The following is a 57,671-nucleotide window of genomic DNA, read 5'->3' on the forward strand; positions in this document are numbered from 1 at the left end:
CGTCGGAAGCGGGCGGCAATATCGATGTGACGGGCACGGTTGGCGGCGATGCGGCGCCAGGCGACACGGTTAGCTTCACGATCAACGGGAATGATTACAGCGGAGTTGTTGGCGCGGGTAACACGTACAGCATCATTGTGTCGGGCGCGGATTTAGCGGCGGATACGAGCTTCGATGCGACGGTTGTGGGTAGTGATGAAGCGGGTAATCCGTTCAGTGCGAGCACGACGTCGACTCACACGGTTGATGACGTGGCGGCGGCGACGATCACGGTTGACGACATCACGGCGGATGACGTTGTGAATGCGTCGGAAGCGGGCGGCAATATCGATGTGACGGGCACGGTTGGCGGCGATGCGGCGCCAGGCGACACGGTTAGCTTCACGATCAACGGGAATGATTACAGCGGAGTTGTTGGCGCGGGTAACACGTACAGCATCAGTGTGTCGGGCGCGGATTTAGCGGCGGATACGAGCTTCGATGCGACGGTTGTGGGTAGTGATGAAGCGGGTAATCCGTTCAGTGCGAGCACGACGTCGACTCATATGGTGCCACCGACCTTGGACCTTGATGGCGATGCTGCGGGTACGGGTTATGTTACTAATTATGTAGAAGGAGGTAGCGGTGTAGCAATCGCGGACAGCGATATTACTATTGCTGACGTAGATAGTAATAATTTGCAGTCGGCGACGATTACATTAACCAATGCCGAAGCAGGTGATTTGCTCAATGTGGGTACTTTGCCGTCAGGTATTTCAGCATCGGCTTACAATGCTGCAACAGGTGAATTGACGCTCACTGGTAATGCAAGTCTTGCTGATTATCAATCGGCGATTAAAGCCATTCAATTTGAAAATGATGGCAATGGTTCGGATACCACGCGGGTTATTGAGGTTGTGGTTAACGACGGAGTGAGTAGCAGTGAAGTGGCTGTTACAACGATTAATGTCACAACTATCCCAACGGTATCGATAGATGATGTGTTGGTTCAGGAGCCAGAAACGGGGACGACGACCCTGACCTTCACTGTCGCTATTGATGAGGCATTAACGTCAGATTTAACCTTTGATTTTAATACCGTTGATATTAGTGCCGTAGGCGGTGCAGATTATCAATCGATAGGCGTTACCCAAGGGACGATTGTTGCGGGAAGCACGACGGCGACGATTTCGGTTACGGTGAATAGTGACGCTAATCAATTTGAAGGTGATGAAACATTATCTGTAGATATAAGTAATTTTAATCAAACCGTTAATTTTGAAACCTCAGCTCATACGACGGTAAACGGTATTCAAGGTATTGGTACTATCGGTGCAAATAATGGAGCGCCAGTAGCAGAAGACGACAGCTATGTGACCAGTGAGGACACTGATTTACTCATAGACAATGTGCTGTCGAACGATACCTTGGTAGACGGTGCGGAGGTTAGTAGCTTTACCCAAGCTAGTAATGGATCGGTGATTGATAACGGTGATGGCACGTTTACGTATTCACCCGATAGCGGCTTTACTGGCAGCGATACCTTTACCTACACATTAACAGACGCTGACGGTGAGACTGATACCGCAACGGTAACTGTTACCGTAAGTTCAGGAGCAGCCAACCCGCCTGTAGTTAGTAATGTGCCTGATATCAGCTACACCGAAAATGATGGTGCGACAAATATATTGTCGGGGATATCTATATCCGATTCAGACAGCACGAACCTATCCTCTGTGGTGGTGCGTATAGACGGCTATCTGCCCAGCCAAGATGTCTTGGACTTTATTACTGCAGGTACCAGCGTGGTTGCGACAACCTCCGTATCTGGCGGGACGTGGGAATTGACCTTGAGTGGCGGTGCCGATATCAATGAGTATCTCTCAGTCTTAGGGTCATTAAACTATGAAAATAGCTCTGAAAACCCTAGCTCTTCGCCAAGAAATATCACTGTTGAAGCTTACGATGACGAGTTTAACAACTTGTTTGGAACAGATGCGGGCACCATTTCTGTTACACCAGTAAATGATGGGCCAGAGGTTGTTGATGGCTCAGTGTTCGTTCTTGACAGTAGCGATGATAATGCATTGGGGATTGTGGCCCCAACCGATCCTGATACGGATGACGCGGCATTAGTGATTACGGTCACGGGTTTACCTACGGGGCTAGGTACGGTGACGTTGGCCGATGGCACGGCGGTGGCGATTGGCGATACCTTAACGATAGCGCAACTTGAAAACTTGCAGTTTGATGCTGGCGCCAATCAGGGACAGGGCGACTTCACCTACGATGTCTTCGACGGCGAGATAACGACGTCGGCCACGACAACGATAAATGTTGGCTCAACTGAAGCGGATACAGGGACTGTTTACGAAAGCGCATTGAGTGATGGAACCGGTGGCGGTGTTACCACGGTCACAGGGAATTTATTAGAGAATGATGCTACTGCTACGGGTTCGACCACACTCGATTCAGTAAATGGTGTGTCGCCTTCTGGTGGTGTGATTACGATTACGACTGGTATTGGCACCTTAACGGTATACGCCGACAATACTACGGCGGGGCACAGTGCCGGTGATTATGAATATGTCCTCAACACGGCAGATAGTAGTGGCAACGATGTTGATGAGGTTTTCAGTTACACCTTTACTGAAAATGGGGTTGCACTGTCAGATAACTTAACCATTTCAGTTATCGATGATGTCCCAGTTGCTAACGATGTTTATGAATCCGTTCCAGAATCTGAAGAGCAGGTATTTAACTTAGTACTAACCTTAGATGTCTCAGGCAGTATGGGATGGCAGCTAGATAGTAATAATGTCGCCATAGGTGAGCCGTCGCGTTTAGATGTCGCTAAAGAAGCCTTGGGTGCATTGAGTCAGCAATTCTTTAATCAGTCTTCACAGGTAACGGTGACGTTGCTGTCCTTTGCGAGTAATGCCTCAACGGTTGGCACGTATACTGACTTTGAAAGTTTCGAGACAGCGTTGAATGGCTTGTCCGCAAATGGTGGTACTAACTACTCTAATGCGGTTGACCTGATTGAAGATGAATTTAGGGATGATATTTCTGCGCAAAATCCCGCGAATGGAGTGCAGAACATCTCTTATTTTGTGTCTGACGGTGTGTCTTCGTCATCACCGATTGGCAGTGGCTTTGATACCTATGTTAATAGCAATGAGATTGATTCTTTTGCTGTTGGTATTGGCCCTGGCTTGGCGAATGGCAGTGCGGATCTTGATTTTATCCACAATATCGATTCATTGGGGCAGGGTGGGACGACGGACGGTGCCATCATTGTTGCGGATATCAATGAGCTAGAAGCGGAACTGTTGAATACGGTGCCCACAGCCTTTGGTGGCAGTATTGCGGTGCAAGGCAGTGTGCAAAATATCGCGTTTGGCGCAGACGATGGGTATGTGCAAAGCATCACTATGGATATCGATGGTACTGATTATACCTTTAGTTATAACGGTACATCGGTTTCAGTTTCTCCTGCCCTGGCGGGCGTTGTCATTGACGGTTCAGAGGTCACTATTGGGCCCAATGTGACAGGCTTTGATTTAGGTACCTTTGCCATTGATTTGGCGGATGGAACATACACCTTTAGCTCGCCCAATGGTAACGCTGGGAATCAATTGCTGTTTGACTACACCGCAGTGGATGGTGATGGCGATACCGCTAGCGGTCAGGCTACGATTGATATTGAAGATGATGCACCGACGGCTAATGACGACCTGCACTCCATCAGCGCGGGCGAAATTGCCGAAGGTAATGTGATTAATGCCATGGGTACGGATGGTGGTCCTGCATTAGGGTCTAACTTTACGCCGTTTGCCGCACAAGGTGATGGCGTTGATAAAGTGGTTGATGACGCAAGCATCACCGAGATGACCTATCGAGGAGAAAGTTTTGATCTTGATTTTGATAGTGGCAGTATTCCCGCAAGTGGCACATCGGGTACTCTAAGCTGGGATTACAGTATTACCACCGATGTGTTTGGCAATGAAATTGCTCAGGTTGTTGTTAAGGATAGCAGTGACTTTGCAGTATTAACCTTTAATAACACCGGTTATTATCGCTTTGCGCCAGCAGCCGAAGTGTCGGTGAATACAACATCGCAAACCAATGTAAACAATGCAGACTTTGATATTGCGGTCCGTAAAGGTGGTGCGTCGCTTGTCTACAATAATGACGGTGTTGGTGTCTCTGGTGGTAATGGCGAGTTATTGAGCTCTGGTGAAGCAATCACGCTAACCTTTGACAGCGCGGCATTACCAAATGGGGTTAATAATTTATCTCTGACTTTTGATGATTACCAATCCAGTTATGGCGACCGTGTTCGGGTCCTTGTAACTCACGATACTGATGGCGATGGTATTTTTACAACTACGACGATAGATCGAAGTGCGCAAAATAATAGCCAAGAAACCTTAGACTTGTCGGCATACTCGTCCGTTACCGTGGTGGATATTGAATACATTGGATCTGGATTTGATACGGGCTTATTTAACGTGACATACAGCCCGCAAGTTGAAGGAAGTGTGACGCCAGAGCCCGAAATTATTGGTTATACATTAACCGATGTTGATGGCCAGTCAGATTCAGCGCAGCTGGCAATTTATACCATCGAGAATGAAATAAGCGGAACGGACAACGCTGACAGCATTGCCGGTGGCGACCTGAATGATGCGATTACCGGTGGTGATGGCATGGATATTCTAAGCGGTGGCGCCGGTCACGATACCTTAAGTGGTGGCTTGGGTGACGATACATTGCTAGGTGGCCAAGGTGTTGATAACTTACTAGGCGGCGAAGGCGATGACTCTCTACTCGGTGGTGCGGGCGACGATCATCTAACAGGTGGCACGGGTGATGATACCTTGGATGGTGGTACCGGAGACGACATCCTGCTAGGTGGCGACGGTGACGATACCTTATACGGCGGTGCAGGTAATGACGAGCTGGAAGGTGGCCGTGGTAATGATGTTTTATACGGTGGTGCTGGTGATGACTCTCTCTTGGGTGGTGACGGCAGTGATACGCTTTATGGTGGTCAGGGTGACGACACGCTGAGTGGTGGCAGAAATAGTGATACCTTTGTTTGGAATAGTACGGATAAAGGCAGCACAGCTAGCCCAGCGAGCGACATAATCACTGACTTTACTACCGGTGTTGGCGGTGATGTACTTGATTTATCTGATCTCTTGCAAGGGGAGGAGAACGGTACCCTTACGGATTACCTCTCGTTCCAAAGTGATGGTAGTGGCAATACTATCTTGAGTATTGATTCTGCAGGTGACTCACCATTTAGTGCTGATCAAACGATCACCTTAAGTGGTGTGGATTTAACAGGAGCAGGCACATTGAGTGATCAAGATATTATTAATAACTTACTCTCAAACGGTAATATCATTATCGACTGAAGTGTTATATGAGTTATCTGGTGCCCTGCATAATAGGGCGCCAGGTGGTCATAGTGACAGTTCGGGCAGTGTAAATGCGCTTAATGATGATAAATGGTGTGGAGTGATAAGGTGAAAATGCGGCTTAGCAGCTGTCTATATTATGCTTTATAACAGCGAGTTTTGTAATTCATTAATTTCTTGTTTTGCTTCTGCTAAAAAAGCCAAGCCTTGTTCTGGCCCCAACTCTTTTAGCCCCAATTTATTAAATGCGGGTAATTGGGTGAGCCGAGGTAATTTACCGTGACGACGTTCTGCCAAGAAGGTGTGGTATCTAGCAACTAAAATCAAGTCAGCCAAGTCGGGTTTAGCGTGGGTGTCCCGCATCCAGTTTTCTCGGTTTAAACCGACCAGAATAAGCTCTTCATCAAAGTGCCATGTGTGCAATATTAATCCGCTGACCTTGCCTGTGTAGTGTTTGATCAGTTCGGGTACTGCTGTGGGGTCATCTTTGATTTGCGGAAACGATTTTATATTGGCGAGTAAGGGTAGCGCGCCAATATCTTGGAGTAAGCCCGCAAGTAAGGCTCTGTCAGGATCAAAGCTGCAGTGCCTTGCCATTACGTGGGCAAGGGCGGCGGTATGAACACTGCGTCGCCAAATTTCTCGAAGATACTGCTTAATGGTGGGGTCATGGATAAGAAATAGCGTCTTAAGTGCATAGCTAGCGGTAAGATCGCGAGCGGCATTAAGACCGAGTCGACGTATTGCCGCAGCTAGGTCGCGTACGGGGTTGCCGCGACTATAGTGCACGCTATGGCTTATTTTTAATAAGTAAGCGCTCAGTCCGGGGTCTTGTTGGATGAGTTTGACGAGAGTGTCAATTTCTAAGTCGGTTTTAGTAATAGCAATGCGAATATCAATCGCTATGTCCGGTAGGCTCGGTAGCTCTAAGGTTCCGGCCCGCAACGAATCCGTCACCCGCTTTAAGAGCTGGGCTTTGGGCGTTGTGGTGGGAATACCGGCAGAAGGCATTGCAGGGTCTTTAGAATGAGTGGCTTAATACTGTCGCGTTTACACCATTAATTCTCAATAGGGAATTGCCGTAGGGTGGGAAGAAAGGAGGCCGGTTGAAGTACCGGCCTTAGGCAGTATTTACTTACTTTGAGCGTCTTGGTGCGACAAAAACTCATCGTAATTACCTTGGAAGTCAATCAGTTGCTCATCTTTGATTTCGACAATCCGCGTTGCTAATGACGAGACAAATTCGCGGTCGTGACTGGCAAAAATAAGCGTTCCTTCGTAATGTTCTAGGGCGAGGTTGAGCGCCTCGATGGCTTCCATATCTAAGTGGTTGGTGGGCTCATCCATGATTAAGACATTGGTGTCTTGCATCATCAATTTACCAAAAAGTAAGCGGTTCTTTTCGCCACCAGAGCAGACTTTAGCGCGCTTTTTAAAGTCGTCGGAAGAAAAAAGAAGGCGCCCCAAGGTGGCGCGAACAATTTGGTCGTCGTGCTCAGGTTTGCGCCATTGGCTCATCCAATCGAACAAGTTGAGGTCGTTGTCAAAGTCGTTGCTACTGTCCTGGGGGCAGTATCCAAGCGTGGCATTCTCAGCCCACTTAACCACACCCTCTTTGGCACTTAATTCATTGACCAAACAACGCAGGAAGGTAGTTTTCCCCGCGCCATTTTCGCCTAACACGGCTAAACGTGTACCGGCGTCTAAAATCATATTGCCTTTTTTGAACAAAACTTCATCAAAACCATGGCCAATATTTTCTAGAGTCAGCGCTTGGCGGTGAAGCTTTTTGTCCTGCTTAAAACGAATATACGGTGATTGGCGACTAGAGGCTTTAATTTCGTCTAGTTGGATTTTGTCTATTTGTTTTGCGCGAGAGGTAGCCTGCTTAGCTTTGGAGGCATTGGCAGAGAAGCGGCTAACAAAGGCCTGCAAATCAGCAATTTGCGCAGATTTTTTGGCATTTTGAGATTGTAAGCGTTCGCGAGCGGCTGTCGCTGCCGTCATGAAATCATCGTAATTACCGGGGTAGACACGCAACTCACCGTAATCAATGTCAGCCATGTGGGTGCAGACTTCGTTTAAAAAATGGCGATCGTGGGAGATGATAACCATGGTGCTTTTACGCTCATTTAGCACACCTTCAAGCCAGCGGATGGTATTGATATCCAAGTTGTTGGTTGGCTCGTCAAGTAGAAGAACATCCGGATCAGAGAACAAAGCTTGAGCCAGCAGTACACGTAGTTTCCAGCCTGGGGCAACTTCACTCATGGGACCAAAATGAAGGTCTAGTTCAATGCCTGCGCCTAGTAATATTTCGCCGGCACGACTTTCAGCACTGTAACCATCCATTTCCATGAATTGAGTTTCAAGGTCTGCGACTTTCATGCCGTCTTCTTCAGACATTTCCGGTAGAGAGTAAATGCGGTCGCGCTCTTGCTTCACTTCCCATAGCTCGGTGTGCCCCATGATTACCGTGTCAATAACCGAATATTGCTCAAAAGCAAATTGGTCTTGGTGCAGCTTGCCTATGCGTTCGTTCGGGTCTAGTGAGACGTTACCGGACGTCGGTTTTAGACTGCCATCCAATATCTTCATAAAGGTGGACTTACCGCAGCCATTGGCGCCGATCAGGCCATAGCGATTACCACCGCCAAATTTAACGGAGATGTTTTCAAAAAGCGGCTTGGCACCAAACTGCATGGTGATATTTGCGGCGGAAATCAATGTCGTATACCCAGTGAGTGATGAAATGAAAATAGCGAAAAGAGGACTACTTGCGGGGCGCAAATTGTACGTCTTTTGGGCTCTCAGGTCGAGGTGTACGGGTCTTGCGAGTCATATTTATTAAATAAGGGGCGTAAGCGGTAGTCGATTATTGTACGTAAGCGCGAATGGCCATTTATCGAGCTTGAATGACGTTAAGCAGCTTGTCGTTTATTAACAGTGAAGTCGTCGCACTCCGCTATGTTCAATTTTTCTGATTAAGGTAGTTTAATGAAAGGAAATAAAACCATAATAAACGAGGTGAATATGACGACTGTAACGCGAGAGTCGGTGCCATTCTGGGCACGATTTTTTTTAAAATTTGCGGATGTAACTATTTTTAATGCCCCTGGCCGGCCATTTATGAAAGTGGCTTGGGCGGTAGATCTACATAAAATATTTACGCTATTTATCATCTACGGAATGATGAGTTACTACAGTAATTTCAGTGTAGGTGCGTGGGTGTTTTTAGGTTTACATGGGATTTATGGCTACTGTTGGTTGATTAAAGACTTTGGCTTTAGAGATCATCAATTAGAAAATAAGCTTAGCTTTTTAGGGTTTATAAATTTATACGTGTTATTGGTCGCATGGTATTGGTTGATGCCCTGGTTGTTTATTTCACGCGCAATTGAGCCGAGCGGTCTAATCGTGTTTATTGCTATTGCTATCCACACCCTAGGTGTTGTGACAATGGTGGCAGGAGATGGGCAGCGCCATTGGATTTTAAAATACCGGACAAAACCCGGTCTGATTACAGAAGGTATGTATAGGTATACGCGTAACCCTAATTACCTTGGTGAATTAATGCTTTATGCGGCATATGCGCTATTGGCAAATCATTGGATTGCGTGGGTAATTTACGGGTATATGGCGGTCTATTTTCTTGCTCGAATGAAAGGCAAGGATAATGCTATTTCACGTCATCCTGGCTGGAAAGAGTACAAAGCACAATCTGGGATGTTGATTCCTTGGGCATTACTTAATGGCAGAGCAGTGTTCGATCGCATGAGTAAAAATGATAAAAAGATAGCGGAGTATCAGCATGAAAAATAAGCGGATGTGGCGAGGGTTTTTTCAGTTTTCCGCCATTTTTAATTTTTCAGCTGCATTTGCAATGCTGATAATCCCTGGTGTGTTTTTTGATCTCTTGATGATGGGGGATACCCTGACCAAAGAGGTCATGCCTTGGTTGCATCAATTTGCTGGTCTAGTCTTGGTGTTTGGGTTTGGTTATTGGCTAGTCTCTACCAACCCAATGATGCATAAAGATATTGTCTGGATGGGATGCGTGGGGAAAACCGTTGTGTTTTCTCTGGCATGGATAGATATCGCGCTGTTTGATGCACCTATTGGCTTCGGAATATTGGTGGTTGCTGATTTAATATTTGCAATGTTCTTTGCAGTAGTTTGGCGATCCAAGGAAGCTTAGAAATCTAAGAAAATGCTATATTTGATGTGATTGTAAGAAAAGATATGCGAGTTAGTTGGGTTATTAAAACCTAGCTAACTCGCTAATACTAATTAACGATACTTACACTTTATTGCCAAGGATTGTTCATGTATCCGAGCTGATGGAACTTCTCTATCAGTTCACGATGTCCAAATGCCCCCGCTGCTGATTGAAAGCCCACCGCTTTCAGTTCACCATTTAATAATCGTTCAGTTGCTTCAGTACATATTTCACCGGTAAACGTATATGGCGCATTAAGCGAAAGTGGGAATACCGTAGTGACCTGTCTTCCTTGGCCTATGCATGTGATTACGGTGCGGTGTATGTCTGGGCTGTCTTTTGGTGGTTCTTCTGGCGTCATTTCGTCACCGAATTGATTGGTTAATACTTCCTTTTCAGCTTGGTTCATGCCGACGGATTCTTTATTGAAACGATGTATTAATGAAACCACGCTCTCAATAATTTCGTCGCCAAAAGCAGTGAGTACTTTACAGTTTAATACGCGATCGTCGTGCTCGTACCATACGGGCTCGCAGCCACCGCTCCACGGTAAGGCAAGTGCTGGTTGAGACATGTGTGGCACATTAATCGTAAAGTGCCGATCACCCTGCCATTCAATCATTTCATTATTTTTTAATAAATACTGTGGATTGTTAACCATGCGTAAAAATGATTTGGTAGAAGCTTGAGATGGGAGTGCATCGTTAATCTGATAAGTAAGGTCTAGGCTGTCAACGCCCTCAGTTTCAAGTGCAACCTCAGCGGCTAATGCGCCAGCGCACCACATGTAACTATTAGCAGGACTTAGGAGAAGGTTCTTTTCTGCAAAAGCTTTGCCGTATTGATCGCGAACCGCGATAACAAAATCTTGTTCACCGGTGGTGTCAAGGTAGTGGCAGTTGGTTTCCAAACAGGTTTCAACAACGGGCCAAGCAAGCTGCATAAAGGGGCCAGCGACATTGATAACAACTTCGACCTTTTCAAATAAAGGCAGGAGTTCTTCGCGAGTATTAGCTGCCTGCACTATGGTCGCAGGAGCTTTGTGTCCTAGTCGCTCTTCTACAATCGCGAGCGAGGCGTCTAGTTTATCTTTATTTCGGCCAACGAAATAAAATGGCATATTACGTTGAGCAAGGCATTCTGCTACTAGTTTGCCGGTATAGCCGCTGGCGCCGTAAATTAATACGCGTGGTGAATCTGACATAAATACGCTCCATTATTTTAATTTTTTGGAAATATGATTGTGCCCCATCAAACAATTTGACAAGGGTGATTTAAAGTATCTAAAGTGACTGTTCCAAAGAATGCGAAAAACGGACAGGGGCTTGCGAAATGCGGACGCTGATGATAATTTAAAAAGAAAAGAGCGCACCATGAAGCCAAAATATCATTCGGCAAAAACCATTCTTTCTCCGCTAAGTCGCCTTCGGGAAGAGGGTATCTCTGTTGGGCAGGCATTGACCGGTACGGGGCTTTCTCTTTCTATTCTCAATAAGCCAGAGCAACATGTTAGTTTGAGCCAAGAGCTCATGTTTCTACGCAACTTGCGCAAGGCAACAGCTAACCCTGCCATTGGATTAAAAGTGGGGTCTTGTTATCCACTAAGTTTGTTTGGCATCTATGGTTACGCTTTGATGAGCGCTGCCACTGTTAGTGATGCTTTGAAATTGGCTTACGAATACGTTGAGTTAAGTTTTGCATTTTTAGAACACAGCTTATCGTTTCGTGGCAGCAATGTCGTAATGAGTATGAGCTCAGACGATTACAGTGCGGATGATATTTCGATGCTTAATGAGCGAGAGATGACGGCGACGCTCATGATTTTACGCGGTTTGATTGGAGAGGACTTTAGCCTACATTCGGTGAGTATGCGTCATTCCCAGCAAGCACCATTAATGGAATATAAAAAATATTTTGATTGCCCTATTCATTTTGATGCAGAGGAAAATACGCTTGTTTTCTCTGCTGAATTAATTAATACACCGGTATTGCAGTGCGATAGTGAGACAGCGAATTTATGTATCGACCGTTGCGAGCGATTAAAGGCACGATTAACAGAAGAGTATAATATTGTTGACGAAGTGCGTGAGCAGATTTTATTGCGGCCTGGTTACTTTCCTAATATTGAAGAGCTGGCGCAAAAATTAAATATGTCGGGAAGAACGTTGAGGCGAAAACTAAGCAGTCATGGCTCAGGTTACCAGAAGATATTAGATAGCTTACGGTTAGAGTTATCTCGTGAATACTTGTACTCAACTAAGATAAGCGTGGAGCAGGTGTCGATCTTGCTTGGTTACAGTGATCCCGCACATTTTTCTCATGCTTTTCGCCGTTGGGCGGGAGTGTCGCCATCAGATTTTCGGGCAGCATTTATGTTGCAATCACGATGACGCAGCTCGCTAGGGTTAATTCCCGTCCAGCGCTTGTAGGCGTGGCAAAAGCTAGATGAATCCGAGTAGCCTAATCTAACGGCAATTTCTTCTATCGTGAATGAGGTGCTTTGTAAATATTCAATGGCTAGATTACAGCGTACGTCTTCCAATATATCTTTGTAACTTCTTCCCTCTGCACTAAGTTTTCGCTGCACTGTTCGTGCTGTCATATTTAGGCGATCAGCAATGGTATCAAGTGTGAAAATGTCTCTGGGAGATGACAAGATATGATTGCGAACGATATCTGAGAAAGTGCTGTTCTTGGCTAGTTGCAAACAAATTTTTTCGCATTGATTGCCGTATATTCTCGCGGTTTCGGGTTCTGATTGCGCTAGTGGTTGATATAGCAAGCTGCTATCAAAAGCATAATAATTTTCAGAAGAATTAAAATACACTGGGCATTTAAAATATTCAGTATAGAGGTCGGCATAAGTAGGTTTGTCTTGCTTTAAATGAACTTCAATCACTGGTAATTCTTGGCCAAGGGCTTCCTTGAATATGGTGTGAGATGCAACTAGGCCGCGATCCACCATATATTGGTAGCTACCGCCAAGGTCTCTTAGCTTTTCAAGGCTAACATAAGCTCGGTCCCCTCTAACCGTTGTATTCCAAAACATATACGTCCATGTCATTAATATGTTTTTGTACAAAACTGCCATACCTGCCAATAAATTTTCGCTTGTCATAATGGCTAGGCCAAGTAAGCCATAGGCCGAAAGGTGATAACGACGGCCCACAATCAACCCTATCTCTGGAATATTGATGCCGCGAATAACTTCGGTAGTAAAGCTGAGTTCTTGGTGCGGGGTTAGCTCGTAAGTTGGGTCGTCCAGTGCTTGTAAAGGAATGCCTGCTACATCAAGCATTTGTGTTGGGTCGAGTTGATGTTCCTTTAAAAGGGAAATCAACGGATTCAGTCCGTAACTTAGGTGTCTTGCTGGTGGCGTGCTGAGTGACGACCTTAGCTCCATGATTGAAATCTCTTATTTTAATTTTAGCGGGCTGTCGTAAATTAACAATCATATTGTCCTGTGTAAACATCTAACTTCGTAACTTGCGGGGCTAGTATGGTCACCTAATTTAGATTTTTGATAAAAACCATAAAAATAGAGGTGAACACATGGCTACTCAATCTGCCCAAGAGATCAATGTCCAATCCCCAGTGGATTATCGTAATTTGGATGCGCCTATTTACTCCTGGGATGCGATACCAAAGTGTCAGCTAGGAATGACCGGTTCAGAAGCAACGCTGCCCGAGCATATCGCTGAATTCCAGAAAATACTCAGAGATTTTGCCATTAATGTAGCCCGTCCTATTGGGATAAAGTTAGACAGAATGACGCCAGAAGAGGTGATCGCAAAAGATTCACATTACTGGGAGTTTCGTAAAAAATATTTAGAGCTCGGCGTGACTGTAGAGGCGCTTGGTGAGATGGAGCCGCAGGAAGCTGCATTATTATTCTCTATTCTCTTTGAGGAGCTGGGCTATGGTGATGCTGGATTAGCTATTTCAGTTGGGGCTGGAATATTGCCGCAGTGGTTGTGCGCTAAGTTTGGTCGCAAAGATTTACTAGAAGAGTTTCCCGATGAAGTTCTCGGATGCTGGGGCATTACCGAGCCAGATCATGGCTCGGATATGCTCGACCCAAGCCGAAGTGTGGTTTATCCGGGGAGCTCCTATGGTAGGCCTAATCTGGTGGCAGACTTAACTGGAGACGATATTATTTTACACGGTCAGAAGTCTGCGTGGGTGTCTAACGGTGTGATTGCCGATGTCTGTATTATTTATTGTGCGGCAGACTCGGGTGATGGTCCATCGGCAAGCGATGGCTGTGCTTTAGTGTTTCCAATGAATTTACCCGGTATTAGCCGTGGTAAGCCACTAGATAAATTAGGGCAGCGCGCCTTAAATCAAGGTGAAATATTTTTTGATAATGTGCGTATCCCTAGAAAGTATTTGCTTGCGGGCCCCGAGGATTATCAGCGCGCAGTATATTGTATTCACGCTGAAGCTAACGCCTTAATGGGCGCGACCTTTACTGGTCTATCTCAGGCAGCTCTGGACCTTGCCATAGATTATGCGCATGAGCGGGTTGCTGGTGGTGTACCGATTATTCAACATCAATCAGTTCGTAGTCGATTATTTCATATGTATCGCAAGGTCGAAGTGTCTCGTTCGATCACCCGTCGAGGGTTGAACTTTAATAATGATCCCCAGCAAGGTACGCCTTCCCTGTGTACGGCGATGTTTTCGAAAACAACAGGAACGCAGAATGCATTTGAAGTAACTAGCGATGCATTACAAATTTTTGGTGGCAATGGGCTTACCAAAGAATATCCCCTAGAAAAAATGCTGCGAGATGCGCGTGCGTCGTTAATCGAAGATGGCTGTAACGAAGTTCTAGCATTGAAAGGCGGAAGCTACCTTATAGACAACGATAAGCTTTCTTAAGGGGGTGTCGTTGTGAAGCAGACAGCTTATGTTGCTGGCGTCGGTATGACGCCTTTTGGCAACGCTATGGATAAGACACTAAATGAGCTAGCCGCTAGCTCAATTCTTGATGCGATAAAGGATGCCGGCATTACGAAAGAGGATTTAAATGCGGCGTATATGGGGAATGCGGCTGGAGGAGTAATTACTGGTCAGGTTTGCGTGCCAGGACAGGTTGCTTTGCGCAGCATGGGGATTAGCAAGATACCTGTCGTGAATATAGAAAATGCTTGTGCCACTTCGGCTACCGCGTTTCAGCAAGCGTGCACAATGGTGACCTTAGGTGTTTACGATGTGGTGCTGGTGTGCGGTTACGAAAAGCTTTATCACGAAGATAAAAATAAAACTTTTTCGGTATTTACTGGTGCAATTGATGTTACTCAGACAGAGGCGATAGCTGCGCGATTAAAAGCACGAAATGATCTCATTGGTGAATCATTGGATATGAGTGGAGCGGGTTCTAGTCGCTCAATATTCATAGATATTTACGCCACGTGGGCGCGTGAACATATGCATTTGTACGGCACAACACGTGAGCAGTTAGCGGCGGTATCTGCTAAAAATTCAGTACACGGTAGTCTTAATCCAAAATCTCAATTTCAGAATGTCGTTAGCGTGGAAGAGGTGCTTAGTGCGCGCGAAATTGTCTCACCGCTAACCCTACCTATGTGCGCCCCTATTGGTGATGGTGCGGCATCGGTCATTGTTGTTAGTGAGCGTATGGCTAAAAAGTTGGGGAAAAAGCGTTGCATAAGAGTTAATGCCTCGAATTTGCACAGCGGGTGGGATGCAGAAGAAGGTGAAACACCTATGGTGACAACTGCCGTCACCGAGCTCTACGAGCAAGCTGGACTAGGCGCAGAAGACCTCAATTGTGTTGAGTTACATGATGCGTCGGCCATATCAGAAATTAAATATTATGAATACTTAGGCTTATGCGAAACCGGCGCAGGTGGCGATTATGTGCTCAGCGGCGCCTCATCCTTGGGTGGCAAGGTGCCGGTAAATACCTCGGGTGGTTTGATGCGTAAAGGTCATCCCATTGGCGCAACGGGTGCGGCACAAATTGTAGAACTAGTGATGCAGCTACGCGGAGAGGCAGGCAAACGTCAGGTTAGTGGGGCTAGGGTTGCTTTGGCTGAAAATGGCGGTGGGTATATTGGTACGGATGCCGCGGCGTTGGTATTAAGCATATTGTCAAAAGAAGAATAAGGGAATGGATATGAAAGATCTGAGAATACTAGCCAATTTAATTGAAGATAAAAAAAATACCAATCCCGATCTTGATGTACTTACTTTTGTAAATGTTCTTCCCTGTGGTGATTTGGAGCATGAAATTAGGACATACAAAAGTTTGTGGGAGCAGGGGCAGAGGGTGTTTGCTGGTTTAAGAAATGAGGGGATGTCGCCGGGTGATAGCTTTGCGATGGTGATGCAAAATCACCCTGAATTTGTAGATTGTATGGTCGGTAGCTCTTTAGCTGGGACGGTGTTTGTGCCGATTGATCCTCGTACAAGCGGTGATCGTCTTGAATATATGCTTAGTTGGGCAGATTGTAAGGGTGTTATCTGCGCTGATTATTGCCTTAATAGCGTGTTGGCTGCGTGTAAAAATCTACCGCAAATTCGTTGGGTTTGGGTATTGCAGACTGGCGAATTAATTAAGTTGCCGACAAGTAATGCGAAATTAAAAAAATGGTCTTCTATCGCCAACGCTACAGTAGTCGAAGCGTCTGGATTGGTGCAAAGCCCAAATGAAACAATGCAAATGCTTTATACCTCAGGGACGACTGGTGACCCTAAAGCAATACGAGCGCCATACACTCGATATGATGCAGTTTCTTCAATTGGACCAATGATCGGCTTGAATCAAGATGATCGTCCATATACTGGTCTTTCATTTACCCATGCAAATGCCCAGCTTATTAGCCTTGGTAATATCCTTAAAATGGGTTTGCGAGGAGTAATTAGCCGCAGGTTCACAAAATCTCGATTATGGGATATTTGTAGGGCATATGGATGCACCACGTTTAATTTATTGGGCGGTATGACTACGGCAATTTACAGCGAGCCGGTGCGAGCTAATGATGCAAATAATCCGGTTCGATTTATCTTAAGTGCGGGTATGCCATCGGCAATCTGGCATGATTTTAGTGAGCGCTTTAAGGTTGAGTTGTTTGAATTTTATGGCGCCGCGGAAGGCGGCATGATGTTTAATCCACCTGGGGTTGGCCCTGTAGGTAGTATTGGTAAACCTCCGGCGAGCTTGAAGGCGCGGATTATCGATGAGCAAGGCAATGCCTGTCCCCCGGGTGTGCATGGGGAAATCGTTTTCGAAGCCGTAGAGGGCGAGCCGCTGGCAGTTGAGTATTATAAGAATCCAGAAGCATCCCTTAAGAAAACTCAAGATGGCGTACTTTATATGGGGGATATAGGTCATCAGGATGAAGATGGCTGGTATTACTTTGATAGTCGCAAGGGTGATGAGATTCGCCGAAATGGTGAGTTTGTTGATGTTGCCAGAATAGAAAAAATTATTGCTGAATTTAATGATGTTGAGGACGTATTTGTATACGGAATTCCAGCACAAAATGGTGCGCCGGGGGAGAAAGACGTTATTGCTGCAGTGGTTCCCGTTGAGGCAAGATTGTTTGACCCAGATGTACTGGTAAATCATTGCAGGCAGGTTTTAGGAAGAAATGATCTACCAAGTTACATTCAGGTCATGTCTGAGATACCTAAAACAGCGTCTGAAAAACCACAATCTAGATTTTGTTATGAGTATTTTCTAGAGCAAAAAAATCATGTTTATGACGTTGCCTCATAATAAAAAAGAAAAAATAATAATGTCGTAAATTAACAGTGAAAGGGTCGGTAATGATCATTACCGACATTGCTCTTCAAGGCTAATATCAATTCTAAAATAGATCAGTAATAAATGCTGATAAGTTGATAGAACAATATTTATATAAAAGTTAATAATTACAATTTATTACATTGATAGGGTAGCCAACCTTAATGAATACAATAAGAAACAGAATAGCCATGGCTGTTCTGGAAAATAGAAAAACTGCATGGTTATTGTTTACTGTCATCACATTATTCTTTGCGATGGGTTTGAAAAATGTGGAACTGAAAACCATATTCTCGGATCTTCTTCCTAAGGATGATCCGTTTATAAAAGTCTTTAAAGATCACCCTAACTTCGGTAACCCATTAACATTTACATTAATGGTTAAAACAAAAAATGGTGATATTTATAACCCTGAGACTCTAGATAAAGTTTGGCAGTTAACGCGTGATATCGATCTGTCGCCTGGTGTAGATCACGACCAGATCCTATCTATTGCATCCGCAAAGGCGCGTTATGCGGAGGCGACGCCGTTTGGTATTGATGCCCAGCCATTAATGGGCGACTCAGTGCCAGTAAGTGAGCAGGAAATCGCTAGATTTAAAGAGAATGTACGTAAATCACCTAATGCTCAGCAATTTTTAATTTCCGGCGATGAAACCGCAACTCTAATCTCTGCGACGTTTATTGAGCAGCGTCTTGATTACGGCGAGGCATTTAAATTTGTAAAATCCCTTGCCGATAATGCACGTGATGCTAACCATGATGTGTATATGGCTGGGCAGCCTGCTTTGACAGGTTGGGTTTATGAATACCAGCATCAGATGATTGGTATTTTTGGTATAACGTTAGCCGCGCTGATTATCGCGCTAGTTTTGTATACACAAAACATTGCAGGTGTCGTTACGCCTGTATTCGCGAGTATTGTTGCCGCGATATGGGGTTTTGGTTTTGCGGGTTGGATGAAGCTTCCGATAGAGCCACTGTTAATGATTGTGCCTTTATTGCTGATAGCAAGATCATTTAGCCACTGCGTGCAATTTACAGAGCGTTTCTATGAGGTATTTGCGCAGGTTGGTGATAAAGTTCGTGCGGCGGGAATTACCACTGGCTTAATGCTGGCGCCGTCTATACTCGGCATCATTACCGACGCGGCAGGTATTTTTCTTATTTCGATTGCGCCTATTCCGGCTATGGAAAGGTTCTCACTGTTCTGTGGCTTTTGGGCAATGATGCTGGCGCCGACAGGTGTGTTTCTTGCGCCGCTGTTATTGTCAGTTTTACCGGCACCCAAAAACCTCGATAAAATTATTTCTGAAGAGTCGGGTGGTGTTCACGGCAGAGTTAAATCTGTTTTAGCTTGGATAGCGACTTTTTCTCAAGGTAAGCGTGCTAGATACACCACAATAGTCGTTGTTCTTGTAGCTGGTTTTTCATTTTATCACTCCATACGTATTCAAATTGGCAACCCCGTTGAAGGCAGTAATTTGCTGTGGGAAGACTCAGAATACAATGTGTCTGTTGCAGAAATAAATCAGCATTTTCCTGGTGTAAATACCCTTGAAGTTATCTTGGAGGCAAAGGATTCATCTAATCCAAACCGGGTGGCGCGGCAAGCTGAAACAGTAACCACAATGCTGCAACTACAGGCATTGATGGAGGCCGGCGAGGATGCGCCAAGAGCAACACTATCTTTTGGCGATTTTTTAATGGACGCAAATCGCTTGATATCTGGTGGTCATCCCAAGTGGTTACCTTTGGATAATACTGATTCTGCAGTAAATGCAGCAACCTCTGCTGTACTTATGGGTACTAGCCCCAAAGCATATTCCCATGTTGTTGATTTTGAGTTGCAGAATTCTACGGTCTCTTTTTGGTATCCCGATAATAAGCAAAATACTGTTGATCACGCCCTTGCTTCTGCTGAGGCTGCAATCGCTAAGGTTGGTATAGATCATTCTGATTTCACCGTGCGCTTGGGTAGTGGCACGATTGCGATACAGCAGGCAATCAACCATGTGGTAGAGCGTTATCACTGGTTAATTATGGGGCTGTTGAATGTGGTGATTCTACTTGTTTCTAGCTATGCCTACCGGTCACTGGTGGCGGGCATGGTGCTGCTTATTCCTGTCAACCTTTCCAATATGATTTTGACTACATCTATGTCATTCATGGGTATTGGGCTTGATATTAATTCTTTAATGGTAGCGGCGATTGGTGTCGGTGTTGGTATTGATTACGGAATCTACTTGTTAAGCCGCATGTGCGAAGAATATCAGGAACGTGAAGATTACGGTGCCTCCATAACGGCTGCGCTTACAACAACAGGGAAGGCCATTATGTTTACCGCGAGCATTATGCTGATCGGTATTCTTCCTTGGTACTTCTTGTCTGGACTTAAATTCTTAGCAGATATGGGGCTGTTACTCGTACTGGTGATGCTTATCAATATGGTTATTGCCTTGGTCGTATTGCCATTGCTGGTCTGGCTTATCAAGCCAAAATTTGTGTCCAGTAAAGACATTATGGTGCTGGGTGAAGGTGTCGATATCGCCAAGCTGATGGCAGAAGATGAAGAAAAAAAGAAAACAGTCACTAATTTAAGAGCCGAAACGGTGTAATGGATTTTATTTATTATTCCGTTTTTCAATGCGCAAGATGACAACAATAAAAGGGTTTATCCCGGAGGAATATGATGCACATTAAAAAATATGATACCAACTTTAGTCGTCGTCGTTTTATGGAAAACACGATTAAAGGCATAGGGGCTGGTGGTGTTTTGGCACCATTGTGGCCACTGATTGCTAATGCAGAAGATACTAGCAAGGCTTATCCAGATGAGCTGTTATCCATCGAAATGTATACCAAAGGTAAAGTGAAGCCCGGTGACGTGATAACGGCTGATAATGTTGAACACGTTAAAGACTTGCTTGACCCCATTGCATATAAGCATGTCAAAGAAATGGGGCGTCGTATTCATATTGTTGAACCTGTGAAAGATGTGTCGCGCATTTTCCCGACAGAATATTTAGAGGCAACACTTAAAAACCAAGGTAAAGCGGTTATTGGTAAAGACGGTAATGTGTATACCAAAAGTGGGGAGCCTTGGATTGGTGGTACGCCTTTCCCTGAGCCAAAGAATGGCGTTGAAGCACAATACAATTTAACCCTGAGTTGGGGACGTCATGATTATTCCCAATATGCTGTGCGAGATTGGGATATCGATTCTTCTGGGGGTTTGTCTTATCAATACGATTTTGTGTGGACGGAATTGAATACTACGGCACGTACTGATGGCACTGTATGGAAAGGTAAAAAAGACTTACTGCGGTATCAATCAGTTTTCTTTACTGCTCCAAACGACAGTGCAGGTACGTCGTTCCTAAATATCTGGGATTACGATCAACGTAAATTTCCCGAGCTGCACGGTTATATTCCCGCTTTCCGTCGCGTCCGTCAGTTCCCTACTAACCAACGCTTTGAGCCGCTGGTTCCCGGTATTACTCTATTTTTATCAGACGCTTGGGCAGCTGGTGACCCACTGCAAACGTGGGGAAATTATAAAATTATTGGCCGTCAACCGATGTTGGGTGCGATAGGTTCTCGAAACTTTCATGGTGGCTACCATGATAATTGGGAGAAACCTGTTCATGGCGGCCCAAAAGATCAAACATTCTTTGATACTTATATGGAGCTTGTGCCTGAATGTATTGTTCTTGAAGGCGAGCCTACTGGCTATGCGCGAGCACCGGTTGGTAAAAAACGGGTATGGATTGATGTTCGCAATCAAATGTATGTTGCTTACGTTATTTATGATCGTCGCGGCGAAATTTGGAAGTCGTTTGAGCCGCATTACGCCATGCAGGACAACGATAAAATGACACGTAATGACGGCGCGCATCCTGCGTGGTCGTGGTCCAGTGTGCATAGCCATGATATTCAATCTAATCGCATGAGCCGATTTGTTCAGGCTAAGTCTGTCACCGGTGGTTATCAAAGTAATTACGATCCGGGCGATGTTGATGTCTTTAATAAATACCTTACTGTTCAAGCCATGCAGCGCCTTGGGGGTTGATGTGGACGTAATCGCGAAGCTTGTCCGGTGTGGGATGGGACTACTTGTTATTACTGTAATCGGTGCTGCAAATGCAGCGCCGTTGCAGGGGCAGCTAGTGAACCGTGGGCATGCACATGAGGCATTATTTGCCGTCAATGCCAGTAGTGAGGGTCTCATTGCTGTTGGAGGTGGCGGGCAGATAAGTACCAGCAAAGATGGCGAAAATTGGACAAGGCTTGATATAGACCTTGCTGGAAAATCATTGTTGGCAGTGTCTGATCTTGCTGGTAACGCAATTGCTGTTGGTCAGCAAGGCGTCATTGTTCGCCGTGATGGCAGTGGGTGGCATGAGCAAACCTCACCAACAACAGAGCGCTTATTTTCTGTGGCTCAGGATGGCGAGGGGTTTGTTATTGCCTCCGGTGGCTTTGGTACGGTGTTGCGGTCTGTTGATGGTGGCATACATTGGGAAAAGTTAGCCATTGATTGGCAGGCACTCATCGGGCAGTCCTATGAGCCTCATGTTTATAACGTGACGGTTGATGATCGTGGGCGAGCATACATGGTTGGAGAATTTGGCATGATCGCTAGGTCAGACGACCAAGGGCTTACATGGCAGGCACTGCACAGTGGCGATGAATCCTTATTTGGCTTTTCTCTAGGCGTGGACGGCTTGGCGTATGCAGTAGGTCAAAGTGGCACTATTTTACGCAGTCGTGACGCGGGGCTTAATTGGGAGAAAATAAGCTCGGGCAGTGAGGCTATTTTGCTTGATGTATCTATCCGTAGCGATGGTCGCGCTGTTGTGACAGGCATTCGCGAGGGGCTATCAATCGGTGCAGAAGACAGCAAGGCAACTCGTTTGGAAGATTCTCCCCTTTTAGTGTCTTGGTATTGTGATGTCAGTGTTTATAAAGGTGATTTTTATGTGGTTGGCGAAAAAGCCAATGTTATAAAGCTCTCTATTTAAAATATGTGTTGGAGATATATGGGTATGAAAAATAATAATCAGTTAGCGGCAGCTATTACCCTTGCCACTCTTGGGGTTAGCAATCCCGCGTGGTCGGCGAATGGTGAGTTATTTGGTATTGACTACAGTTCAAGCGGCTTTATTCGAGTCGAGGCGGCTGCGAAAACGGTTGGTGATGAGAATCCCTTTAATCAGCGCGGTAATATTTTTAACGGTGAGACCATCGATCGAGATGGTGGTGTCAATGCTGGCACCTTGTTGGGCCTTAATCTACCTATTGCGGTCGGCGTACCTATTACCGATCAGGCGACTCGCAATGGCGAGCCTGCAAATAACGATTTTAATTTTACCCAGGTTCGTTTGGAAAATACCTTGCAATTAAGGTTTAGTGATAACTGGTCTGCGACGGTAAAGTTACGCGGTATTTTTGATGCAGCGCAATATGATGAATTTGATCCCAATAGTGTAAATAGTGATGCAGCAGGGTATTTATACGGTGAGCCAAATTATTTTGAATACGATGATTATGAAACCGGCGGCGAGCAGAATCGCCTTGAAGTAGCTGGTGATAATTACATGATCGATTTTCCATCTCTCTATGTGGATTATCAGAATGGGCCAATTTTGGTGCGCGCTGGTAATCAACAAATAGCGTGGGGACAAGCACTGTTCTTTCGGGTAATGGATGTAGCTAACGGTTTGGACTTGCGGCGGCATTTAATATTGGACTTCGCTTCCGAAGAATATGCCGACGAACGTATTTCATCACCAGCTGTGCGTGTTTCTTACCAGTTAACCCCTAGCTGGGAGCTGGATATGTTTGCGCAAGCATTTCAGCCAACCATATATGCAAACCCCAATACGCCATATAACGTCATCCCTAGTCAGTTTACTGTTCATGATCGCTATAGCGACGCCAATGAAAAGATTAATAGTGGTTTTAGGCTGAAAGGTAATGTCGGTGATTTTGGTCTGCAATTTATGTACACCAATCGCTATAACCCTGACGGGGTTATTCGCTGGACGGCATCAGGTGTTAATCGTGATGCACCGGGTTTGCCTGGTACAGGCGCCATTCTAGCACAGACACCGCTAGAGGTTGATTCTACCGGCGTTTGGAGCGCGGAAGAATGGTTTACTTATGCCAGTATGGCGCGCTTAGATGGAACCGAAGGTTTAAATAAATTAATTACTGACTTCCCAGCTTCTCAGCTTTTATTGGCTAGACCGGTAAATGGTATAGATGCTGCAAAGGAAGAGCTAGATTTGTTCTTTATTCTAACGGGTGGTGTGGTTAATAGCCTGACGACAGGCCAAGGCATGGGCGGCTTGCGAGGCCATATCGAGCGAGAATATAAGCGGGAAGATATTTTTGGTACGGGCTTTAGTTACATCTTTAGCGGTGAGGCGGGCAGCTGGCTTGATCAGTTAATCCTTAACTTTGAAGTGTCTTTCACGCCAGATCGGGTGTTTACCTCGCCTGATCTTGGTCAGGAATATTTGGTTGAAGATGAGTATATCTCTGCATTGGTATTGGAAAAGTACCAGCGTTTTAGCCGGAAGTTCCCTGCAACGTATTTCGTCTTTCAGTGGATGCATCGCACCGAGAGCGATTTATTTGGCCGTCATCTGAGTGGTATGGGTGGGTCAGCAAACAATACACCTGAAGGTGTTGATGCTTGGGATGGCTTGGTGTTGGCAATTCAACAGCCGTTCCCCGGTTTGGTGTGGCGAGCTGATCTCTCAGTGCTGTACGACACGCGTGGAGGGATCTATGTTCAGCCAGCGCTTAAATGGAAGCCTAGTGGTAATTGGAATATTGAGGCCTTTTACAGTTATATCGATGACGATTTAAGCGCTAATGCCAATGAAAATATTATGCAGACGTTTGATTGGGCTGAAGAGTTTGGTTTGCGGGTTGCTTATCAGTTTTAATTTTTCTAGCTGTCGAGGGTGATGCCCTCGACTTTTGTCTAAGTAATAACGGGACCTTTCCGGCGGATTTTCCGCCGGCTTTTTTCAATAGGGCCGGACATGGTATTTCACATAAAAAAATATAATCAACACTATGCTCGCCGTCAGTTTATAAAGAAAACAGCGAGCCTTGCTTTGGGTGGTTTGTTAATGCCGGTTTGGAAAACCATGGCAAATAATGGCGATTTCTCGGCTGCCTACCCTGATGAGTTATTGTCCATTGATGAATACACTGGAGGAAAGTTATCCCCAGGGAATTATATTGATGCAAGCAATGTTGATCTCGTTAAAGATTTGTTGGAACCGGTTAAGTATTTTCAGATAAAAGAAATGGGTCGTCGTTTGCGTTTGCGAGAAACGACTCGTGACATTATGAAATTGAGTCCTTGGGAATATCTAGAAGCGAGCTTTAAAAATCGAGGTCAAGCTAAGTTCGACGAAAAGGGCAATGTGGTGACCTTAGAGGGAAAACCTTGGATAGGTGGCCTCCCGTTTCCAGAAGCGAAAAATGGTTTGGAGTTATTTGCTGGCTTGACCATGAGCTGGGGGCGGCATGATGCTTCCTTTTACGCTATTCGAGAATATGACTTAAGTCGCGAAGGGAAAATAAACTATCAGTATGAAAATGGTTGGGCTGAGTACGCACCGACCGGTAGATTGGTGTTACCCGAGGTGTACTGGAAGGGGCATGAAGATAAATTGCGCTACCAGAGTGTGTTTTTTTCAGAGCCAGACAGTGTTCGCGGTACGTCGTATTTGAATATTTGGCATTACGATCAGAATAAATTTCCTGATTTATATGGCTATATTCCCGACTTTAAACGGATTCGCCGTTTTCCAACCGATCAACGTTTTGAGCCATTGGTGCCTGGCTCGAGCTTATATTTGTCAGATGCTTGGGCCGCGGGCGACCCCTTACATACCTGGGGGAACTACAAAATAGTGTCGCGGGGGCCAATGTTAGCGGCGGTAAGTGGTGGTTGGAACTCTTCATCTGACACCTGGGCGCATACGACACATGGTGGGCCTAAGGGAGAGACATTTTGGGATACCGATGTTGAATTAGTTCCTGAGGCAATTGCAGTTGATGCTGAGCCAACCGGCTTTCCTCGCGCCCCTGTCGGGAAAAAGCGGGTGTGGTTTGACGCCCGCACGCAATTGCCGCTAGGCATGGTGTCATTTGATCGACGCGGTGAAATATTCCGATCGTTTGATGGTGCCTATGGTTTATATGAAGACGGTGATAAAAAAGTGATGGATGGTAAACATCCTTATTGGTCTTGGGGCCATGTTCACGCCTTTGATGTGCAAACGGGAAAAATGACACGATTAGAACAGCGGGCCAGCATGAGTGGTGGTCACAAAATGATGGTGAATTCGCATGATATCTATGACCGCTATTTAACGAACGGTGCACTGCGTCGTTTGGGTAATTAATATTTAATTTTATGGTGAGGTGAATGGCATGACAGAGACATATAAGGCATTAGTAGCAAACCGTCAAAATGGAAAGTTAGCCGTCGGTTTTGAGCAATTAAGCGCAACAGAGATTGGTGAGGGTGATGTCGAGGTTGCGGTTGAATACTCAACTTTAAATTATAAAGATGGCTTGGCCATGGCTGATGCAATACCTATTGTGCAAAAGGATAAATTGATTCTGGGTATTGATATGGCGGGGACAGTTGTTCGTTCCGAAAGCACCCGGTTTAAGGTAGGCGATAAAGTGGTCCTGAATGGCTACGGTGCATCGGAAACCCATAATGGGGGTTACACCCAACGGCTAAGAACTAATAGCGAATATTTAGTAAAACTACCTGCAGGTATTAGTACGAGGCAAGCAATGGCGATTGGTACGGCGGGTTACACGGCCATGCTATCGGTAATGCGATTAGAGAGTATGGGCGTTGTTCCTGAGTCTGGCGTGGTCTTGGTTACAGGCGCGTCTGGCGGTGTCGGTACAGTTGCTATTTCCTTGTTGTCAGCTTTGGGGTATCGGGTCACGGCATCGACAGGAAGAATGGATGAAGCAGCCTTTTTGAAAGGCTTGGGTGCTAACGATGTCATTAATCGTGAAGAGCTTTCTGAACCCGGTGAAATGTTGCAGTCCACCCGTTGGGCGGCGGCGGTCGATTCCTGTGGCAGTCACACCTTGGCGAATGTGCTTTCACAGCTGCATTACAGCGGCGTGGTGACGGCATGTGGGCTGGCCCAGGGCTTGGATTTGCCCAGCAATATGATGCCTTTTGCACTGCGGAATGTCTCTTTACTAGGCGTGGATTCTGTTCACGCGCCAATGCCTTTGCGTGAACAAGCTTGGAGCCGCTTGGCCAAAGATTTGGATATGGCTAAGTTGGAAGCGCTCACTGTCAATATCCCCTTTGAGGATCTTCCAGCGGCGGCGGGAAAAATTCTACAAGGGCAAATACGTGGTCGTGCGGTAGTTGAGATTGTGGCTTGATCAATACGTTATTTTCTAAGAAATTAAAATAATAAGGGCATGATTATGAATAAAACACTTTCGGTGTTTGGACTGGAAGGAAAGGTTGCCGTGGTGAGCGGAGCCGCGGCGGGCATTGGTGAGGCTTGTGCTAGGGCTTTTGCACAGGCGGGGGCTGCGGTAATGTTAAGTGATATTGATGTGGCAGCGTGCGAGCGAATCGCCGCTGAACTTAATGAGCAGGGGTTTGAGGCTAAAGCTATCCGTTTGGATGTGACTAGCGAGGCCGACTGGCAGGCCTTAACGGTAGTTTTGCAAGATTGGAAAAACCGCTGGGATGTTTTACTTAATAACGCCGGTATCTATATAGGCGGTTTGCTAGAAAATAACAGCAGTGCGCAAGTCAGTAAAATTAATCAGGTCAACATTGAGTCGGTATTTTTAGGTACTCGCACAGCAGTAGAGTGCATGAAGCCCAATGCGATGTTTGGTCATGGTGGTTCTATCATTAATCTGTCATCAATTGCGGGCTTAGTCGGTGTGCCTGGGCATAGTATTTACGGTGCCACCAAAGGGGCGGTTCGATCATTAACAAAGCACAGCGCGGTAGAGTTTGCGAAGTTTGGTTATGGGGTGCGGGTGAACTCTTTGCATCCGGGCTTAATTGAGACGGCGATGGGCGATCAAGCCTTGCAAGACTTTGTGGATATCGGTGTGGTCCCCAATGTTGATGAGGCAGCTACGCTGCTCAAGTCGGCAATGATTCCTATGGGGCGGCTTGGTAATGTCCAAGATATTGCCAATGCGGCTTTGTTTTTAGCATCTGATGCTAGCTCCTATGTAACCGGAGTCGAGTTAACCGTTGATGGCGGGTTTTGCGCTGCGTAAGCGCTGGAGGTTTTATGAATTGTCAGGATAAAGTCGCGCTGGTCACCGGTGCTGGTGTGGGAATTGGTGAGGCAACGTGCAAGGCCTTAGCGGCTGCAGGTGCAACGGTTGTGGTTAGTGATATCGATGAGGCGGCGGGGCTGCGAGTTGCAGATGAGCTTACTGCAGCAGGATATCAAGCCACATTTATAGCCTTAGATGTTTGCAATGAGGAACAGTGGCGCACTGTGATTAATGAGGTTGTTGAACGTTTTGGGCGTTTACAAATACTGATTAACAACGCAGGCATTGCCAATATTTGTGGAATTGAAGAAGAGACGCTCGAAGGTTGGCGAAAAACAAATACTATTAATAATGATGCTGTGTTTCTTGGCACCCGTGAAGCAATTCGAGTGATGAAAAATTCTGGTGGCAGTATTGTGAATATTTCGTCCATTGAAGGGATTGTTGGTGACCCGATGCTTCCGGCATATAACGCGAGTAAGGGCGCGGTGCGCGCCTTCACAAAGTCGATAGCCTTATATTGCGCAGATCGTGGTTACGGTATCAGGGTGAATTCTATGCACCCCGGTTATGTTGCAACACCCTTGGTTAGTGGTGCGCTGGCGCGCCTAAGTGCCAATGATGCTGAAGCATTTGCACAGCGAGTGGTGGCGAGTATTCCAATGGGGCGAATGGCAGAAGCGGATGAGATAGCTAATGGGGTGGTGTTTTTAGCCTCGGATGATGCGTCGTATATGACCGGTTCGGAACTCATTATGGATGGTGGCTACACAGCACGATAGATTCACCGCTGTTTGATTAATAATACGGTGGCTCAAGGCGGTATTATGCGTGAAGGTTTGCTCTTTCCGATGATTGCTTTACTGATTGGTGCCTGCATCCCGGTTCAAGCATCATTAAATGCAGCATTGAGTAAGTCGTGGGGTAATGTGTATTACCCCACGCTGGTTCTTTTTACTGTGGCGTTGTTGTGTATTGGTTTTGTGGTGGTGGCGAAGGGGATTCGGCCACCCAATTTTGCAGCTGTCAGTAGCGCACCTAGTTATGGCTATATGGCGGGATTAATTCTTGTAAGTAATATTTTGCTGATTACTTATTTGGCGCCAGGAATGGGGATGGGTAACGCCATTTTTTATATTGTAACAGGGCAAATTGTTGCTGCTGTTATTATTGATCACTTTGGGATGTTCGGCGTTAGTAAGATCCATCTGTCATGGCATCGTGTGAGTGGCGTGATGTTAATGGTATTAGGTCTAAGTTTAGCAAGACACTAGCGAAACGAAGCTAGCGTGTTTTTGAGTGTCATCGCTCAGCTTAGCTTGGGTATAATGGACGGTATCTTTCTGATTTTACAAGAGTGTGCCTTTTCTTATGCCTGACAATACTGAGTTCACATTATCTCCTTTGAGTCGAACTATCGAGCAAGACGGTAAAAAGCTCCGCGTTGAAATTTCTGACAATAATGCGGGCGGTTGGTTATTGGAGGTCTTTGACGAATTTAATAATTCGACGGTATGGGAAGACGCCTTTGAATCAGAGCAAGATGCTTTGTTTGAAATTGAGGCAACTATACGAGAAGAAGGGATAGATTGTCTTATTGGCCCTGTTGATGGTGGTGTTGTATAGCGATGGCTAAGGTGTGTTATGAGTGAACTCTTAAATACCCCTGTTGCCCTCGTCACTGGTGCTGGGCAGCGGTTGGGTGCAGAAATTTGCCGCCACCTTCATGCACGAGGTTATCGTATTGTTATTCATTACCGGCACTCTGCTGAGTCGGCAGTGCAGCTATGTGAATCGCTTAATGCATTACGAGCTAATTCTGCTATTACCTTAAGCGCTGATATGAATTCTGTTTCTGAAGTCGAGTCTTTGGCAAAAAAGGCGGTGTCGCAGTGGCAGCGTTTGGATGTATTGGTGAACAATGCGTCGAGTTTTTATCCGACGCCATTGGGTACTGTCACCGAAGCCCAGTGGGATGATTTGCAGGGTAGCAACTTGAAAGGCGCCTTCTTTTTGGCCCAGGCTCTGGCAATAGACTTGGCGTGTTCGTCTGGTTGTATCGTGAATATGATTGATATTTACGGTAGTAAACCGCTTGAAAAATACCCCGCCTACTCCATTGCCAAGGCTGGTGTGGCAATGATGACGCAGTCACTGGCGCTTGAATTGGCACCTGAAGTACGTGTAAATGGAGTTTCGCCAGGGGCAATTTTATGGCCAAGCGAAGAAACGGAATACAGTATTAACGAAAAGCAGGAGCTTTCGCAGCGGGTGCCCTTGCAGCGCCAAGGTGAAGCTACTGATATTGCTAAAACCGTCGTATTTCTAGTGGCAGATGCGCCGTATATTACTGGGCAAATGATAGCGGTGGATGGTGGTCGCTCGGTGGTGTTATAGCTCAATGAGCGCTGGACTGAACTGAGGGTCGCAGTTCATGTTTGTTATGGTGGTTTTATTTTCGGGGTGTGCCTATAGGCACACCCCGACATTTTTTCTATTAGCGATTCAGGCGGTGATTGATAAGTTCATCAACAACTGTAGGGTCAGCTAAGGTAGATGTGTCGCCTAGGGTGTCTAACTCATTGGCGGCAATTTTGCGTAATATTCGCCGCATAATTTTGCCTGAGCGTGTTTTCGGAAGGCCTGGCGCCCACTGAATTAGATCAGGTTTGGCGATAGGGCCAATTTCTTGGACGCAAAGTGCAATGAGTTCGCGAATAAGTTCATCGCTACCCTCGGTGTCGTGCATTAGTGTAACGTAGGCGTAAATTCCCTGCCCTTTAACGTCATGTGGATACCCCACCACTGCGGCTTCAGCAATAGCGGGGTGTAGCACAAGTGCACTTTCGACTTCAGCGGTGCCCATGCGGTGACCAGAGATATTTAAGACATCATCGACGCGCCCCGTAATCCAATAGTCCCCGTCTGCATCACGGCGAGCCCCGTCGCCGGTAAAGTAATAGCCGGGGTGAGTGCTGAAGTAGGTTTCGATTAAGCGTTGATGATCGCCATAGACACTGCGGATTTGGCCCGGCCAAGAACGCTTGATAACCAATAAGCCTTCGCCTGCGCCGTCGATTTCATTGCCATCGTTATCCAGTAGTGCTGGCTCAACACCAAAGAAGGGGCGGGTCGCCGACCCTGGTTTCATATCGATTGCGCCAGGTAGCGGGGTTAGCATGTGCGCCCCAGTCTCTGTTTGCCACCAAGTATCAACGATGGGACAGCGCTCTTCGCCAATAACGCGGTAATACCACTCCCATGCTTCTGGGTTAATGGGCTCACCAACCGTACCGAGCAGGCGTAGGCTGCTGCGATCAGTTTCGCTAACAAATTCATCGCCAGCCCCCATTAGAGCGCGCAATGCAGTGGGGGCTGTATAGAAAATGCTGACCTTGTGTTTGTCGACAACTTGCCAGCATCGGGATGCATCTGGATAGGTTGGGACGCCCTCAAACAGCAGCGTGGTTGCTCCGTTGGCTAGTGGGCCGTAAACAATATAGCTATGGCCTGTTATCCACCCAACATCGGCGGTGCACCAGTACACCTCGCCATCTTTGTAGTCGAAAACGTATTTATGGCTCATCGCCGACTGCAGCAAATAACCGGCGCTGGTGTGAAGCACGCCTTTTGGTTTGCCGGTTGAACCCGAGGTGTACAGTATAAAGAGGGGGGCTTCACTTTCTACTGCGACTGGGGGGCAGTCTGAAGACACCTTGGAAACTTCTTGGTGATACCAGAGGTCGCGTTGTTCCTGCCAATTGATCTCGCCTCCGGTGCGTTTTACTACCAAACAGGACTCAATACTCGGGCAGTCATTTAAGGCAAGGTCTGCATTAGCTTTAAGCGGGATTTTTTTCCCACCCCGTAAGCCTTCATCAGCGGTGATCAGCATTTTACACTCTGCATTTTGAATGCGATCCTTGAGTGCCTCGGGTGAAAAACCGCCAAAGACCACTGAGTGCACCGCACCAATTCGGGCGCATGCCAGCATTGCATAGGTGGCTTCGGGAATCATTGGCATGTAGATACAGACGCGATCACCTTGGCTTACGCCTTGAGCGAGTAAGACATTGGCCAGTTTGCACACCTCGCTATGGAGCGCTTTATAGCTAATAGTTATTGATTCACTAGGATCGTCGCCTTCCCAGATAATGGCTGCTTGGTCTCCTCTGGTCTCCAAGTGACGGTCAATACAGTTGTAAGAGACGTTAAGTTTACCGCCATCAAACCAGCGGGCATCTCCTTTCTCAAAATCATAACTATTTACTGTGTGCCATGGTTTATCCCAGCTTAGAAATGCTGTGGCTTGGTCGGCCCAGAAGGTATCTGGGTTACTGATAGATTGCTGGTACATTTCGTCGTATTGCTGGCGATTGATGTGAGCATTTTCGGCGAAAGTGGTGGGGACTGGGTGAATAATATGCTTGCTCATGAATCTTGCTCTCTTAGTACGATTGTTATGTTTGTTAATCTTCTGCGTCAGTGCAGGTATTTATTTTAATGAGTAAAGGCAGGATAACGGCTTGGGCTTGATGATTGAAGCTTAAATTGCGCTCAGTTTAGCGGCGTGACAATGCCCAGAATATCTTTCCGGGGTTGGTGCTGGTATTGGGGGGGAAGGCAGAGGCTGATACCTCTGCCAATAGATTAGGCGACTTGAACGGGGATGGCGTTACTGGCGTGACTGACAGTATTATCCGGATTCATATAAATTAGGCGCGGCTTAAAGTTGATTAGCTCAGCCTCTGAATAGGTGGCGTAGGCGCAAATGATAATGGTGTCATTGACGCTGGCCTTGTGTGCAGCGGCGCCGTTGATAGAGATAATGCCGCTATTCTCTTCACCGCGAATGGCGTAGGTGGTAAAGCGCTCGCCATTGGTGACGTTGTAAATCTGAATTTGTTCAAATTCACGGATGCTCGACATATCAAGCAGCTTACCGTCTATGGCGCAGGATCCCTCATAATCTAGCACAGCATGAGTGACACAAGCTTTGTGGAGTTTCGCTTTCAGCATGACTGATTGCATAACACTGTTCCTTTCTCTTTAAGTCTAGGCTGGCTTTAATTTGCTGCCAGCATTCCCCAGTCGGCGCTGGGGTTAACATTTAGGGTTACATTGTCGATCAAGCGCGTAGTGCCTAGTTTGGCTGCGGCGAGAATGACTACTTCTTCAGTATCCCCAGTGATTGGACGCAGGGTACGAGCATCGCAAATAGTAAAATAGTCAGATTTTAATCCGGCCTTGTTAAGGCTGATTTTTGCATGCTGCTCTAAATTACTATAGCTGTCGTAACCGCAGGCAATAGCTTCCCGTGTTTCTTGCAGTACTCGGTGTAAGGTCGGTGCTATGCTACGTTGCTCGGTATTTAAATAACCGTTTCGTGAGCTTAATGCTAAACCGTCTTGCGCCCGCGCAGTTGCAACGCCAATAATATTAATTGGCATACATAAGTCGCTTACCATTTTACGGATAACGCTAAGTTGCTGAAAATCCTTTTCGCCAAACACGGCTGTGTCTGGTTGCACAATATTAAATAATTTGGCCACGATGGTAGCAACGCCGGTAAAGTGCCCCGGACGACTTGCGCCACAGTGGTTGTCAGACAGCTCGGGCACACTAATTTTTGTGTGGCTGTCCATTCCTTCCGGATAAATCTCACTTGCGTGGGGAAGGAATAGGTATTGCGCGCCCTCTGCAAACAATTTTTCTTTGTCGGCAGCAAGGGTGCGTGGATAGTTACTGAGGTCTTCGTTAGCGCCAAATTGAAGGGGGTTCACGAAGATGCTGACAACTACAATGTCGGCGTGCTGCTTGGCATGCTGAACAAGGCGTAGGTGCCCCTCATGTAAGTTGCCCATAGTCGGTACAAACGCGATGGTTTTTCCACTGCGCTTTTCCGTGTTTATGGCGGCCCTTAATGATGCGGCTGTGCTGTAAGTTTTCATACCACCCAACTTCCCAATCTCGTACTTCGCAGAGCGAAGGTAGTTTGCTGTGAAGTCAGTCCGCGCACACCGCGGGCTGGCGACCAATACACTGGCAATAAGGTCCTAAAAAGCTGAAAAGACTGTTCATAATCTGATCAGTTTGGCCAGTGGCGGGCAAGTATGCCCCAATCGGAATGGCCGTTCAATGCTTTGGTAACAAAAAATTCATTACTTTGTTACCTTGGAAAACGTTTCCCGAGGTAACAGTTTAATATTGTAAACCTTTAGTTGAAACTATGCTCGTCCGTCGGGAAGCTGCCGTCAAGAACTGCGCTATTATAGCGTTTTAGAGCATCTTCTATACTATTACTTCCCTCCGCAAAGTTACGTACAAAGCGTGCGGTTTTCTCAGTAATGCCAAGAAGGTCATGTAACACCAGCACTTGCGCATCGGTATCGCAACCGGCGCCTATGCCTACCACAGGAATCTTAAGGGTTGAGCTGATCTCTGCCGCTAACTGGCGGGGGACGCATTCAAGCACCAGCATGGCTGCACCGGCTGCCTCAAGCGCTATTGCATCGTTGAGAATTGCTTTCGCTTGGCTGTCGTCTCGACCCTGTACTCGATAGCCGCCTAATACGTTGACGGACTGTGGGGTGAGCCCCAAATGGCAGCACACTGGAATTCCTGCCTGGTTGAGAAGGCAAATGCTTTCTGCCAGCCAGCTACCGCCTTCAATTTTGACCATATGAGCACCCGCTCGCATTAGTGTTGCGGCGTTGTCTGCGCATTGCTGGGGGTGGTTATAGCTGCCAAAGGGCATGTCGCTGATAATGAGCGGTTGTTGGCAGCCGCGCGCAACGCTAGCTGTGTGGTAAGCCATATCGTCAATGGTCACGGCCAGTGTTGAGTCACGCCCTTGAAGTACCATGCCTAGCGAGTCACCAACCAGAATAGTTTCTATGCCGGCTTTTTCTACAAGCTTTGCAAAACTTGCGTCATAGCACGTTACCATGGCGAATTTTTCCTGCTGTTGCTTCTTTGACAGCAGTTTGAGTATGTTGACTTTGCTCATAGAGTACCTCGGCAGTGCTCAGAAAAATGTGGGGTTAAAATAATGTCGACCACTGCGTATTTCCAGTAGATATTGAAGTAATTGCTCATATTGACGGTCGTTATTGGCAAAATCTATTTCGCTGGCATTAATAATTAGGAGGGGTGAGTCGTTATAGTTAAGGAAAAACTCACTGTAAGCGGCGTTTACCCGTTCTAAGTAATCACCATGAATACTCTGCTCAAACTGTACGCCACGATGCTGTATTCGCTCTTTTAACACTTTTACTGGGGCTTGTAAGTAGATCACTAAATCGGGGGTGGGAATATCGACCTCAACCTGTTGATACACTTTGTGGTAGAGCTCTAATTCATTCGGCTCTAAGGTGATTTGGGCAAATAGCGGGTCTTTTTGAAATAGAAAATCAGCGATATGTGTTTGGCTAAACATATCGCTTTGGCGTAAGTCACTCAGTTGTTGTGCGCGTTGAAATAAAAAGAATAGTTGCGCTGACAATGCGGCGTGACGCTGATTGGCATAAAAGCGCTCAAGAAAAGGGTTATCTTCAGCTTGCTCAAGCAGCATCTGATAGCCAAGTGACGTGGCTAAACGCCGTGTTAGTGTGCTTTTACCCACCCCGATGGGGCCTTCAATGGCGATGAAGCAGGGTGGTTTTTCGGCGTTGATAATGGGTTCATTAAGAAGTGATCGCTTTATCATCTGGCTCTAAAACCCATAGTTTGTCGTTGTCGGAATAGTGTGTGCTGAATTGTTTTTCAGGTCCATTTAAACCATGGTGGCTGAGTAATTCTGCTGGTGCAATATCGAAGAGGGGCCGGAGCACGAAATCTCGCTCAAACATTCGTGGGTGGGGAACTGTCAATTCAGGCGATTGAATTATGGCTTGGCCGTACAACAGCAAATCAAGATCTAAGGTTCTTGCAGCCCAGCGTACAGTGCGCTGGCGCTGATGTTGAGCTTCGATGGCCTGCAGTGTGTTGAGAAGCTTGCTTGCCGTCAGGGTGGTATCAATTGCTATTACCGCATTGACGTAGTCATCTTGCTCGCCTGGACCGATAGCTACTGAGCCATAAAGGCGAGATTGCGCTATTAAATGACAGCCGGGTGTGGCAGCAATGGTTTTAATAGCGCTCAAAACTTGTTGCCTGGGTGTATTTAAATTGCTGCCCAAGCCAATGTAGCTTCGCGTCATCGTGCTTTACGAGGGCCGCGGCGGCGTCGAGTCGGACGGGCTTTATCGCCTGCTGGTACTTGAGTCAGCATGGCGCCACGGGTATCGCTGTGTGCTTCTTGAAATGCCAGCCACCACTGCCCAAGTCCTGCTTCTATTTCACCGGCTTGTTCGCGCAGTAATAGAAAGTCAAAGCCGGCGCGGAAGTAGCGATGGCCTAGCAGTAGTTCTGCCCGTTTACCCGAGCGACGGGTTAGGCGGCTTTGCAATTCCCAGATATCTCGCATTGGCAGCGAGAAGCGCTTGGGGATGGCAACGGTTTGCTGTTGTTTGTGGAGCACGCGCTCAGCGGCTTGGTGAAGTGCTGGGATTTCTGGCACGCCACTGTCGATGATTTCTTTATGTGTCTTTTTGACAACCGGCCACAGTAATACGGCGTAGATAAATGCCGGTGTAACGGGTTTACCCTCGGCAATTCGTGCGTCGGTATTGATTAGGCCTTGCTGGATAAGTTCCTCGGCCGCTGATGCGGTTTGATTCAGCATCTTATGGGTGGCTGGGAACAGGGGGCGAAACAAGTCGTAGCGCTGCATTAGGGCGTAGGTTTGAAGTCCTTGGCCCGACATAAGCAATTTGATTACTTCATCAAACATCCGTGCCGCAGAGATATCTGTGAGTAGCGGCGCCAAGCGTTTAAGCGGCTCTTCGGTATGTTGCTCGATATCGAAATTAAGCTTTGCGGCAAAGCGTACAACTCGCAACATTCGTACCGGGTCTTCGCGGTAACGGGTTTCTGGATCGCCGATGATGCGGATTAGTTTCTGCTCTAGGTCGTGCATGCCGCCAACGTAGTCATGAACGCAAAAATCGCGGCTTGAATAATAAAGTGCGTTGATGCTCAGGTCGCGGCGTGCAGCGTCTTCATCTATTGAGCCGTAGACATTGTCGCGAGTAAGCATGCCAGACTCAGTTCGAGCTGAATTTTTGTTGCGCTGGGTTGACGTGCTCGGCGCGTCGTGACTACCACGAAAAGTCGTAACCTCGATGACCTCTTTGCCAAAGCGGACATGGACAATACGGAAGCGGCGGCCAATGATCCTGCTGTTACGGAATGCGCCGCGTACTTGTTCTGGCGTGGCATTGGTTGCTATGTCGAAGTCTTTGGGGTGGCCGCCAAGTAAAAGGTCTCTTACTCCGCCCCCTACTAAATACGCGTCAAAACCTTCGTCATTTAAGCGGCGGATGACTTTGAGTGCGGCGTCGCTTATATGCTTGCGGGATACGCAGTGGTCGTCTCGCTGAATGATGGTTGCAGCGCTTGATGTATTGTTGGGTTTGGAAAACTTGTTGGAGATTTTTTTCCAGAGCCCGGTTACAGAGCTAGATGTCATTGATTTCTGCGTAGCCGATAAATTTTGTAAAGCCGGTATTCTAGCACAGGCGTATTTGTAGTGTTGTTAAAGGAGTGATGGATTTTAGAGGTTAATGAGTTAGAGCGTGTTGAGGGAAATTGCTAGGGGGTAAAACGAAGAAGGGGAAAACAATGTCTTCCCCACCCAGGTCTCTTTGCTTATGTATTATTATTATTCTTTCTCTATTTTCTTATTATTATTTTCATTTTTTATTATTCTTCGCCCCTAACATAGAGCACTTGCCGTGCCAGCTTTTTAATCTCTTTGTATATCAACACCTTACGTTTTTTTGCTAGTTATTATTACTTAGGTGATTATGCGGATTGTTACCTTAATAAACGCCTGTTGTTACGATTACTGGCCTTTGGTAACGCTCGGCTTGATGGTTTATGTTCCTGCGCGAGCACTGACCTTTTTGCGAGGGATTCCAAGCCGTTGACGTCGCTCCCAAAGACATTTTCTGCTCACCCCCAGCTTTTGGGCTAGTTCGGTTTCGCTCATAGAGTCTTGGTGTTCAAGAACAAAGCGTTGGAAATAATCTTCTAAGGACAGGTCTTCGCTCGGATCGGCGTGATGGGGTTTGCGCCCATCGCGGCTTCGCGAGTCAGAGTTGGTGTTATTTGTTGGTCGAGAGGGTGAGTCGTTATTACGCCCTCTGATTTGGCTGATATCAACCAGTTCTAAATCGATGTCGAGCAGTTCGTTGTCGATTTCTTTGCGCTCACACAGTATTACCGCTCGCTCAATGGCATTCTCAAGTTCGCGGATGTTACCCGGCCATATATAGGTGGTGATGGCCTGAATAGCTTTGGGGCTGAAATGCATTAACGGTTTCTTCATTTTCTCGCAGCGATTTTTGAGTAGTGTCTCTGCAAGCTCTAAGATATCTTTGCCGCGCTCACGCAGTGGCGGCAATTCTAATTTCATTACGTTAATTCGGTAGTAAAGGTCTTCTCGAAAGTCCCCATCGTGGGCCATTTCCTTGAGATCGCGGTGGGTAGCGCAGACCAGCCTAACGTTGACCTTGATTGACTCTACTGAGCCAATGCGGCGTATTTCGTCTTCTTGGATAAATCGAAGTAGTCGAGCTTGGGCTTCAAGGGGGAGTTCACCAATTTCGTCGAGAAATAGTGTACCGCCGTCGGCGGCTTCAATAAGGCCGGTGCGATTTGCATTTGCCCCTGTAAACGCCCCTTTCTCATAACCAAAGAGTTCTGACTCTATCAGCGTATCGGGAATGGCGGCGCAGTTAACGCAAATAATGGGTTTGCCTTGGCGCGGGCTTTGATTGTGGATGGCGCGGGCGACGAGTTCTTTACCGGTGCCGGTTTCGCCGTGGACAAGGACGGTGGCGTCGGTGGGTGCGGCTTTGCGAATGTAATCATAAAGCTGTTGCATGGCTTTACAGCTGCCAATCATACCGTTGGCGTCGGCAATTTGTTTTCGTTGGTTGCTCGTAGGCTCCAGCGTGTTGACTTTTTTCTCGCTGCTGGTGGTGCGGATAATACGCTCAACTGTTTCTAGCATTTCGTCGTGATCAAAGGGCTTGGCGATATAATCTATGGCGCCCTTCTTCATGGAGTCGACGGCGGATTTAAGACTGGCATAGCTAGTCATAATCAATACCGGTGCATCCGTTTTATTGATTAAGTCGGTGCCCGATGCACCGGGTAGGCGCAAATCGCTAATGATTAAGGCGTAATCATTAATATTGTAATTGGCAATGGCCTTCGATACGGAGTCCGCTTCATCAACTTGGTAGTCATTTCGCTCAAGCAGGCGTCGAAGCGCTAGACGGATAACATCTTCGTCTTCGACTATTAGGATTTTAGGCATATTTCTCTCCGTGGATTCGTCTAGCTACTACCGAGCGGGCGCGTAGCCGAACAACATAACGCGATCAGCTAAATATTTCTAGTTTGGCTCGGGCTTACTTAGTGGCAGTCGGATGTGGATACGCGTTCCGTAGGTGCCGAATTCCATAACAGGGCTCTCGATACTTACTTCGCCATCGATGTCGTTGATAATGTTGTAGACCAAGGCGAGCCCCAGCCCAGTACCCTTCCCAGGATCTTTGGTGGTAAAGAAGGGTTCAAATATTCGACTCTGCAACTTTTGATCAATACCCGAACCTTGATCGGTTACGGTGATATGTGTCTCATCGTTTTCGATTCTGGCATCTATCGCGATGGTCGCGTTTTCATTGCTCGCATCTCTGGCGTTTGATAGTAGGTTTATGAATACTTGCATTAATTTTTGGTTGTCGCCATCGACAATAATGCTCTCAGGGCAGAGGTTGCTATAGAGGATTTGACGGGCCTCGTTGTCCAAGCTAAGTAGCTGAATGGCTTCTGATACACAGTTACGTATGCTGACGGCTTCGGTTATTTGTGAGCTTACTTCGCGGCCAGTGTGGGCGAAGTTGACCAGGGTGTGGACTATGCTACTGATACGCTGGGTTTGTTTAACGATTTGAGATGCGGCTTCTAGGGTGTCGGGGTTCTCGGTGTCGTAGCGTAAGTTTTGAGCTAAGCAGGCAATGCCGGTGACAGGGTTGCCAATTTCGTGTGCTACCCCTGCTGCTAGGCGACCAATTGAGGCTAGGCGCTCTTGGTGAGTGAGCTCATGTTCGAGTAATTGGGTGTCGGTGATGTCTTCGACAACAATAATCAGTTCATCGCGGCCCCACATTTGGGATTCGGTGCGATGTAGGTTAAGCCAGCGCAAGCCTTTTTCGGTCTCAACACAAAACTTGCTGCGGTGGAGGTCGCTGCTAGCAAGAAAGTTGATGAGGCACGCTGCCCAAGGTCCGGGTAAGCCTGTGAGGCGAGAGCCGGTAATCGCATTGGATTTGATGGCCGTAATGTCGGCCATTGAGGTATTCCATAGCAATATTTCTTGGTCGTTGCCTAAGGCGCAAACGCCAATGGGAAGGTCTTCTAGGGTTTGGCGATGATAGCGACGTAAGCTATCAAGGTCGGCAGCGAGCCCGGTGAGATTGGTTTGATAGCGTTCTAAGCGCTCTTCTATATAGGTAATGTCTTCACTATTACCTAATACGCTGTCGGTATAGGGTAAAACGCGGTCGATCACGCGGCGTGCGCTTGATGGGCCAACCAGTGACGATAAATTAATTTCAATTCTGTCGCGGATGCGGCGTAAAGCATAGGGGCGGGTTTCTAGCTCACTAAGCTGCAACTCATCGAGTGCTCGTCTGAATTCTTGTTCGGCGGCATGATCCCCCAAGGCCTCTTGTAAGCGTTGTTTTATTTCACCTGCGGTTTGTAGATTGAGGGTGTGGCGGCTAGGGCGGTTAAGATCGTCTAAAGTACAGGCTTCTGCGGCGCTACGTTCTTCAGATGATGTTTCGCTAAAAATCGATACGATGATAAATAAGAGGCTGTTTATACCTAAGGATAAGCTGGCAACAATAACCCAAAATAAGTCGCGGTCTACTGTGTAGGGGTAGAGTTTTTCTAAGTAAGCAGGGTGGTAGTCACTAAACATTGGCAGTAGTAAACCGAGCCCCCAAACGACAAAGCCTGCACTCAAGCCGCTAATAAAGCCATTGCGGTTGGCGCGTGGCCAATAAAGTACGGCGAGTACACCAGGTAAAAATTGTAGGCAGCCGCAGGCAGAGGCCATGGTCAGACTGGTAAGGGTTTGGGTGTCTCCTATAAATTCATAAAAGACAAAGGCAATTAAAATGATTGCGCAAATCAGCAATTGGCGAGTCATTAATAGCCAGCGGTAAATATCCACCTCGCGGCCTTTGGGGCGAAGTACTGGCAAGACAATATGATTTAAGCTCATTGAGGCGAGTGCGAGGGTGGTGACAATGATGGCTCCACTCGCCGCGGATAAGCCACCTAGGTAAATTAGTGTGGTTAACCATAGGTTGTCGAAATTTAGTGATAAGCCCAGAGCGAAATAACTCGTTGTTATGTCGAGGCCGGCGGCTTTTCCAGCCCAGAGTATGGGGAGAACGGGTGCACTTATAATAAGTAAAAATAAGGGGAGGCCCCAGCTAGCGGTAACAAGGTTTTGGCGGCTGGGATTTTCTGCAAATAACATGTGGAAGACGTGGGGCATACAGACGGATGCAGCGAAAAACATGATAAGCATAAGTCTGCTAGTGTCGGCGGCTTGTGGGGCGCTTAAATTGTTTACTATTTGCGGGTTGGCATTTAACCATTCCTGTAAGCCGCCAAAACCACCGAATACAGTATTTACGGCAATGATGCCGATTAATACGATGGCCAGCATTTTAACAATAGACTCAAAGGCGAGTGCCACCACAAGTCCGCGATGACTGTCTTTGGAGGCAAGATTGCGTGAGCCAAATAGAATTGTAAATACAGTGATGACGACGCAGAAAAGTAACGCGGCGAGGTTTTTAAAGCGAGAGTGGTCGGCGTTTAATGCGTCGCCAACACTTAAGATCAAGGTGGAGTCAGAGACAATTTTTATTTGTATAGCAAGCAGTGGCCAAACGGCAAGTGCCAAAAATAGGGTTGCAATAGAGCCCACCCAAGAGCTGCGAAAGCGGAAGCTCAGCAAGTCGGCGAGGGAGTTCAAGCGATAGCTTTTACAGATTTGGTGTAGGGGCGCTAAAAGTATGGGCAGTAAAATCAGCGCGGCTGAAATACCAATATAATAATTTAGAAAGCTATAGCCGTAGCGGTCAGCAAAACCAATTGCACCATAAATCGCAAAACCACTGGCGTATACACCAAGTGATAAAACATACACGCTTGGGTGATTGACGAGGCGTGAAGGTAGTAGTTGGCGTTCGGTGGCGTAGGCAATGGCAAATAAGAGTAATAGGTAGCCAATACCAATAAGAAAGAGTGTGTTGAGGCTAAGGGGCATTGCGGCGCTGCTGATAGAGGCTGATATAAACAAAAAGAATAATTAGCAACCATACCGCATGATGTCGATACCAAAGTGTACTGGTTTCGTTTAGCCAGCGACCAAGCGTTGGTGTATAGATAAAGGCAAAGGTGGCTAAAAGCAGTAAAGATGAGTGAATTTGCATGGTGCTCGCAACGTTAGCGTAGTCTTTTGGATGTTACTGGAGCCGCTGTAAAACTGCAAAGTATTGCTAGAGGCTAAGGCTGGCGCCAGCGGGAATAAGCTGGGGGCGCCAGTGCTCGATAGCCCATTGCAGTATTTTAGTTGTGTTTAGTTCGGGTGGTGGTAGCGGTTGATTCAAATAGCTTAACACCTTACGTAGATTTTGACTGGCAAGCTGGTTGTTGATGGCGGGTGCACAGCTTTGTTTGCTTAGTTTGTGGCCGTCGTCACCGACAATGACCGGCAGGTGTAAATAACGCATTGCTGGGAGTGAAAGCGCTTGTTGGAGATGGAGTTGCCACGCTGTTGCATCGAGAAGATCGACACCTCTTACCACGTCGCTGATATGTTGATCGGCATCATCGATGACTACGGCGAGCTGGTAGGCGTAAAGTCCGTCGCGTCGTTTTAGGACGGGGTCTCCAATTTTGTCGGCAGAATAGCTTTGAGCACCTTGTACGCGATCGGTAAAGCGCACATTGGTATGTGGGATTTTTAGGCGAATAGCGGAGTCACCCTCTTTGGGTGGGTTTATACATTGCTTAGGGTGTATGCCGCCGTGTTGGGCAAGTTGGGCGCGTGAACAACTACAGTGGTAAGCGTTTTGAGTGGTCACCAGTTTGGAAAGCGCGGTTTCATAGTTTTTACTGCGTTGGTTTTGCCAGAGAATGTCTCCATCCCAGTATAGCGAATGGGCCTTTAGGCTGTTGATAATTAACTTTGCAGCACCATCTTGTTCGCGGGGCGGATCTATATTCTCAAGGCGTAGCAACCACTGACCTTGGTTTGCGCGCGCATCTAAGTAGCTCGCTACTGCTGTAAGCAGAGAGCCTAAGTGGAGGGGACCGCTTGGTGAAGGGGCAAACCGGCCAATGTAGCCAGTGTGTAGTGCTGACATAAGAAGCCTGTTAGCGAGGGTGGCCAATAATGCCACCCATGCAGATTAACCGCGTTCTTGGCGCTCTTTAATTTCGTCGAGCGTTTTGCAATCTATGCACAAGGTTGCAGTAGGTCTAGCCTCAAGACGTTGAATGCCAATGTCTACGCCACAAGTGTTGCAGAAGCCATAGTCATCTTCGTCAATGAGGTCGAGGGTGGAGTCAATTTTCTTGATTAACTTCCGCTCACGATCACGCGTACGCAACTCAAGGCTAAATTCCTCTTCCTGGGTCGCTCGGTCAGCGGGGTCCGGGAAATTGGCAGCCTCGTCTTTCATATGGCTTACAGTGCGATCCACTTCTTCCATAAGCTCAGCTTTCCAGCTAAGCAGAATCTGGCGAAAATGCTCCTTTTGATTGTCGTTCATGTATTCTTCGCCCTTTTTTGCTTTATAGGGGACGAAGGTCTTCAAACTTTCAGGTGTACTCTGCTGTGCAGGCATGGCTGGCCCTCTTCTGTACAAGCCGTTAACCGCAAACTGCGGACATGCGCGACGACGCTGTGTCGCCAAACCGGCAAAACTACCAGATATGTGGCCTTGGCGCCAGACGAAATTTGTCTTAAGTGTATTTGCTACCCTGTAGCGGTGATGTTCAGGTAGGTGTGATAAAGATAAACTTCAATTTTTGCGTCGATGGGAGTTGTTTAAGTGGATAATCGATTTGCGGATCGACTGGCAGATATCGAGCCATTTCGTGTGGTAGAAGTATTGACGCGGGCTAAGCAGTTGGCGGCGGCAGGTCGAGATAGTGTGCATATGGAGGCGGGTGAACCAGATTTTAGTACTGTGGATACCATCGTAAATGCCGCTAAGGCCTCATTGGATAGAGGTGAGACACACTACACGCCTGCTGCGGGTATTCCCGAGTTACGGCAGGCTATTTCGCAATATTATCGAACTGATTACGGCTTAGATATTGCCCCAGAGCGGATTATGATTACCCCTGGCGCGTCGGGTGCGTTGCTGTTGTTGGCGGGGTTATTGATTAATCCAGGTGAGGGGATGTTAATGACAGACCCTGGCTACCCATGTAATCGACACTTTTTGCGCTTGGTTGAAGGAGAGGGGCAATTAGTGCCGGTAGGGCCTGAGGATCGTTTTCAGCTCAGCGCGGAAAAAGCGGAGCAGTATTGGCGACCCAATACGAAGGGGATTATGGTGGCCTCACCGGCAAACCCTACCGGAGAGATATTAACTTCAACTCAGCTTCAAGATTTACATTCGCTGTGTGAGCGCAAACGTGGGTCTTTAATTGTTGATGAGATATATCACGGTTTAAATTATGACGAAGCAGCCCCCAGTATTTTATCCATAACGGATAAGGCCTTCGTGATTAATAGTTTCTCAAAATACTTTGGTATGACGGGCTGGCGTTTGGGCTGGTTGGTGGCGCCTCCAGAAGCTGTGCCGCACTTAGAAAAAATGGCGCAGAACTTTTTTATTTCGATGTCGACTACAGCGCAATATGCCGCATTGGCTGCGTTTGATACAACGACTCGGCTGGAATTAAATCGGCGTCGTGATGAGTTTGCTGCGCGGCGAGATTTTTTACTGCCAGCGTTGCGTGAGCTTGGGTTTGAAATCCCGCATTGTCCCGCTGGGGCCTTATATTTGTATGCGGGTATTGAGCGGTTTAAAACTACGAGTCAGCGACTGTGTTTAGATTTACTTGAGAATCACGGTATTGCCATTACCCCAGGTGAAGACTTTGGGCGTTATCAGGCGGAGCAGCATGTTCGGTTTGCCTACACTACAGGGCTGGATCGCTTACAGGAGGCTGTGCTTCGTCTGCGTCGCTTATACGGTTAGGTTTTTGGGTTATAAAAATGCACGCCATCAAGCAGTGCTCTATCGGCTGTTTTTTTGATAAGGGCGGTAGCCATAGAGTCTGCTATGCGTTTCGCTCGTATTTTTATTATTTGGCAATTAGTTCCTTCAAAATGGTGATCAATATTGGCATTGAATAAGTACAACCAGCGTTCAAAGTGGTGGGGGCTGAGGTTTGCTTGTTTGTGGATGTTTTGGTGACGCTCAAATAATTGCCCTTGGTATTGGCTTTCATTAAATAAAAATTGGCCCCAAAAGCGAATAACTATTGGCAGATGGTGTTCCAATGAGAAGGGAATAACGTCAGTAAAGTAAAAGCCTATAATAGGGTCGACTAATACCTCACGATAAAAATTGCGAAGTAATTTTTCAAGATCGTGATGATCACGAATGTCCGTTTTGTGTGTTGGCATAACTTCACGTTTCTGGCGCGTTGCTGGGTCGTTAGTGTTGTGGCGAGCAATGCTATTATATTGATGATTCTGGGTGGCAATGGTAGCACGAGCCAGTGAGAAGCGTTATTTGATGGGGAGAAGGGGTGAGTATTGATTGCTAAAACACCGGAAGAAGTCGCGTTACAGCATATCATTGAGCGCTTAAATAATTTTAAGCCGCGTCAGCGATGGTGGCGGCGCTGGGTCAAGCGGTCCGCCGTTGCGATTATTCTACGAGATTTGAATGACCATATTGAAATTTTAATGATTAAGCGAGCCGATCGCGAAGGGGATCCTTGGTCGGGGCATATGGCCTTTCCGGGTGGCAGGATGGATCGCGGTGATGTCACCGGTTTACGCACGGCGATGAGGGAAACCGAAGAGGAAATAGGGATTTATTTGGAAAAGGCCGGTCACTGTATTGGTCGTTTATCCGATATTGTGAGTCGGCCGCATTCTGGCCGCCAGCCCATGGTAGTGACTCCCTATGTTTTTAAGCTGCATACTGCGGTAGGTATTGATGCAAATCATGAAGTGGCAGAGGCGGTTTGGATTCCATTAAGTTTCTTAATGGATGTTGAGCAACGCGAAACCATGGAGTTTGGTCGCGGTAAGCTGAAGATGACTCTGCCTTGCTATTTTTATGGTAAACGCCGTATTTGGGGTATGTCTTTAAGAATGTTGGATGAATTACTCAGTCTCGTTTGATTCGGTAGACGTGGTTGGCAACTCTACATCGTCAAGTCTGCTGGGTGGACGAAAATCAAGGTCTTCGGCCTCAGGCAGGGGGTTGCGCTGTTGTTCCCAGAGGTGAATTTTGGTTTCGTTCAGCAGTTGTCTGGCCTCGGTTTGTGGTTTGGCTGCTTCTGCAATGGCAGAGTCCGGCAGAATCTTGTTAAACCACGCTTCGAACACAGGAAAAATCACTGGTGTTTTTTTGGCGTCTATATATTGCCAGCGTGAACCCTCGATGATATTTCCTGATACCCGTTGCTGTTTTACGGGCAGCCAATATACACCGCAGCTTGAGAGGCTGAAGTCGTCTTGGCGACCAAAGCTGATATTGGGTTTAAAGGGGTTGAAGGCGTCAGTGGGAGGGTTGTCAATGCGTTTGAGCGCCATAACCCACTCGCTGCCAGGTGGGAATTGTTCTGCATCGGGGCGACACAAATTGTCTTTTTTTCCCCAAATCCTAATTTTGTCTCGGTATTCATCACCCTGCAGAATGGTGTCTATTATCAGATCAAAGCCGTTGCCTTGCGAGGCGCTTACTTCGCCGTAAACAACGAGATCAGTCTTGTTGTAAACCGACGTGAATGGCCCCTCCCAAATACACTCGCAGGCCAGTGACAAAGGGCTGGCTAGCAGCGTGGCGATGAGAGTCAGTGTCTTAGGTAGCAAGCGAGTCATTTTTACAAGGTCTACAAGGCTGCGATTGTTTAGATTATAAATTGCTTTGGCAGTATGAAACAAAAAAAGGCGCAAGAGATGCGCCTTTTGAGAGTTTCTTGAGTTGATTTATTTAGATGTCTATAACGACACCGAAATAGTATCCGTCGACGGTAAGGCTAGCTTCGTCGTCGTCGTCTTCAAGGTCAACATCAAAGTTGCGGTAGCCCAACTCAAGTCCAATGATGCCAAACTCGTAACCTAGGCCAACGGTCATGTCAGTGACAGCGTTGTCGCCATAGGAAATGATATTGCCGAGTGCTGACGCGTATAAGCCTGTTAGCGGAAGGTCGAAGCGAGCATTAACGTAAGCCATAGGGACGGGGGCGTCTAGTTCTATCGAACCTTCGCGGCCAGTAGATGCTAGGCGAACTTCACCATCAAACACCCGCACTGTTAGGCCGACGTCAAGATTAACCCAGTTATCCAATATTTCGTAATACAGGGTGGCGTCTGTGTGTGATAAATCAGTTGTCGAATCTACGGTGTCAGCAGCAGTGTAGACATCATCGTCAAAGGTGAATGTCCGTGACAGTTGATTGCTTTCACTGATATCTAAATCAGTGCGCTGCAAGCGAATATTGGGCAGGACTGGGACGGGGTGCTCAAAGGCAACGAAAAAGCTTTTTCCTGTTTCATCGTCGTAGCCAAGATCGTCGTTCATATCGACGCTATCAGAGCCTGATTGAACGTTGCCTTCCCAGCTTTGCTTCCACATATATGCGCCAGCAGTAGCGCCAATAATGTCAGCTTGCGTGTTTATTGATGCGCATGCCGCGATGACCGCTACGGCTAGTAATCGTTTTTGCATGGTAGTTTCCCTGTAGTTGTGTTTAATCCACGATAACCATAAACGCTCTGTATGACAGCGTAAATACTAGTTATTCAGTAATAATGCCACGTCTTTGGCGAAATACGTGAGTATACCGTCTGCTCCAGCACGTTTAAAAGCGAGTAGTGATTCCATCATGACGGCGTTTTTGTCCAGCCAGCCATTCTCAAAGGCGGCGCAATGCATCGCGTATTCACCACTAACTTGGTAGGCATAAGTGGGTACGGCCAGCTCGTCTTTTACTCTGCGAACGATATCCAGATAGGGCATACCGGGTTTAACCATAATCATGTCGGCGCCTTCCGCTAAGTCGAGGGCACATTCATGCAGGGCTTCGTTACTGTTCGCGGGGTCCATTTGGTAGGTGTATTTATTGCCACCTTTTAAATTTCCTGCAGAGCCTACCGCGTCGCGGAATGGACCGTAATATGCGGAGGCGTATTTGGCGGCGTAGCTAAGAATACAGGTGTTAATATGTCCCGCATTTTCTAGGGTTGAGCGTATAGCGCCAATGCGGCCATCCATCATATCCGACGGCGCGACAATATCGGCGCCGGCATTGGCCTGGGCCTCAGCCTGCATGCACAGGGTTTCGGTGGTGCGGTCGTTTAAGACATAACCCTTGTCATCGATGATGCCATCTTGGCCGTGAGTGGTGTAGGGGTCTAATGCCACGTCAGTAATGACGCCAAGCTCTGGAGCGGCATCTTTAATGGCTTTGATCGCATCTTGAGCTAAGCCATTTGGGTTGTAGGCTTCTTCGGCAAAAAGCGATTTTTTTTCTGCTCCAACAACAGGGAAAAGAGCAATTGCTGGTATGCCTAATGAGGCGAGTAGCTTTGCCTCTTTCGCCATTAGGTCAATACTCAATCGCTCTATGCCCGGCATGGAGCTGATTGTTTGTCGGTCCCCTGATCCTTCACAAACAAACATCGGGTAGATGAGGTCGTTCACGCCAAGTTGATTTTCTTGCATTAAGCGACGTGAAAAGTCGTTAGCTCGCATCCGGCGCAAGCGGGTATTGGGGAAGGCTCCCCGTTTGAGTGAAATGGTCATATTCAGGTCTCAGCGCAGGGTTTTAAAAACACGTTCTGCAATATCTAAAGTGTCGTTGATGTCGGTGTCACTGTGTGCTGCCGACAGAAAACCGGCTTCGTATGAGGCAGGAGCAAGATACACGCCGCCGTCTAGCATGCCGTGAAAAAATCGGTTAAAGCGCTCGGTATCACAGGCCATGACTTGCTGATAGTTGGTGATCTGCTCGGCGTCGGTGAAAAATACGCCAAACATGCTGCCTACGTGATTGCTGGTCATGGCAATTCCCGCTGCGTCCGCACGTTCTTTTAAACCGTTTACCAGCCGGTCTGTGGCATTAAAAACGGGGGCGTAAAAACCGTCTTTTTCAATGTGCTCGAGCATACAGAGGCCGGCGGCCATGGCAATGGGATTACCCGATAGGGTTCCCGCCTGATATACCGGCCCCACCGGTGCGATGCATTCCATTATTGCGCGCTTGCCGCCAAATGCGGCCACCGGCATGCCGCCGCCAATGACTTTACCCAGACAGGTAATGTCGGCGTCTATTCCGTAGTAGCCCTGCGCACCTTGTAGGCCTAGGCGGAAACCGGTCATTACCTCATCAATAATTAGCACCGCGCCACTTTGGTCGCAGCAGGCTCGCAAGCACTCAAGAAATCCAGGAATGGGTGGGACACAGTTCATATTGCCGGCAACGGGCTCGACAATAATACAGGCAACTTGGTCACCGTATTCTGCGAAGGCCGCTTGTACACCTTCAATATCATTGTAGCTAAGGGTGATGGTGTGTTCTGCCAGAGCGGCAGGTACGCCTGGTGAGCTCGGTACGCCCATTGTTAGAGCCCCGGAGCCCGCTTTAATAAGAAGAGAATCAGAGTGGCCGTGGTAGCAGCCTTCAAATTTGATGATTTTGTCTCTATTAGTGTAGCCGCGAGCTAGACGAATGGCGCTCATGGTTGCTTCAGTGCCGGAATTGACCATGCGAACCATATCCATGCCCGGCATGATGCTGCATAGCTTTTCCGCGAGTTGGGTTTCGATTTCGGTTGGTGCGCCGAAACTTAGACCCTTTTGTAGCTGAGCGGTAACACTGGCAATGACGTCGGGGTGTGCGTGACCAAGCAGCATTGGACCCCAAGAGAGGACGTAATCTATATATCGTTTACCTTCAACATCATATAGATAAGCGCCACTTGCGTGGTCAATAAATTTTGGTGTGCCGCCAACCGCTTTAAACGCGCGAACTGGACTGTTGACTCCACCGGGGATGCGCTGGCGGGCGGTTTCAAATAATTGCTCAGAGCTAGTCATAAAGATTGTCTTAATAGTAGAGGAGTTAAGCGGGTATTATCCCGCGCTGCTTGAATTATCGCCAGTACGGCTATTTATATGTCATTAAAAGGGTCTGGTGACCGCCAGAATGACAATAACAAATAAGGCAATCACCGGTGCCTCATTAAGCCAGCGATAAAATACGTGTTGGTGTTGATTTTGTTCATTGGCGAATTTTTTCACTATTTGCCCACAATATAAATGGTATGCAATGAGGCCAACAACAAACAGTAGCTTTACGTGTAGCCAGCCGGCTCGAAGATAGTAGTCAGGATTTTGAGCGATGAGGAGCGTGCCAAATACCACTGTTAAGACGGCAAATGGGCTGATGAAGCGATACAGTTTGCGCTCCATAATTTTGAGGTGGTCGCGTGTTGCCTGATCTTCTGCCATGGCGTGATAAACAAATAACCTTGGCAAATAAAATATTCCCGCAAACCAGCAGATCACAGCAATAATGTGGAAGGCTTTTAGCCAGAGCATATTGATTTACCTATGTTGTGGTCGCAGTGTTGCGCTAAAAAATGGTGTAATTTCATTGCGATATTCGGCGCGGTAGCAGATTAACTGCGGTGTTTGGTGTAATCACATTTTGGGTACTGGGTGTTAACGATGATTTAGCATACAATATCTGACAGTCAATTGCGGCTCGCCGCACTATTTTTTATCTTGTGTATTCTTATTTTGTTCAGCCGCCTGCATAGGCCTCTTATTAAATGACCGTCAACAAAAAACGTACTCAAACTGCTCGTAGGCTCCGCCTGTGGTGGATGTTGGGTAATCGCCATACTCGCCGTCAATTGGGCACGGCTGAAGATTGGAAAGCGCGTGCGGTGTTTTGGGTTGGAGCGCTATCTGTTGGTTTGGTTATTCAGGGGTTTGCTTGGCTTTCTGAAGAGAGCTATTCATTCACTGAACACGTTTTTGATCATTACCCCTATGCATTTTTGCTAATAACTCCTTTGGGTTTGATGGCGATCGTGTGGGTAATGAACCTAGGGGGTACAGCTGCCCGTGGCAGCGGTATTCCACAAGTTTTGTTAGCGCATAAGCAGAGTTACCACTGGCTGCGTGGGCCTTTTTTATCGTTGCGCGTGGCCACGCTGAAGGTTTTGCTAACCTGTGCTGGGCTACTCGTGGGAGCAACCCTTGGTAGGGAGGGGCCTAGTGTGCACGTGGGCGCCGCGCTAATGTATAAATTTGGTACTTGGGCTAAGTTAAAGCAGCGTCAGGTAGAAAGTAGTTTGATTGTGGCTGGGGGGGCTGCAGGTGTGTCAGCGGCATTTAACGCGCCGCTTGCCGGTATTGTTTTTGCGATTGAAGAATTGCAGCAGTCAATGGAGGCAAGAACTACCGGGACATTCATTATGGCGATTATCCTTTCGGGGGTGGTCGTATTGGCATTTGCAGGGCATTACAGTTATTTCGGGGTGCCAGATGTCTCCGCAGTGCCGCTCTCGTATTACCCTTATATTATGGGTGTGAGTGCGGCTTGTGGTTTAGCAGGGGGCTTGTTTAGTCTATTTTTGGTTCAAGGGAATCGGGCAATTGCCCCCTTTGTGATGAAAAAGCCATTGCAAGTAGCAGGGGTGATTGGGATTTTTTTGGCTGGTATGGCAATACTCTCAGATGGTCTTACCATGGGCAGTGGTTATGTCGAGGCTAAAGCGCTACTTGCGCAGCAGTCGGAGGGGAGTTGGTTAACGGCTGGGGGTAAAATACTGGCGACATTGTTAACATATTTTAGTGGTATCCCAGGCGGAATTTTCTCACCTAGCTTAGCGGCGGGTGCAGAGCTAGGCTCGGCGATGGGGCCTATGTTTCCTCAGGTGCCGGTGGTGTCTTTAATATTGGTGGGAATGGCGAGTTATTTTGCCGGCGTTGTGCAGAGGCCTATCACCGCTTTTGTTATTGTGCTTGAGTTGACCGGTAATAACCACGATATACTCCCAGCATTAATGGTTAGCGCGTTGGTCGCCACGGCGGTATCAAAGTTGGTGATGAGCGAGCCGGTTTATCATGTGCTGGCGCGAGACTTGGTACGGGGCTGGGATCACTTGCTAAAGGAACAAAATGAGTCGGTGACGTCAAATGTGGCTGGCGGCTCCGATGTTGAAAAAAAAAATGAACAGATTTAAAGAAGGAGTATTCGGGTGTTAAAAGTTGGAATAGTAGGTGGTACGGGTTATACAGGAGCAGAGTTACTGCGGTTATTGTCTACCCATGCGGAGGCTGAAGTGGCGATGATTACATCGCGAGCTGAAGATGGTGTTGCCGTTGATGAGTTATTCCCTAGTTTGCGTGGCGCTGTAGATCTGCGCTTTACCACGCCTGATGTTAAGGCGCTCGCCAGTTGTGATGTTGTGTTTTTTGCTACCCCGCATAATGTTGCAATGAACATGGTGCCCGAGTTGTTAGCGGCGGGAACACGGATCATTGATTTGTCGGCGGACTTTCGTATCAGTGACGCGGCGTTGTGGTCTAAGTGGTATAACGAAGAGCATGTGTGTCCGGATGTTCTAGCAACAGCGGTTTATGGTCTTCCCGAGAGTAATGCTGAGCAAATTCGTGACGCAAAATTGATCGCGTGCCCTGGCTGCTATCCAACGGCGGTAGAGCTAGGTTTGATTCCTTTATTGGAGCAGAAATTAGTCGACCCCAAGCGCTTGATTGCTAGTGCAGCCTCAGGGGTGAGCGGGGCTGGGCGACAGGCGAAAATTGATAACCTATACGCTGAGTTGTCTGAGAGCTTCAAAGCATATGGTGTTGCTGGGCATCGCCATTTGCCTGAAATTGAGCAGGAGCTGGCAATTGCTGCTGGGGGTCCGGTTGGCCTTACATTTACCCCGCACTTGTTACCGCAGGTGAGAGGGATTCATGCAACCCTGTTCACAGAGTTATTGGACCCAGCGGTTCCTTTAGACGAATTGCAGTTTATGTTTGAAAAGCGGTATGCCGATTCGCCATTTGTGGATGTGATGCCGCTGGGAAGTTTGCCACAAACACGCACTGTTCGTGGTGCTAATACCTGTAGATTGGCGGTGTACCGTCCCCAGAATCGAGATACTGTTGTGGTATTGTCGGTGATTGATAACTTGGTGAAAGGGGCCTCGGGTCAAGCGATCCAGAATATGAATATTATGTTTGGCTTGCCGGAAACAATGGGTTTACAGGGCTTGGCGTTGCTTCCATAGAGCCATTGTCCGCGGTCAATACTTGACTGATTTGGTCGGAAAAGCGGATAATCTTAGCCATAGCTGCGCAAATTTGCGCCAATAGAGTAGTGAGGTGGTATATGTCTGCGGTTGAGCAATTTACACCGTCAGTCCTGACATTGACGGATAAAGCGGTGGCTAAGGTGAGAAGTTTGGTCGAGTCTGAGGCCAATGATGATTTGAAGTTACGTGTCTTTGTTACCGGTGGTGGTTGTTCTGGGTTTCAATACGGCTTTACGTTTGATGAGATTGCTGAGGAAGATGACACCTTGGTTCAGCGTGACGGGGTGACTGTGTTGGTTGATCCATTAAGCTATCAGTATATTGACGGAGCGCAAGTCGATTATACCGAAGGCTTGGAAGGTTCTCGTTTTATTGTAAGTAATCCCAATGCAAGCACTACTTGTGGTTGTGGTTCTTCGTTCTCGGTTTAATATTGTTACTGGTCTAACTCTTTTCGGTTGGGCCAGCTCCCCTCAATCTCTCTTCTGATTTTGTTGGTAACGTCCGTTACCTGTTGTTACTTGTTTATGCCGGGTAAATAGCGCCGAGAATTCTGCTGCCTTTAGCTCCAGTCACGGCGGGAATGTTTCCTGGCAAATGATTTAATGTTTGATGTGCAATCCATCCAAATGCTACAGCTTCGACCCAGTCAGGGGGAATGCCTAGTGCGCTGGTGTCGTTAATCGCGTGTGAAGGTAGCAGTATTTTCAGGCGTTGACAGAGTGCTAGGTTTGCGCTGCCACCGCCACATAAAAATAGTGACGAGTTTGCGGTGCTCGATTTTTCTATTGCATCACAAATACTACGCGCAGTGAGCTCTAATAAAGTGGCCTGTACATCGGGGGCTGCAATACAGGGAAAGACTTTTAGTGCCTCTTCAATCGTTTGCATATTGAACTGTTCTCGCCCCGTACTTTTTGGGCCGGTTTGACGATAGTAATTCGATTGCAAAAAATACTGTAAAAGAGCCGGGTCGACACTGCCGCTGGCGGCCCACTCGCCGTTGCGATCATAATTAAGCTGTTGGCAGTGCTGTATCCAGCTATCCATAAGGACATTGCCGGGGCCTGTGTCGAAACCTGTAACGTCACCATTTTTTTTGAGGATGCTAACATTGGCCATGCCGCCAATATTTAGAATAATGCGTTCTTCTAATGGGTCGGCGAATGCTGCGGCATGAAATGCGGGTACTAGTGGGGCGCCTTGGCCTGCGGCGGCAATATCTCGTCTACGAAAATCGCCAACCGTTGTTATGCCGCTTATTTCTGCAATGGTATTGGGGTCGCCGATCTGAAGTGTGAAGGCATTCCTGTAATCTCGGCTATTATCGGGGGGGCGGTGCCGAACAGTTTGACCGTGACTTCCTACAGCGGTGACATCGGTAGTTTTAATATTGGCGCTTGCGCAGAGCGCAAGCGCTGCCTCGGCAAATACCTGTCCAATTTTCCGATCTGTTTTGCCTAGCAGTTCTATTTCGTCGTGGCTGGTGGAGCATAATTGCAGAATGTCTTTTTTTAATTCTCTGGGAAGCTCTGCTGATATGCTGTGTTCAAAATGGACACAGCCGTCTTTATCAATGCTTATGAGTGCAGCGTCAATGCCGTCAAGACTGGTCCCAGACATCAATCCTATATATTTTGAGCTCATTAGCCTGCGTCAGTATTGGTGTAGTTTCGTTGCGCTGCATACGTTTTGAGTTGTAGCTGCATGCCGGAAATCTGGTCTTTAAAGGTCGGCATTTCACCGCTGCTTAGTTTTGTTGGCGCAGGTAACTTGGTCACAATCGTGGCGGGGTTGCGGTGAACACCGTTTACTAGGAATTCATAGTGTAAATGTGGCCCCGTGGCGTACCCTGTTGAGCCCACCCAGCCAATTGTTTCTCGTTGCCTCACGCGCTCACCTTTTGATACAGCACGCTTATGCAGGTGAAGGTATTTAGTAACATAGGCCTCGCCGTGTTTGATAAACACGTAGTTACCGTTGGCTTTTGAATAGCCGGCGGCAGAAACTCGGCCATCCCCAGCTGCATAGACCGGAGTACCGCGTGGTGCAGCATAGTCTATGCCGCGGTGTGGGCGAACAGTTTTAAAAACGGGGTGAAGGCGTTTGGGATTAAATCCTGAGCTGATGCGTGTGAAATCGAGTGGCGCGCGTAAAAATGCTTTTCGCATGCTTTCGCCGCTTTCTGAAAAGTAATCGACCTCGCCTTGTGCGTTGATATAGCGGTAAGCTTCAAAGGAGCGGCCTTGATTGAAATACTGGGCACCAAGAATTTGGCCACTGCCAAGGCGTTCACCGTTTAGGTACAGCTCTTCATATATAACAATGAAGTAATCGTCTTTGCGAACGTCATACACAAAATCCAGTACGCCGCCGAAGATATTCGCTAACTCCATAATAATACTTTGGTTTACGCCGGCATCTTGCGCTGCTTTATAGAGTGACGAAGTAATCGTTGCGCTGGCGACCCGTTGACGAATTTCAGGTGTTTCGGTTAGCTCGGTTGTGCCAAAGCCGGTTACCCCGCGCTCAAAGATAAGGCTATTTAGCTTGTCGACTTGATAGCTCATTGCAGTGAGCTCGCCACTTTCATCTATTTGGAAAGAAAGTTTTTGTCCTGGGCGTATCTTATTGAGTGCTTTGGCCTTTGGTGCGGTAGTTAATAATTCGTGGAGAGCTTGGGGCGTTAGGTTTGCGCGGCTAAATATTGCTGACAGTGAGTCGCCTGATTTAACTTGTACTTCGGTCCATGGTTTTTCGGGTTCTTCTATTGGTGCAGACTCTGCGATATTACTTGCGGCTCGGGTGGGGCTAAGCTCTAGATTCAGTGGGATGGCGGTCCGCTTGGCTTCTGCATTTTCACCGGGTAATAGTAGTAAGGATAAACCAAGTGCAATTAGCGTCGATGCAGCAAGAGCCAGGTGGCGCCGCGGGAACTTGCCGTTAATGTTCTTGCGAACGGCGTGCCTTTTAGGTATCCAGTTTTGCATAGTTAAATACTACATGCCTGTTGGTGGTTTTTTGCTCAGTATAACAAATGTCTTGCGTGTTTGGTGCTCGTAAAAACCGAGAGTTAAAGTAGATTCTAGCTTGAGTGTGCCTTTCTGTCAGCTTTTCCCGGTTTGCATTTGTCGGTGGTTGTTGTATCTTGCCGGCTCTTCGGTATTTTCCTATTTTTGCAAATCGTCTAAATATGAGGGTTTGCGCTTCTTATAATATGAAGGTCGATGTATGACAGCAGTAAATGCAGATTTGCTCACTGAATTGGAGGCAAGAGGTCTTGTCGCGCAAATGACGGGCGAGAATGGCTTGTCTGAATATTTGGCTGAAGCTCCGCGGACCTTGTATTGTGGTTTTGACCCAACTGCCGATAGCCTCCATATTGGCCATCTGGTGCCTTTGTTGGCGCTGCGGCGTTTTCAGCAGGCGGGGCATAAACCTATTGCATTGGTTGGTGGTGCTACGGGCTTGATTGGTGATCCGAGTTTTAAAGCGCAAGAACGACAGTTGAATACTCCAGATATAGTGGCGGGATGGGTCGAGCGCCTAAGGGGCCAGGTGTCGCGTTTCATTGATTTTGATTGCGGTGAGAACTCTGCCGAGGTTGCCAATAATTTAGATTGGTTTGGGTCTATGACGGCATTGGAGTTTTTGCGCGATATAGGCAAGCACTTCTCAGTTAATACAATGGTGGCCAAGGAATCGGTCAAGCAGCGTATAAATAGAGAAGGAGCAGGGATCTCGTTTACTGAGTTTAGTTATTCATTGCTGCAAGGCATGGACTTCTCTGAGCTTTATAAGCGACATGGTTGCACCTTGCAGCTTGGTGGCTCTGATCAGTGGGGAAACATTATTGCGGGGGTGGATCTAGCGCGTCGTCAGCATGGTGTTTCTGTTCATGGTTTAACAATGCCCTTGGTGACTAAAGCCGATGGTACGAAGTTTGGTAAAACTGAATCGGGTACTGTCTGGCTTGATCCGGAAAAAACATCACCATATGCATTTTATCAGTTTTGGTTAGGTACTGCGGATGCTGATGTGTATAAATTTCTGCGCTATTTCACTTTCCTGTCTCTAAAAGAGATTGACGAAATTGAAGCGGCTGATAAAGCGGCGGGGCGACCTGCGGGTCAAAGGGTTCTGGCAGAAGAGATGGCAGGGCTTATTCATGGTGAGGTGGAGTTAGCTGGAGCGAAGCGCATC

The 57,671-nt window shown here is 47.2% G+C and carries 48 protein-coding genes (1 of these 48 running past the window's edge); 24 read left to right on the forward strand and 24 right to left on the reverse strand.

Going from position 1 to position 57,671, the window contains the following annotated elements:
- Window positions 1-26: 26 nt before the first annotated feature.
- Window positions 27-5,405 carry an Ig-like domain-containing protein gene (locus AELLOGFF_RS17775; RefSeq protein WP_235036468.1) on the forward strand — a complete coding sequence of 1,793 codons (5,379 nt, stop codon included), beginning with the start codon at window positions 27-29 and terminating at the stop codon, window positions 5,403-5,405.
- A 147-nt stretch (window positions 5,406-5,552) separates the two neighbouring features.
- On the opposite strand, the gene AELLOGFF_RS17780 is transcribed toward AELLOGFF_RS17775, so the two are convergent.
- Complete coding sequence (locus tag AELLOGFF_RS17780) at window positions 5,553-6,419, reverse strand: HDOD domain-containing protein (RefSeq protein WP_159270354.1); 867 nt, start codon at window positions 6,417-6,419, stop codon at window positions 5,553-5,555.
- Window positions 6,420-6,539: 120 nt separating this feature from the next.
- Window positions 6,540-8,135: an ABC-F family ATPase gene (locus tag AELLOGFF_RS17785; protein ID WP_159270355.1), complete on the reverse strand. Its 1,596-nt coding sequence runs from the start codon at window positions 8,133-8,135 to the stop codon at window positions 6,540-6,542.
- A 306-nt stretch (window positions 8,136-8,441) separates the two neighbouring features.
- Here AELLOGFF_RS17785 and AELLOGFF_RS17790 point away from each other — a divergent pair, with 306 nt between their 5' ends.
- Together AELLOGFF_RS17790 and AELLOGFF_RS17795 are read left to right on the forward strand one after the other, a co-directional pair.
- Complete coding sequence (locus AELLOGFF_RS17790; RefSeq protein WP_235036469.1) at window positions 8,442-9,230, forward strand: methyltransferase family protein; 789 nt, start codon at window positions 8,442-8,444, stop codon at window positions 9,228-9,230.
- Window positions 9,220-9,606 carry a hypothetical protein gene (locus tag AELLOGFF_RS17795; RefSeq protein WP_159270356.1) on the forward strand — a complete coding sequence of 129 codons (387 nt, stop codon included), beginning with the start codon at window positions 9,220-9,222 and terminating at the stop codon, window positions 9,604-9,606. The genes AELLOGFF_RS17790 and AELLOGFF_RS17795 overlap by 11 nt, the downstream gene beginning before the upstream one ends.
- Before the next feature lie 109 nt (window positions 9,607-9,715).
- Here the strand turns inward: AELLOGFF_RS17795 and AELLOGFF_RS17800 are convergent, their stop codons facing one another.
- Window positions 9,716-10,831: a saccharopine dehydrogenase family protein gene (locus tag AELLOGFF_RS17800; RefSeq protein WP_159270357.1), complete on the reverse strand. Its 1,116-nt coding sequence runs from the start codon at window positions 10,829-10,831 to the stop codon at window positions 9,716-9,718.
- Window positions 10,832-11,000: 169 nt separating this feature from the next.
- Here AELLOGFF_RS17800 and AELLOGFF_RS17805 point away from each other — a divergent pair, with 169 nt between their 5' ends.
- Window positions 11,001-12,017, forward strand: coding sequence for an AraC family transcriptional regulator (locus AELLOGFF_RS17805; RefSeq protein WP_159270358.1), 1,017 nt, complete (start codon window positions 11,001-11,003; stop codon window positions 12,015-12,017).
- On the opposite strand, the gene AELLOGFF_RS17810 is transcribed toward AELLOGFF_RS17805, so the two are convergent.
- Complete coding sequence (locus AELLOGFF_RS17810) at window positions 11,945-13,030, reverse strand: AraC family transcriptional regulator (protein WP_159270359.1); 1,086 nt, start codon at window positions 13,028-13,030, stop codon at window positions 11,945-11,947. The genes AELLOGFF_RS17805 and AELLOGFF_RS17810 overlap by 73 nt on opposite strands.
- Window positions 13,031-13,179: 149 nt before the next feature.
- Between AELLOGFF_RS17810 and AELLOGFF_RS17815 the strand changes: the two genes are divergently transcribed.
- The 14 genes from AELLOGFF_RS17815 to AELLOGFF_RS17880 all read left to right on the forward strand — a co-directional run bounded on the left by AELLOGFF_RS17815 (window position 13,180) and on the right by AELLOGFF_RS17880 (window position 30,127).
- Window positions 13,180-14,511, forward strand: coding sequence for an acyl-CoA dehydrogenase family protein (locus AELLOGFF_RS17815; protein WP_159270360.1), 1,332 nt, complete (start codon window positions 13,180-13,182; stop codon window positions 14,509-14,511).
- Window positions 14,512-14,523: 12 nt separating this feature from the next.
- Window positions 14,524-15,762, forward strand: a complete 1,239-nt coding sequence (locus AELLOGFF_RS17820) for a thiolase family protein (protein WP_159270361.1) — start codon at window positions 14,524-14,526, stop codon at window positions 15,760-15,762.
- Between the two features lie 10 nt (window positions 15,763-15,772).
- The gene (locus AELLOGFF_RS17825; protein WP_159270362.1) at window positions 15,773-17,377 is read left to right on the forward strand and encodes an AMP-binding protein; all 1,605 of its coding nucleotides are present in this window, start codon (window positions 15,773-15,775) and stop codon (window positions 17,375-17,377) included.
- Window positions 17,378-17,568: 191 nt separating this feature from the next.
- Window positions 17,569-20,022 carry an efflux RND transporter permease subunit gene (locus AELLOGFF_RS17830; RefSeq protein WP_159270363.1) on the forward strand — a complete coding sequence of 818 codons (2,454 nt, stop codon included), beginning with the start codon at window positions 17,569-17,571 and terminating at the stop codon, window positions 20,020-20,022.
- A gap of 71 nt (window positions 20,023-20,093) precedes the next feature.
- Complete coding sequence (locus tag AELLOGFF_RS17835) at window positions 20,094-21,476, forward strand: DUF1329 domain-containing protein (RefSeq protein ID WP_327785495.1); 1,383 nt, start codon at window positions 20,094-20,096, stop codon at window positions 21,474-21,476.
- Window positions 21,424-22,428, forward strand: coding sequence for a WD40/YVTN/BNR-like repeat-containing protein (locus tag AELLOGFF_RS17840; protein WP_159270364.1), 1,005 nt, complete (start codon window positions 21,424-21,426; stop codon window positions 22,426-22,428). The genes AELLOGFF_RS17835 and AELLOGFF_RS17840 overlap by 53 nt, the downstream gene beginning before the upstream one ends.
- A gap of 24 nt (window positions 22,429-22,452) precedes the next feature.
- A complete protein-coding gene (locus AELLOGFF_RS17845) occupies window positions 22,453-24,363 on the forward strand; it encodes a DUF1302 family protein (RefSeq protein ID WP_159270365.1) in 1,911 nt (636 codons plus the stop codon).
- A gap of 99 nt (window positions 24,364-24,462) precedes the next feature.
- Window positions 24,463-25,839: a DUF1329 domain-containing protein gene (locus AELLOGFF_RS17850; protein WP_159270366.1), complete on the forward strand. Its 1,377-nt coding sequence runs from the start codon at window positions 24,463-24,465 to the stop codon at window positions 25,837-25,839.
- 28 nt (window positions 25,840-25,867) lie between these two features.
- Window positions 25,868-26,860 (forward strand): MDR family oxidoreductase, encoded by a 993-nt coding sequence (locus tag AELLOGFF_RS17855; protein WP_159270367.1) that lies wholly within the window; start codon window positions 25,868-25,870, stop codon window positions 26,858-26,860.
- Window positions 26,861-26,905: 45 nt separating this feature from the next.
- The gene (locus AELLOGFF_RS17860; RefSeq protein WP_200842776.1) at window positions 26,906-27,727 is read left to right on the forward strand and encodes an SDR family oxidoreductase; all 822 of its coding nucleotides are present in this window, start codon (window positions 26,906-26,908) and stop codon (window positions 27,725-27,727) included.
- Between the two features lie 14 nt (window positions 27,728-27,741).
- Window positions 27,742-28,512 (forward strand): glucose 1-dehydrogenase, encoded by a 771-nt coding sequence (locus AELLOGFF_RS17865; protein WP_159270368.1) that lies wholly within the window; start codon window positions 27,742-27,744, stop codon window positions 28,510-28,512.
- Between the two features lie 45 nt (window positions 28,513-28,557).
- On the forward strand, window positions 28,558-29,004 hold the full coding sequence (locus tag AELLOGFF_RS17870; protein WP_159270369.1) for a DMT family transporter: 447 nt from the start codon (window positions 28,558-28,560) through the stop codon (window positions 29,002-29,004).
- Window positions 29,005-29,101: 97 nt separating this feature from the next.
- On the forward strand, window positions 29,102-29,356 hold the full coding sequence (locus AELLOGFF_RS17875) for a hypothetical protein (RefSeq protein ID WP_159270370.1): 255 nt from the start codon (window positions 29,102-29,104) through the stop codon (window positions 29,354-29,356).
- A gap of 18 nt (window positions 29,357-29,374) precedes the next feature.
- On the forward strand, window positions 29,375-30,127 hold the full coding sequence (locus AELLOGFF_RS17880; RefSeq protein WP_159270371.1) for a pteridine reductase: 753 nt from the start codon (window positions 29,375-29,377) through the stop codon (window positions 30,125-30,127).
- Window positions 30,128-30,227: 100 nt separating this feature from the next.
- Here AELLOGFF_RS17880 and acs read toward each other — a convergent pair whose 3' ends face one another.
- From acs to dksA, 12 genes are all read right to left on the reverse strand, one after another.
- Entirely contained in the window at window positions 30,228-32,165 is a 1,938-nt protein-coding gene (acs, locus tag AELLOGFF_RS17885) for an acetate--CoA ligase (protein ID WP_159270372.1), read from the reverse strand.
- A 215-nt stretch (window positions 32,166-32,380) separates the two neighbouring features.
- The gene (gene panD, locus AELLOGFF_RS17890; RefSeq protein ID WP_159270373.1) at window positions 32,381-32,761 is read right to left on the reverse strand and encodes an aspartate 1-decarboxylase; all 381 of its coding nucleotides are present in this window, start codon (window positions 32,759-32,761) and stop codon (window positions 32,381-32,383) included.
- A gap of 35 nt (window positions 32,762-32,796) precedes the next feature.
- On the reverse strand, window positions 32,797-33,681 hold the full coding sequence (panC, locus tag AELLOGFF_RS17895; protein ID WP_159270374.1) for a pantoate--beta-alanine ligase: 885 nt from the start codon (window positions 33,679-33,681) through the stop codon (window positions 32,797-32,799).
- 266 nt (window positions 33,682-33,947) lie between these two features.
- Window positions 33,948-34,739 (reverse strand): 3-methyl-2-oxobutanoate hydroxymethyltransferase, encoded by a 792-nt coding sequence (panB, locus tag AELLOGFF_RS17900; protein WP_159270375.1) that lies wholly within the window; start codon window positions 34,737-34,739, stop codon window positions 33,948-33,950.
- An 18-nt stretch (window positions 34,740-34,757) separates the two neighbouring features.
- Window positions 34,758-35,438 (reverse strand): deoxynucleoside kinase, encoded by a 681-nt coding sequence (locus tag AELLOGFF_RS17905; protein ID WP_159270376.1) that lies wholly within the window; start codon window positions 35,436-35,438, stop codon window positions 34,758-34,760.
- Entirely contained in the window at window positions 35,416-35,931 is a 516-nt protein-coding gene (folK, locus tag AELLOGFF_RS17910) for a 2-amino-4-hydroxy-6-hydroxymethyldihydropteridine diphosphokinase (protein ID WP_159270377.1), read from the reverse strand. Before folK ends, AELLOGFF_RS17905 begins: the two co-directional genes overlap by 23 nt.
- Entirely contained in the window at window positions 35,928-37,301 is a 1,374-nt protein-coding gene (gene pcnB / locus AELLOGFF_RS17915; protein ID WP_159270378.1) for a polynucleotide adenylyltransferase PcnB, read from the reverse strand. The genes folK and pcnB overlap by 4 nt, the downstream gene beginning before the upstream one ends.
- Before the next feature lie 408 nt (window positions 37,302-37,709).
- On the reverse strand, window positions 37,710-39,158 hold the full coding sequence (locus AELLOGFF_RS17920; protein WP_159270379.1) for a sigma-54-dependent transcriptional regulator: 1,449 nt from the start codon (window positions 39,156-39,158) through the stop codon (window positions 37,710-37,712).
- Between the two features lie 78 nt (window positions 39,159-39,236).
- Window positions 39,237-42,194 carry a sensor histidine kinase gene (locus tag AELLOGFF_RS17925; RefSeq protein WP_159270380.1) on the reverse strand — a complete coding sequence of 986 codons (2,958 nt, stop codon included), beginning with the start codon at window positions 42,192-42,194 and terminating at the stop codon, window positions 39,237-39,239.
- Window positions 42,184-42,360: a hypothetical protein gene (locus AELLOGFF_RS17930; protein WP_159270381.1), complete on the reverse strand. Its 177-nt coding sequence runs from the start codon at window positions 42,358-42,360 to the stop codon at window positions 42,184-42,186. The genes AELLOGFF_RS17925 and AELLOGFF_RS17930 overlap by 11 nt, the downstream gene beginning before the upstream one ends.
- 66 nt (window positions 42,361-42,426) lie before the next feature.
- On the reverse strand, window positions 42,427-43,296 hold the full coding sequence (gene gluQRS, locus AELLOGFF_RS17935) for a tRNA glutamyl-Q(34) synthetase GluQRS (protein ID WP_200842777.1): 870 nt from the start codon (window positions 43,294-43,296) through the stop codon (window positions 42,427-42,429).
- A gap of 45 nt (window positions 43,297-43,341) precedes the next feature.
- Window positions 43,342-43,779: an RNA polymerase-binding protein DksA gene (dksA, locus tag AELLOGFF_RS17940; protein WP_159270382.1), complete on the reverse strand. Its 438-nt coding sequence runs from the start codon at window positions 43,777-43,779 to the stop codon at window positions 43,342-43,344.
- A gap of 207 nt (window positions 43,780-43,986) precedes the next feature.
- Between dksA and AELLOGFF_RS17945 the strand changes: the two genes are divergently transcribed.
- Complete coding sequence (locus tag AELLOGFF_RS17945; RefSeq protein ID WP_159270383.1) at window positions 43,987-45,147, forward strand: pyridoxal phosphate-dependent aminotransferase; 1,161 nt, start codon at window positions 43,987-43,989, stop codon at window positions 45,145-45,147.
- On the opposite strand, the gene AELLOGFF_RS17950 is transcribed toward AELLOGFF_RS17945, so the two are convergent.
- Window positions 45,144-45,578, reverse strand: a complete 435-nt coding sequence (locus AELLOGFF_RS17950; RefSeq protein WP_159270384.1) for a group III truncated hemoglobin — start codon at window positions 45,576-45,578, stop codon at window positions 45,144-45,146. The two genes, AELLOGFF_RS17945 and AELLOGFF_RS17950, sit on opposite strands and share 4 nt — an antisense overlap.
- A gap of 132 nt (window positions 45,579-45,710) precedes the next feature.
- Between AELLOGFF_RS17950 and AELLOGFF_RS17955 the strand changes: the two genes are divergently transcribed.
- A complete protein-coding gene (locus AELLOGFF_RS17955; RefSeq protein ID WP_159270385.1) occupies window positions 45,711-46,307 on the forward strand; it encodes an NUDIX hydrolase in 597 nt (198 codons plus the stop codon).
- Here the strand turns inward: AELLOGFF_RS17955 and AELLOGFF_RS17960 are convergent.
- From AELLOGFF_RS17960 to hemJ, 5 genes are all read right to left on the reverse strand, one after another.
- Window positions 46,290-47,084, reverse strand: a complete 795-nt coding sequence (locus tag AELLOGFF_RS17960; protein ID WP_159270386.1) for a hypothetical protein — start codon at window positions 47,082-47,084, stop codon at window positions 46,290-46,292. The genes AELLOGFF_RS17955 and AELLOGFF_RS17960 overlap by 18 nt on opposite strands.
- Window positions 47,085-47,121: 37 nt before the next feature.
- Window positions 47,122-47,859, reverse strand: a complete 738-nt coding sequence (locus AELLOGFF_RS17965; RefSeq protein WP_159270387.1) for a TIGR04219 family outer membrane beta-barrel protein — start codon at window positions 47,857-47,859, stop codon at window positions 47,122-47,124.
- A gap of 66 nt (window positions 47,860-47,925) precedes the next feature.
- Window positions 47,926-48,936: a porphobilinogen synthase gene (gene hemB, locus AELLOGFF_RS17970; protein WP_159270388.1), complete on the reverse strand. Its 1,011-nt coding sequence runs from the start codon at window positions 48,934-48,936 to the stop codon at window positions 47,926-47,928.
- Between the two features lie 9 nt (window positions 48,937-48,945).
- The gene (hemL, locus tag AELLOGFF_RS17975) at window positions 48,946-50,229 is read right to left on the reverse strand and encodes a glutamate-1-semialdehyde 2,1-aminomutase (RefSeq protein ID WP_159270389.1); all 1,284 of its coding nucleotides are present in this window, start codon (window positions 50,227-50,229) and stop codon (window positions 48,946-48,948) included.
- 84 nt (window positions 50,230-50,313) lie between these two features.
- A complete protein-coding gene (gene hemJ, locus AELLOGFF_RS17980) occupies window positions 50,314-50,739 on the reverse strand; it encodes a protoporphyrinogen oxidase HemJ (RefSeq protein ID WP_327785496.1) in 426 nt (141 codons plus the stop codon).
- Window positions 50,740-50,966: 227 nt separating this feature from the next.
- On the opposite strand from hemJ, the gene AELLOGFF_RS17985 reads away from it, so the two are divergent.
- From AELLOGFF_RS17985 to erpA, 3 genes are all read left to right on the forward strand, one after another.
- Complete coding sequence (locus AELLOGFF_RS17985) at window positions 50,967-52,388, forward strand: chloride channel protein (RefSeq protein ID WP_235035770.1); 1,422 nt, start codon at window positions 50,967-50,969, stop codon at window positions 52,386-52,388.
- 15 nt (window positions 52,389-52,403) lie between these two features.
- A complete protein-coding gene (argC, locus tag AELLOGFF_RS17990; protein WP_159270391.1) occupies window positions 52,404-53,444 on the forward strand; it encodes an N-acetyl-gamma-glutamyl-phosphate reductase in 1,041 nt (346 codons plus the stop codon).
- Between the two features lie 101 nt (window positions 53,445-53,545).
- On the forward strand, window positions 53,546-53,899 hold the full coding sequence (erpA, locus tag AELLOGFF_RS17995; protein WP_159270392.1) for an iron-sulfur cluster insertion protein ErpA: 354 nt from the start codon (window positions 53,546-53,548) through the stop codon (window positions 53,897-53,899).
- A gap of 94 nt (window positions 53,900-53,993) precedes the next feature.
- Here erpA and AELLOGFF_RS18000 read toward each other — a convergent pair whose 3' ends face one another.
- The gene (locus AELLOGFF_RS18000) at window positions 53,994-55,115 is read right to left on the reverse strand and encodes an anhydro-N-acetylmuramic acid kinase (RefSeq protein ID WP_159270393.1); all 1,122 of its coding nucleotides are present in this window, start codon (window positions 55,113-55,115) and stop codon (window positions 53,994-53,996) included.
- The gene (locus tag AELLOGFF_RS18005; protein WP_159270394.1) at window positions 55,115-56,458 is read right to left on the reverse strand and encodes a peptidoglycan DD-metalloendopeptidase family protein; all 1,344 of its coding nucleotides are present in this window, start codon (window positions 56,456-56,458) and stop codon (window positions 55,115-55,117) included. Before AELLOGFF_RS18005 ends, AELLOGFF_RS18000 begins: the two co-directional genes overlap by 1 nt.
- 241 nt (window positions 56,459-56,699) lie before the next feature.
- Here AELLOGFF_RS18005 and tyrS point away from each other — a divergent pair, with 241 nt between their 5' ends.
- Window positions 56,700-57,671: the 5' portion of a tyrosine--tRNA ligase gene (gene tyrS, locus AELLOGFF_RS18010; protein WP_159270395.1), read on the forward strand. Its footprint extends 330 nt past the window's final position; the window shows 972 of its 1,302 coding nt (coding positions 1-972); it begins with the start codon at window positions 56,700-56,702; its stop codon lies beyond the right edge, outside the window.

It is taken from the genome of Zhongshania aliphaticivorans, from assembly GCF_902705875.1.
GTDB classification, from domain to species: domain Bacteria; phylum Pseudomonadota; class Gammaproteobacteria; order Pseudomonadales; family Spongiibacteraceae; genus Spongiibacter; species Spongiibacter aliphaticivorans_A.

What these genes read in the sequence shown, in the direction of transcription:
- AELLOGFF_RS17780 (WP_159270354.1), bottom strand. Translation starts at nt 6,419, where the DNA reads ATGCCTTCTGCCGGTATTCCCACCACAACGCCCAAAGCCCAGCTCTTA.
- AELLOGFF_RS17790 (WP_235036469.1), top strand. Translation starts at nt 8,442, where the DNA reads ATGACGACTGTAACGCGAGAGTCGGTGCCATTCTGGGCACGATTTTTT.
- AELLOGFF_RS17795 (WP_159270356.1), top strand. Translation starts at nt 9,220, where the DNA reads ATGAAAAATAAGCGGATGTGGCGAGGGTTTTTTCAGTTTTCCGCCATT.
- AELLOGFF_RS17800 (WP_159270357.1), bottom strand. Translation starts at nt 10,831, where the DNA reads ATGTCAGATTCACCACGCGTATTAATTTACGGCGCCAGCGGCTATACC.
- AELLOGFF_RS17805 (WP_159270358.1), top strand. Translation starts at nt 11,001, where the DNA reads ATGAAGCCAAAATATCATTCGGCAAAAACCATTCTTTCTCCGCTAAGT.
- AELLOGFF_RS17810 (WP_159270359.1), bottom strand. Translation starts at nt 13,030, where the DNA reads ATGGAGCTAAGGTCGTCACTCAGCACGCCACCAGCAAGACACCTAAGT.
- AELLOGFF_RS17815 (WP_159270360.1), top strand. Translation starts at nt 13,180, where the DNA reads ATGGCTACTCAATCTGCCCAAGAGATCAATGTCCAATCCCCAGTGGAT.
- AELLOGFF_RS17825 (WP_159270362.1), top strand. Translation starts at nt 15,773, where the DNA reads ATGAAAGATCTGAGAATACTAGCCAATTTAATTGAAGATAAAAAAAAT.
- AELLOGFF_RS17830 (WP_159270363.1), top strand. Translation starts at nt 17,569, where the DNA reads ATGAATACAATAAGAAACAGAATAGCCATGGCTGTTCTGGAAAATAGA.
- AELLOGFF_RS17835 (WP_327785495.1), top strand. Translation starts at nt 20,094, where the DNA reads ATGATGCACATTAAAAAATATGATACCAACTTTAGTCGTCGTCGTTTT.
- AELLOGFF_RS17840 (WP_159270364.1), top strand. Translation starts at nt 21,424, where the DNA reads ATGTCTTTAATAAATACCTTACTGTTCAAGCCATGCAGCGCCTTGGGG.
- AELLOGFF_RS17845 (WP_159270365.1), top strand. Translation starts at nt 22,453, where the DNA reads ATGAAAAATAATAATCAGTTAGCGGCAGCTATTACCCTTGCCACTCTT.
- AELLOGFF_RS17850 (WP_159270366.1), top strand. Translation starts at nt 24,463, where the DNA reads ATGGTATTTCACATAAAAAAATATAATCAACACTATGCTCGCCGTCAG.
- AELLOGFF_RS17855 (WP_159270367.1), top strand. Translation starts at nt 25,868, where the DNA reads ATGACAGAGACATATAAGGCATTAGTAGCAAACCGTCAAAATGGAAAG.
- AELLOGFF_RS17860 (WP_200842776.1), top strand. Translation starts at nt 26,906, where the DNA reads ATGAATAAAACACTTTCGGTGTTTGGACTGGAAGGAAAGGTTGCCGTG.
- AELLOGFF_RS17865 (WP_159270368.1), top strand. Translation starts at nt 27,742, where the DNA reads ATGAATTGTCAGGATAAAGTCGCGCTGGTCACCGGTGCTGGTGTGGGA.
- AELLOGFF_RS17870 (WP_159270369.1), top strand. Translation starts at nt 28,558, where the DNA reads ATGCGTGAAGGTTTGCTCTTTCCGATGATTGCTTTACTGATTGGTGCC.
- AELLOGFF_RS17875 (WP_159270370.1), top strand. Translation starts at nt 29,102, where the DNA reads ATGCCTGACAATACTGAGTTCACATTATCTCCTTTGAGTCGAACTATC.
- AELLOGFF_RS17880 (WP_159270371.1), top strand. Translation starts at nt 29,375, where the DNA reads ATGAGTGAACTCTTAAATACCCCTGTTGCCCTCGTCACTGGTGCTGGG.
- acs (WP_159270372.1), bottom strand. Translation starts at nt 32,165, where the DNA reads ATGAGCAAGCATATTATTCACCCAGTCCCCACCACTTTCGCCGAAAAT.
- panD (WP_159270373.1), bottom strand. Translation starts at nt 32,761, where the DNA reads ATGCAATCAGTCATGCTGAAAGCGAAACTCCACAAAGCTTGTGTCACT.
- panC (WP_159270374.1), bottom strand. Translation starts at nt 33,681, where the DNA reads ATGAAAACTTACAGCACAGCCGCATCATTAAGGGCCGCCATAAACACG.
- panB (WP_159270375.1), bottom strand. Translation starts at nt 34,739, where the DNA reads ATGAGCAAAGTCAACATACTCAAACTGCTGTCAAAGAAGCAACAGCAG.
- AELLOGFF_RS17905 (WP_159270376.1), bottom strand. Translation starts at nt 35,438, where the DNA reads ATGATAAAGCGATCACTTCTTAATGAACCCATTATCAACGCCGAAAAA.
- folK (WP_159270377.1), bottom strand. Translation starts at nt 35,931, where the DNA reads ATGACGCGAAGCTACATTGGCTTGGGCAGCAATTTAAATACACCCAGG.
- pcnB (WP_159270378.1), bottom strand. Translation starts at nt 37,301, where the DNA reads ATGACATCTAGCTCTGTAACCGGGCTCTGGAAAAAAATCTCCAACAAG.
- AELLOGFF_RS17920 (WP_159270379.1), bottom strand. Translation starts at nt 39,158, where the DNA reads ATGCCTAAAATCCTAATAGTCGAAGACGAAGATGTTATCCGTCTAGCG.
- AELLOGFF_RS17925 (WP_159270380.1), bottom strand. Translation starts at nt 42,194, where the DNA reads ATGCCCCTTAGCCTCAACACACTCTTTCTTATTGGTATTGGCTACCTA.
- AELLOGFF_RS17930 (WP_159270381.1), bottom strand. Translation starts at nt 42,360, where the DNA reads ATGCAAATTCACTCATCTTTACTGCTTTTAGCCACCTTTGCCTTTATC.
- gluQRS (WP_200842777.1), bottom strand. Translation starts at nt 43,296, where the DNA reads ATGTCAGCACTACACACTGGCTACATTGGCCGGTTTGCCCCTTCACCA.
- dksA (WP_159270382.1), bottom strand. Translation starts at nt 43,779, where the DNA reads ATGCCTGCACAGCAGAGTACACCTGAAAGTTTGAAGACCTTCGTCCCC.
- AELLOGFF_RS17950 (WP_159270384.1), bottom strand. Translation starts at nt 45,578, where the DNA reads ATGCCAACACACAAAACGGACATTCGTGATCATCACGATCTTGAAAAA.
- AELLOGFF_RS17965 (WP_159270387.1), bottom strand. Translation starts at nt 47,859, where the DNA reads ATGCAAAAACGATTACTAGCCGTAGCGGTCATCGCGGCATGCGCATCA.
- hemB (WP_159270388.1), bottom strand. Translation starts at nt 48,936, where the DNA reads ATGACCATTTCACTCAAACGGGGAGCCTTCCCCAATACCCGCTTGCGC.
- hemL (WP_159270389.1), bottom strand. Translation starts at nt 50,229, where the DNA reads ATGACTAGCTCTGAGCAATTATTTGAAACCGCCCGCCAGCGCATCCCC.
- AELLOGFF_RS17985 (WP_235035770.1), top strand. Translation starts at nt 50,967, where the DNA reads ATGACCGTCAACAAAAAACGTACTCAAACTGCTCGTAGGCTCCGCCTG.
- erpA (WP_159270392.1), top strand. Translation starts at nt 53,546, where the DNA reads ATGTCTGCGGTTGAGCAATTTACACCGTCAGTCCTGACATTGACGGAT.
- AELLOGFF_RS18000 (WP_159270393.1), bottom strand. Translation starts at nt 55,115, where the DNA reads ATGAGCTCAAAATATATAGGATTGATGTCTGGGACCAGTCTTGACGGC.
- AELLOGFF_RS18005 (WP_159270394.1), bottom strand. Translation starts at nt 56,458, where the DNA reads ATGCAAAACTGGATACCTAAAAGGCACGCCGTTCGCAAGAACATTAAC.